A 57,255-nucleotide genomic window follows, 5' to 3' on the forward strand; every position below is an offset into this window, starting at 1 on the left:
GACGGTCGGGCCGCGCCTGCGCTCGCACGCTCGCTCCGGCTCAGCCCTCGGTGTCGGCGAACTTGTAGCCGAGCCCGCGCACCGTCAGCAGCAGGCTCGGCGCCCCGGGGTCCGGCTCGATCTTGGACCGGATGCGCTTGACGTGGACGTCGAGCGTCTTGGTGTCACCGACGTAGTCGGCGCCCCAGACGCGGTCGATGAGCTGTCCGCGGGTCAGCACGCGGCCGGCGTTGCGCAGCAGCAGCTCGAGCAGGTCGAACTCCTTCAGCGGCAGCGAGACCGAGTCGCCGCGCACGGCCACGGTGTGCCGCTCGACGTCCATGCGCACCGGGCCGACCTCGAGGACGGACTCGCCGTCGTCGTCCGCGCTGCTGCCGACGTCCCCCGCGGGACCACGGCGACGCATCACCGCGCGCATGCGCGCGAGGAGCTCGCGGAACGAGTACGGCTTGGTGACGTAGTCGTCGGCCCCCAGCTCGAGCCCCACGACCTTGTCGATCTCGGAGTCCTTCGCCGTGAGCATGATGATCGGCACCTCGCCGCGCTGGCGCAGCTCGCGGCAGACCTCCGTGCCGCTGAGGCCGGGAAGCATCAGGTCGAGCAGCACCAGGTCCGCCCCGCCGTCGTCGAACCGCTCGAGCGCGTCGTGACCGTTCGACGTCGCGACGACGTCGTAGCCCTCGCGGGTCAGCTGATACGTCAGCGGGTCGCGGTACGACTCCTCGTCCTCGACCACCAGGATGCGCGTCACGCGCCTACCTCCTCGTTCCTCGGGCCGTCTCCGGCACCGTGCTGTGGGCGTCCGCCCCGGCCGTCTCGCGGCCCGGCGGACACGTCGCCGTCCGGATCGTCGGACGGGACGCCGTCGTCCGGACCGCCGTCGGCCGGGCCCCCGTCGGGGGTCGAGGCCGAGGCGTCCAGCGCACCCGCCGCGAGGTCCGCGGCCGGGATGCGCAAGGTGAAGGTGGAGCCCTTGCCGGGCTGGGACCAGACCCGCACGTCGCCGCCGTGGTCGGCAGCCACGTGCTTGACGATGCTCAGGCCCAGGCCGGTCCCGCCCGTGTCGCGCGACCGGGCCGGGTCCACGCGGTAGAAGCGCTCGAACACGCGCTGCTGGGCCTCCGTGGAGATGCCGACGCCCTGGTCGACGACGTCGATCTCGACCAGGCCGTCCCGCTCGTGGACGCCCAGGCCGACGCGGGTGTTCTCCCCCGAGTACGACACGGCGTTGTCCAGCAGGTTGCGGACCGCGGTGACGAGCAGGTTGTGGTCGCCGAAGACGATGCTGTCGGTCCCCCCGCCCACCGTGATCGCGATGTTCTTCGCCTGCGCCTTGGTCCGGGCGCGGTCGACCGCCTCGTCGACGACGTCGCGCACCGCGACCGGACGGATCTCCTGCAGCGCGCCGGCCACCTGGAGCCGGGAGAGCTCGATGATCTCGTGCACCAGCGCCGAGAGCCGGGTGGCCTCCGCCTGCATCCGCTCGGTGAACCGGCGCACGGCCTCCGGGTCGTCGGCGGCGTCCTGGACCGTCTCGGCCAGCAGCGCCAGCGCACCGACCGGCGTCTTGAGCTCGTGCGAGACGTTGACGACGAAGTCGCGGCGGATCGCCTCCACGCGACGCGCCTCCGTCCGGTCCTCGGCGAGCACCAGCAGCTTGTCCATCCCCAGCGGCGCCGCGCGGACCTGCAGCAGCACCGTCCCCGACCCGATGGGGCCGCGGGACAGCTCCAGCTCGCGCTCGCGGATGACGCCGTCGCGCCGCACCTCGTGCACGAGGTCCACGACGGCGGCGTGCGCCAGCGCGTCGTTGCGCACCACCCCCAGGGCGTACGCGGGCGGGGAGGCCCGCACGACCTCGTCGTCGTCGTCGATCACGACGGCGGCGGAGCGCAGCACGGAGAGCACGCGCACCAGACCCTGGTCGAGCTCGGCCGAGTCCGTCTCGGCCTCCCGCTGCTGGGCGCGGTCGGAGAGGCGGAAGGCCAGGGCAGCGACGACTCCGACCAGAACGCCGAGACCTCCGGCGACGACGGCCGTCACACCCTGGATGATTCCTTCCACAGGTGTCAGCCTAGGTTGCGGACGACTCTCTGCCGCACCACGGCGGCAATTGCTCCCTGACGCGTCGCCCAGTGTTCACCTCGTGACCGCGTCGAGTTCACCTGACCGCCTGGGCCGCCTGTGAAACTTGGTCAGCACCGATTTTCGAGAGGACACCCATGCGAGAGATCTTCGACGCCGAGCTGAAGCAGATCGGCGACGGTCTGGTCGAGATGAGCCGGCTCGTCGAGTCCGCGATCACGCGGGCCGGCGCGGCCCTGCTCGACGGCGAGCACCAGCTCGCACAGGACGTCATCGCCTCCGACCACGAGATCGACCGGCTCGAGCGCGAGCTGGACGAGCGGTGCGTGCACGTGCTCGCCCAGCAGGCACCGGTCGCCACCGACCTGCGGGTGGTCATCACCGCGCTGCGCATCAGCTCCACGCTCGAGCGGATGGGCGACCTGGCGCGGCACGTGGCCGAGGTGGCGCGCGGCCGGTACCCGGCGCTCGCCGTGCCGGACGCGGCCCGCGAGACCTTCGTGGAGATCAACCAGTCGGCCGCGCTCGTCGCCCGTCGCACCAGCGAGCTGCTCGCCACGCGGGACGTCGCGCTGGCCGAGGAGATCGAGCGGGGCGACGACGTCATCGACCGCCTGCACCAGGACACCTTCGCCGCGACGCTGTCGCCGGACTGGAGCGGCACCTCCCAGGAGACGATCGACGTCACGCTGCTGGCCCGCTACTACGAGCGGTTCGGCGACCACGGCGTGTCGGTCGCGCGCCGCATCACCTACCTGGTGACCGGCGACTTCGAGGCGGAGCAGCACGCTCCCGCCGACGTCTGACCCGGCGGTCGACCGGCGGCCGACCGAGGGGTCAGCACCGGCCGGACGCACGAAGGGGGCCCTTCCCGCGGTGGGAAGGGCCCCCTTCGTGCGTCCGGCCGGCGTGCCGCTACTTGCCCTGGCTGGCCACGGCCGCGATCGCGTCCTTGGCCGCCTCCGGGTCGAGGTAGGTGCCGCCCGGGTTGGTCGGCTTCAGCGTCTCCTCGTCGAGCTCGTAGACGAGCGGGATGCCGGTGGGGATGTTGAGGCCGGCGATGGTCTCGTCGTCGATGCCGTCGAGGTGCTTGACCAGCGCACGCAGGGAGTTGCCGTGCGCGGCGACCAGGACCGTCTTGCCGTCCTGCAGGTCCGGCACGATCGCCGACTCCCAGTACGGCAGCGCCCGCTCGAGGACCTGCTTGAGCGCCTCGGTCCGCGGGATCGGCTCGCCGGCGTAGCGCACGTCGGCGTCCTGGGAGAACTCCGAGCCCAGCTCGATCTCGGGCGGCGGCACGTCGTAGGAACGGCGCCAGAGCATGAACTGCTCCTCGCCGTACTGGTCGCGGACCTGCTTCTTGTCCTTGCCCTGCAGGTCGCCGTAGTGACGCTCGTTGAGACGCCAGCTGCGCTTGACCGGGATCCAGTGCCGGTCGGCGGTGTCGAGGGCGAGGTTCGCCGTCATGATCGCGCGGCGCAGCAGCGAGGTGTGCAGGATGTCCGGCGTCACGCCGGCGTCCTTCAGGAGCTCACCACCACGCTTCGCCTCCTCGGTGCCCTTCTCCGACAGGGGCACGTCGACCCAGCCGGTGAAGAGGTTCTTCGCGTTCCACTCGCTCTCGCCGTGGCGGAGCAGCACGAGGGTGTAGGTCATGGCCCCATCCTGCCCTGCCGGGGCGCCCGTGTGCACCACGGGCCGCGATGCGGACCCGGATGTGGTCGCACCACAGGGCGTGGTGTTCGCCACGCGGGTTCTGACGTCTGCCCCGCCGGGCTCCGCCCGTCGTGACGCACCCGCGACGACGGGCCGCACGTCATGACAGCGCGGCCCGTCGACCGGTCAGTCGCGCTCGAGGACGAAGACGGGGATCTCGCGGTCGGTCTTCTGCTGGTACTCCGCGTAGTCGGGCCAGGCCTCGACGGCCCGCTCCCACCAGACCGCCTTCTCCTCGCCGGTGACCTCACGCGCCGTGTAGGCGTGCTTCTCGGGACCGTCCTGCAGCTCGACCCGGGGGTTCGCCACGATGTTGTGGAACCAGACGGGGTGCTGCGGGGCACCGCCCATCGAGGCGACGACGGCGTAGGCACCGTCGTGCTCGACCCGCATCAGCGGGATCTTGCGCACCTTGCCGGACTTCGCGCCGACGGTCGTGAGGATGATGACCGGCTTGTCGCGCATCGTGGTGCCCTCGGTGCCTCCCGAGGCCTCGTAGGTCTCGACGTGGTTCGCCACGAACTCGGACGGGCTGGGGACGTACTCTCCGGTGATCGCCATGCCCCGCGCAACATCGGTGCCGGGCGCGGGCATTCCCGGGCGGGCCCCTCCCGACGGCCCGACGTTGCCTACCTGGGCTGAGAGTTGCCTACCTCGGCAGAGGGGTCAGCGGGTGCGGCGGACCTTCGCGGCCTGCGAGTACACGTCCAGCATCGCCGCCGCCGCGCGGTCCCAGGAGAACCGCTCGCTCGCGCGCCGCGCCCCGGCCGCCAGCCGCTCGCGGCGCTCGTCGTCGGCCAGCAGCGCGCCGAGCTCGGCCGCCCACGTCCACGGACTGTGGTCGTCGACCAGCACCCCGGAGACGTCGTCGATCACCACCGTGCGCAGGCCACCGACGGCCGCCGCCACGACCGGTGTCCCGCAGGCCTGCGCCTCGGCCGCCACCAGCCCGAAGGACTCGTTGTGCGACGGCACCGCGACGACGTCGGCCGCCCGGTACCAGTCGGCCAGCTCCGCCCGGGACACCGGCGGGTGCACCACCAGGTGGTCGGTCACGCCCATCTGGTGGGCCAGCGCCTCCAGCTCGCGCACCGCCGTCGGGCGTCCACTGGCACCGCCCAGCACCGCCAGGGTCGGCACCCGCGACCCGCCCCCGTCGCGCAGGGCGTCCGGATCGGCAACGGTCGCGGCGTGGTCGGCCATCACGCCCAGGGCGCGCACCAGCACGTCAGGACCCTTGAGGAGCTGGACCCGGCCCGCGAACAGCACCACGGGACGGTCCGTGGGCAGCCCGAGCCGCTCGCGCAGCGCCTGCCGGGCCTGCGCCGTCGTCTCCCCCGGACCAGGTTCCAGCGGGGCGTAGGTGGCCAGGTCGACGCCCGGGGCCACGACGTGCACGCGGTCCGGGTCGGCGCCGTAGTGGCCCACCAGGTCCTCGGCCTCCTCGGTCGTGGAGGCGACCAGCGCGTCGGACTCGGCGACGACCTGCTCCTCGCCGATGACCCGGCTGTGCGGCTCGGGGGTGTCCCCCGGGGCGAGCGCCGCGTTCTTGACCCGGGCCATCGTGTGCATCGTGTGCACCAGCGGCACGTCCCAGCGGTCGGCGCCGAGCCAGCCCACCTGCCCGGACAGCCAGTAGTGCGAGTGCACGACGTCGTACCAGCCGGCGGGGCGGTGCGCCTCGGCCCGCAGCACCCCGGCGCTGAAGAAGCACAGCTGCGCCGGCAGGTCGTTCTTGTCCAGCCCCTCGTACGGTCCCGCGGCGACGTGCACGACGCGGATGCCCGGCTCCGCCTGGACCACCTTGGGCTGCGCCGACGACGTGGCGCGGGTGTAGATCTCCACCTCGGCCCCGCGGCGGGCCAGGGCCCGGGACAGCTCGAGGACGTAGACGTTCATCCCGCCGGCGTCCCCGGTGCCGGGCTGGTCCAGGGGCGAGGTGTGCACGGAGATCATCGCCACCCGCGGCCCTTCGCGGTCGGTGCTCACCCGGCCTCCAGCACGCACGACGGCGGCGTGGCCCAGGCCGTGCGGTCGACGACCTCGCCCGCTCCGGAGTCCGTGTCGATCCGCACCGTGACGAGCTCGCTCGTGCCCTGCAGGGCCACCACGGCCAGCTCGGTCCCGTCGGCGCCGGCGAGGACTTCGTGGTGCCGCGGCCAGCCGCCCTCGCCGAGCGCGACGTCGGCGAGGTGCGTGATCTGCGGGAGCTCGCCGTCGGACACCGCGTGCACCGCCAGCAGGTCCGGGCCGCGCACGCCGACGTGGAGCCGGCGGCCGTCGGCGCTGAGCGTGAGGTGACCGGGGAACGCCTCCCCGACCGGCGCCTGCGGGGACACCGGGACGCTGCCCACGTGCCGCCACGCGCCGCCCTCGGCGGGCAGCAGCAGGTGCAGGCGGGCGTCGAGCTCGCCGGCCACGACCAGCCCGCCGCCGGGCAGCACGACGAGGTGCCGGGGTCCGGTACCGGCGGGCAGCCAGGCCGCGACCGAGCCGCCGTCGTCGGGCAGGAGCCCGTGGTCGCCGGGCGCCGGGTCCAGGGGGTAGCTCCGCACGACGTCGGCGCCCAGGTCCGTGACGAGCACCCGGCGACCGGTCATCGTCACCTGGTGGGCGTGCGGGCCCTCCTGCCGGTCCGTGACCGGTCCGGTGCCCGAGCCCGCGTGCAGGGACCGGTGCGCGGGCGTGGGGGTGCCGTCGGCGGCCAGGCCCAGGACCGCGGCGACGCCGTCGCCGTAGTTCGCGACCCACACGGTCCGGTCCGCGGCGGCGACGTGGCAGGGGTCGTCCCCGCCGGAGCCGACGGACGACAGCACCGCCAGCGCGCCGTCCCCGGCGTCCTGCAGGGTGGTGAGCGCGCCGTGCGGCGTCTCGGTCACGGCGTACAGGACCGGGGCGGACGGGTGGCGGGCGAGGAACGACGGCGAGGCCAGCTCGGTGGCGAGCCGCGGCACGCCGAGCGACCCGTCATCGCGGTCCAGGTCGACGCGCCAGATGCCCTCGCCGCTCCCGGCGGCTGCGCCGGCCGAGGGATAGGTCCCGACCCACAGCGGCACGGAGGCGCTCGAAGTGGTCATGGGACCAGGGTAGGCGTCCGACGGCGGTGCTCCCGGCGGTGCGCCGGCGCGCGGGCCGCCAGGCCCCGGACAGCACCGCGCCCCGACCGGGCAGTGCCGATCGGGGCGAGGGCGGTCGGTGGCGGCTCAGTGCGCCGCTTCGTAGGCCTCCAGCACGCGCGCCGGGATCCGGCCGCGGTCGTTCACCTCGTGGCCGTTCTCGCGTGCCCACTCGCGGATCTTCTGCAGCTGCGCACGGTCCGTGCGGCCGCGACGGGGGCCGGCCGCGCGGGTCGCGGTCTTCGGGCCGGCCTTGCGGCCGTGCCCGATCCACTTCGCCAAGGACTCCCGCAGCTCGGCCGCGTGGGCCGAGGTGAGGTCGATCTCGTAGGAGACGCCGTCCAGCGCAAAAGTGACGGTCTCGTCACCCTCCGTGCCGTCGATGTCATCCAACAGCACGACCTGGGTCTTCTGGACCACGTTGCCACCCTTCTCAGGATCCGAAATGCAATGACGATTTCAGGATGCCCGAATCAGGAATGTAATGTCAACTCACGCGCGATGGAATGAAGAGATGACCTGAGTCAATCATTCATCTCCGCGCGCTCGGAACGCGCCTGCTCGAACTGCTGCTGCGCGGCCCGTTCATTCCGGTCGGCCCGCACGATCTTGCGCATGGCGAACCAGAAGAGGAGTCCGACACCGATCGACGGGACGAGACCCGCGACGACTGCCCAGAAAGTGTCCACGATCGCCTTCCTCAGTGCGTGGGCTTGACGAGGGGGAAGAGGATCGTCTCCCGGATTCCCGCCCCCGTGAGAGCCATGAGAAGTCGGTCGACACCCATCCCCATGCCGCCGGCCGGCGGCATGGCGTACTCCATCGCGGTGAGGAAGTCCTCGTCGAGCGCCATCGCCTCGTCGTCGCCGGCCGCGGCGAGCCGCGCCTGCTCGGCGAACCGCTCGCGCTGCACGACCGGGTCGACGAGCTCGGAGTAGGCCGTGGCGAGCTCGAAGCCGCGCACGTACAGGTCCCACTTCTCCACGACGCCCGGGATGGTGCGGTGCGCGCGGGTCAGCGGCGACGTCTCCACCGGGAAGTCGCGCACGAACGTCGGCGCGTACAGGTGGTTGCCGACGTGGTGCTCCCACAGCTCCTCGACCAGCTTGCCGTGGATCATCTGCTTCGGGTCGATCGAGATGTCCGCCTTCTCGGCGAGCTCGTTGAGGTGCTCGACCGAGGTCTCGGGCGTGATTTCCTCACCGACCGCCTCGGAAAGAGATCCGTACATCGTGATGTGCGCCCATTCCCCGCCGAGGTCGTACTCCTCGCCGTCCGGGAGCGTCACCACGGTCGTGCCGAGCGCTTCGCGGGCCGCGGTCTGCACGAGGTCCTGCGTGAGGGCCGCCATGGTGTCGTAATCGCCGTAGGCCTCATAGGCCTCGAGCATCGCGAACTCCGGGGAGTGCGACGAGTCGGCGCCTTCGTTGCGGAAGTTGCGATTGATCTCGAAGACGCGTTCCACGCCACCCACGACGGCTTCCTTGAGGAACAGCTCCGGCGCGATACGCAGGAACAGCTCCATGTCGTAGGCATTCATGTGGGTCGCGAAAGGACGCGCCGAGGCACCCGAGGCGACGGTCTGCAGCATCGGCGTCTCGACCTCGAGGAAGTCGCGGGCGTGGAAGTTCTCGCGCAGCGAGCGCACGACGGCGGCACGCAGGCGGACCATGTCCCGGGCCGCCGGGCGCGCGATGAGGTCGACGTACCGCTGACGGACCCGCGCCTCCTCGGAGAGCTCCTTGTGCAGCACCGGCAACGGGCGCAGCGCCTTGGAGGCGAGCTGCCAGGAGTCGGCGAAGATGCTCAGCTCCCCGCGCCGCGAGGCCCCCACGCGACCGTGGACGAAGACGTGGTCGCCGAGATCGACGTCACCCTTGAACGCGGTGAGCGCCTCCTCCCCCACCACCTTCTGGCTGAGCATGGCCTGCAGCCGGTTGCCCTCGCCGTCCTGAAGGGCGACGAAGCAGAGCTTGCCCGTGTTGCGCAGGAACACGACCCGGCCGGCGACACCAGCGAGGTCGTCGGTCTCCTGACCGGCCTCCAGGTGGTCGTAGGCGGCGCGGACCTGCGCGATCGTGTGCGTGATCGGCAGGTTGACCGGGTAGGCCTCGCCGCCGGAAGCGATGATCCGGTCGCGCTTCTCACGGCGGACCCGGAGCTGCTCGGGCAGGTCGTCGGACACGGCGGAGTCGACATTCTCGGGGGTGGTCACCGTCCGATTCTACGGTCCGGCGCCAAACCGCCCGCGACCGGTTCGGTCGAGCGGAACGGGTTCGGTCAGCATCTCGACCGAACCCGTTCCGGTCGACCGAACCCGACCCCATGAGGGACCCGGCCCGTGACGAACCCGGCCCGTGGGGACCCGGGGGTCCCGCGGGCAGTACCGTGTCGCCGTGAGCACGCCCGAGCACCCCCTCCCGGTCCACGCCTCGCCGTCCGCCGTGGATCCCGCCCTCGACCCGGCGTGGATCCGCCGCGCCGTCGAGATCGCCCTGGAGGAGGACCTCGGCCCCGCACCCGGCCGGGACGTGACCACCCAGGCGACCGTCCCCGCGTCGGACACCGGCACGGCCGACCTGGTGGCGCGCGAGGCCGGGACGGTGGCCGGCCTCGTCGTCGTCGACGAGACGCTGCGGCAGACCGCGACGCGGCTCGGGCTGCCCGCCCCCGCGGTGACGTTCCACGCCCAGGACGGCGACGCCGTCGTGCCCGGGCAGGTGCTGGCCCGGCTCGCCGGGGCGGTGCAGGTGCTGCTCGTGGCCGAGCGCACGCTGCTCAACCTGGCCTCCCGCGCGTCGGGCGTGGCCACGGCGACGGCGGAGTTCGCCCGCGAGCTGGCCGGCACCGGGGCGCTGGTGCTGGACACCCGCAAGACGACGCCGGGGCTGCGCGCCCTGGACAAGTACGCCGTGCGGGCCGGCGGCGGGACGAACAAGCGCATGGGCCTGTACGACGTCGCGATGGTCAAGGACAACCACGTGGTGGCCGCGGGCTCGGTGCGCGGCGCCGTCGAGGCCGTGCGACGCACCTTCCCCGACGTGCTCGTGCAGGTCGAGGCCGACACGACCGACCAGGCGATGGAGGCGCTCGACGCCGGGGCGGACTTCCTGCTGCTGGACAACATGCCGACGCCGGTGCTCGCCGAGACGGTGACCGCGGTGCGCGCCCGGGAGGGTCGCGACGGAGTGCCGGAGCACGTCGAGCTCGAGGCCACGGGCAACCTCACCGTGGACCGGGCGCGCGAGGTCGCCTCGACCGGGGTGGACTACCTGTCCGTGGGGGCGCTGACGCACTCGGCCCCGATCCTCGACCTGGCGCTCGACCTGCGCTGAGCCGAGCCCTGGCGCCAGCAGGGGACGACGGCGAACCACGCGGGACGTCGTCGTCCCGCGGTGCCCTGCCTCGGCGGGAACTTGCCTACCTCGGCCGGACGTTGCCTACCTCGGCGGAAACTCGCCTACCTCGGCGGAAACTCGCCTACCTCGGGGGGGAGTTCGCCTACCTCGTGACGAGGGTCCCGTCGTCCTCCAGGGCCACGGTCACGCGACGCTCCCAGGCCGGGTCCCGGTCCGGGAAGTCCGCGCGGAAGTGGCCGCCACGGCTCTCGGCGCGCTCGGCGGCAGCCCGCACCAGCGCCCGGGCCACCTGGTGGATGTTCGTCGTCTCCCACTCCGCGACCTGCGGGGCGGCCACCACCCCGGCGTCGCCGTGGGCCGACGTCGTCACGTCCGCCAGGGCCGCCTCCGCCTGCGCCAGGGACTCGGCGGTGCGGATCGGCCCGGCCCCCTCGGACGTGACCCGCTGGATCCGCGACCGCGCCGCGGCCGCGACCAGCGCGGCACCGCCGGGGCGCTCGACGGGCTCGGGCGCCGACGACAGCTCGCCCGCCTCGAAGCGTGCGACGACGTCGGCGGCGGCCCGGTGGGCGAACACGAGCCCCTCGAGCAGCGAGTTCGAGGCCAGCCGGTTGGCACCGTGCACTCCCGTGCACGCGACCTCCCCGACGGCGTACAGCCCCGGGACCGACGTGCGTCCGTGCAGGTCCGTGACGACACCGCCCGAGTGGTAGTGCTGGGCCGGGGCGACCGGCACGGGCTCCTCGGTCCAGTCGATGCCCTGCTCGAGCAGCCGGGCGGTGATCCCCGGGAACCGGCGGCGCAGGAAGTCCGCCCCGAGCGCCCGGGCGTCGAGAAGCACGTGGTCCGCGGAGGTCGCCGCCATCTGCCGCACGATGGCGTGCGCCACGACGTCGCGCGGGGCCAGCTCGGCCAGCTCGTGCACGTCCGGCATGAACCGGTGCCCGCGCACGTCGAGCAGCAGCGCCCCTTCGCCCCGCACGGCCTCGCTGATCAGCGGGAGCTGGCCCCGCGCGCCGGCGCCCAGCCAGAGCACCGTGGGGTGGAACTGCACGAACTCCAGGTCGCCCAGCACGGCACCGGCACGCAGCGCCGCGGCGATGCCGTCGGCGGTGGCCCCGGGCGGGTTCGTCGAGGACCGGAACACCTGCCCCACTCCCCCGGTGGCGAGCACCACCACGGGCGCCAGGGCGGCCCCGACGCCGTCGCGGGAGCCCGCGCCGCGCACGTGCAGGGTCACGCCGGCCACGGGCCGCTGACCGGAGGCGTCCGGCGCGCCGGTGAGCACGTCGAGCACGAGCGCGTTGGAGATCACCTCGATCCCCGGGTCGTGCTGCACGGCCTCGATCTGGGCGACCAGCGCGCGGGAGATCTCCGCCCCGGTGGCGTCGCCGCCGGCGTGCGCGATCCGGTCGGCGCGGTGGCCGCCCTCGCGGGTCAGGGCGATGCCGCCGTCGTCGGCGCGGTCGAAGCTCGCGCCGCGGGCCACCAGCTCGTGCACCCGCTGCGGGCCCTCGGTGACCAGCACGTCGGCGGCCTCGGGGTCGCTCAGGCCGCCGCCGGCCACGAGCGTGTCGTGCCGGTGCGCCTCGGGGGTGTCGTCCGGGTGCAGCACCGCGGCGATGCCGCCCTGGGCCCACACGGTGGACCCGGAGGACAGCTCGCCCTTGGTCACCAGGAGCACGTGCGGCACCCGGGTGCGCAGCTCGAGGGCGGCCGTCAGCCCGGCGATCCCGGAGCCGACGACGACGGCGTCCGCGCGCGTCGTCCAGCCCGGGGCCGGGGCGACGAGGGAACGGGCGAGCCGGTCCGGGCTCACCGCGCGCCGACGGGGATGCCGGAGCTGACGAGTCCGTAGCCGTCCGGGACCTGGCCGGGGTCGTCGTGCACGTCGACGATCCTGTTCTCGCCGTCGACGAAGACGACGTGCGGCAGGAAGGATCGCGCGTCGGCGTCCGAGAGCATGCCGTAGGCGATGATGATGACGGTGTCGCCGGGGTGCACCAGGTGCGCGGCGGCGCCGTTGATGCTGATCTGGCCGGAGCCGGCCTCGCCGGGGATCACGTAGGTGGTGAGCCGGGCGCCGTTGTCGACGTCCACGACGTCGACCTGCTGGCCGGGGAGGAGGTCGGCGGCGTCCATGAGGTCGGTGTCGACCGTGATGGATCCCACATAGTGCAGGTCCGCCTGCGTCACCGTCGCGCGATGGATCTTGCCGATCATCATCGGGCGCTGCAACGACGCCGGGCGGCGCGCACCGGTCCGGCGGTCCGTCGGGGTCGAGCCGACGGGCGATGCAGTCTGGTCAGTCACGGGTTGCCTCCTGGCCTGCGGTCTCGTCCTCGTCAGAGGACGCGACGACGTCCACGGCCTGGTTGTCGATCAGTCGTGTGGTGCCCACGCGCGCGGCGACGAGCAGCAGGGCGAGCCCGGTGCGGTCACCGGGAACCTCCTCCACAGTATCCGGGTCGACGAGTGCCAGGTAGTCCACGACAACGTCGGGGACCGCGTTGAGGATTCCCGAGGCCGTCGCCAGGACCGCCGGCGCGCCGTGCCCGGCGGCGGCCTCCTCGGCCCCTCCCCGGAGCGCCCGCGACAGCGCCAGGGCGGCGTCCCGTTCGCCGTCGGACAGGTACGCGTTCCGCGACGACAGCGCCAGCCCGTCCGCGTCGCGCACGGTGGGCACGCCGACGATCTCGACCTCCAGGTCGAGGTCGCGCACCATGCGCCGCACGGCGAGGAGCTGCTGGGCGTCCTTCTCGCCGAACAGCGCGACGTCCGGCCGCGTGAGCTGCATCAGCTTGAGCACCACGGTCAGCACGCCGTCGAGGTGGCCGGGCCGGAACGCACCCTCCAGCACCTCGCCGATCCGTCCGGCCGAGACCCGCACGATCGGGTCGCCGTCGGGATAGACCACGTCGGGCGTCGGGGCGAAGACGACGTCGGCCCCCACCTCGGCCAGCCGCTCCAGGTCCCCGGCGAGGTCACGGGGGTAGGCGTCGAGGTCCTCTCCCTCGCCGAACTGCAGCGGGTTGACGAAGATCGTCACCACGACCTGGCCGCCGGGGCCGACCTCGGCACGCGCCCGACGGACCAGTTCCAGGTGCCCCTCGTGCAGCGCCCCCATCGTCATCACCACGGCACGGCGGTCGGTGGGGTCCGCGCCGCCGATCGTCCAGGCGGCGAGGGCGTCCCGCAGCTCGGTGCGGGTGTGCGCGACGACGCCGTCGGCGGGCGACGACGGCGTCGCACGGTCAGCAGGTGCGGTCATCAGTGCTCCTTGGGCGGTTCGCCGAGGACGTCCAGCAGCGCCCGCGCCGCGGCGTCGTCGATGCGGTGGGCGGCCAGCGCGCGCCGGGCGGCGCCGCGCGCGAGCCCGGTGTAGCTGTCCGGGACGTCGGTCGCTCCCGTGCCGGCCGCGAGGTCGCCGAGCACCTCCAGGTGCCGGGCCACCGTGCCGGCGTCACCGCGGGCGACCGGGCCGGTCAGGGCGGCGATCGCGCCGGGCCCCTCGCCGTCGCGCAGGTCCGCCGCCCGCGTGGCGCCGTCGAGGGCGGCACCCAGCAGCGGGGCGAGCACGCGGCCCGGGTGCTCCACGCCGGCGGCCTCGAGGGCCTGTGCCGCCTGCGCCACCAGCACCACGAGGTGGTTGGCACCGTGCGCCAGGGCGGCGTGGTACAGCCCGCGGGCCTGCTCGTCCACGACGACGGGTTCGCCGCCGATCTCGACGACGAGCGCCTGACCGATGGGCAGCACCGCGGCCGGTGCGGTCACGGCGAACGTGCAGCCGGTCAGCCGGGCCAGGTCCAGCGAGGTCCCGGTGAACGTCATCGCCGGGTGCACGGCCAGGGGGATCGCTCCCGCCCGCTGGGCGGGGGCCAGCACCTCGGCCCCGTACCGGCCCGAGGTGTGCACGACGAGCTGGCCCGGCTGCCAGGCACCGACGTCGGCCAGCCCGGACACGAGGCCCTCCAGGGCGTCGTCGGGCACCGCCAGCAGCACGAGCTCGGAGCGCTCGACGATCTCCGGCACGTCCAGGTGCGGCACGCCGGGCAGCATCGTCTCGATCCGGTCCCGGGAGGCGTCCGAGACCCCGGAGGCCCCGACGACGGCGTGCCCGGCCGAGCGCAGCGCGCTGCCGAGCACGGCGCCGACCCGCCCGGCGCCGACGACGCCGACGCCGAGGCGCCCGGGGCGTGTCGCGGTGTCCGGGGCCGTCACAGGCTGTCCTCCGGTCCGTCGCCCGGTGCCGCCGGGCGGGCCAGAGGCGCGACGCGCTCCATCCAGCGCTCCGGCGTCTGGTGCGACCGGGCCGCGCGGGCTCGCACCGACTGCTCGGCCAGCAGGTGCTGCGCGTCGGGCGTGTCGAGGTGGTGGGCACGGGTGGTGACCGGGCCCGGCGTGGAGTGCACCGCGAACGTCGTCAGTCCCCGCCGCCGCTGCCACGGCCCCTGCTCGAGGCCGAGGGACTGGGTGCGCTCGTGCGGGACGACGGACAGCCGCCGGGTCAGCCGTCCGCCGCGCAGCAGCAGTGCCCGGTCGGCGACGGCGAACCCGTTGCGGCGCCAGCTGATCGGGTCCAGCAGCCGGGCACGACGCGGGCTCGTGGTGAAGAAACGGTCCGTGCGCGCGTCCCCGGTCAGGGCCTCGTCGAGCAGCTCGGTCGCGTCCTCGGCCCCGAGGTCGGGCAGCACCAGCCACAGCGCCGCCATCGCCTCGGACCGCGGTCCGACCGGGAGGAGCACGTTCTGGGTGGCGTTCTGCTCCTCGCCGCCGTACCCGGCGACGTTGACCTTGATCCGCCACCAGTCCTTGCCGCGCCACCAGAAGCCCTGGGTGAGCTCCAGCGCCTGCACCCGGCCGGGCGGGATGGTCTGCGCGCGCGTCTCCAGCAGCCCGTGCCGCAGCCGGATCCCGTCCGGGGAGATCGCGGCCCGGAAGCCGAACTCCCCGGCGAACCGGTTGAACAGGAACGTCGCGACGCCGAACGCCACCGGCAGCATGGAGACCAGCACACCGACGGCGCGGGTGACCAGCACGAAGACCACGAGAGCGACGAGCACCGCGAGGGCGACCCAGACGGCGGGCAGCCGCAGCAGCGACACGACCAGCCGACCCGGGGGGACCTCGTAGACGAGGTTCTCCGGGGCTTCCTCGGCCGGCGGCGGCACCTCCGCCACCACCGGGCCGGTTGCGGCCGGCGACGGCTCGGTGGCGACGTCCGGGCCGGCGGGGCCGCCGTCCGCGGCGATGCCCACCGGGGAGGAGCCCGCCGGGGACGGCACCGTGCCACCGGCCCGCCGTGCCTTGACCCCGGCGGCGCGCGCCAGCAGCTCGGCACGGAGCTGCTTGGCGTCGTCGAGACGCAGGAACCCGATCACCACCCCGGAGTCCGACCCGCCGGCGACCTCCAGGGTCAGCTCGGCCAGCCCGAACAGCCGGGCGAGCAGGGGCTGACGGACGTCGACGGCCTGCAGCCGGTCGAGCCGCGCGTGCCGCTGCTGGCGGAACAGGATGCCCTTGCGCAGGTGGGCGGCGTCGTCGTCCACCGCGTAGGAGGTCATGCGCCAGGCGAGCGCGGAGACGCCGAAGATGACCGCCAGCACGACGAGGACCACCAGGACCGCGAGCCACCACACCCGGGTGACGCCGTCGACGACCTCGCCGGCGTACTCGAGGCTCTCGATCGCCTGCTGCCCGAGGACGAACAGCAGCACGGCGATGGCGGCCCAGCCCCGCACGACGGGCGTGATCGGGTGGACCCGTCGCCACTCGCGCGCCGGTGCCGTCCCCGTGGCCCCCGACGTCGGCTCCGCGGCGCTCACAGGCCGGCCAGCCTCGCCTCGCCGCGCGCCGTCAGGCGGTCCCGCAGCCGCTCCGCCTCGTCCGGGGTCAGCCCCGGGATCTCGGCGTCCGTGCTGGCCGAGGCCGTGTGCAGCTGCACCGTGGCGATGTTCAGGCGGCGGTCCAGCGGACCGGCGGTGACGTCGACGAACTGCATGCGCCCGTACGGGACCACGACCAGCTCGCGGAAGAGGATGCCCTTGCGGATCAGCAGGTCGTCGTCACGCTCGGCGTAGCCGATCGCGCGGACCTGGCGCGGCACGAGCAGCCCGATCCACAGCAGCAGCACGGCGCAGACGGCCGCCGGGATCCACAGCCACCCCGTGACCGCGAGCGCGAGGACCAGGCAGACCAGCAGCGGCAGCCCGAGCCAGAACCCCACGACGACCAGTCGCGCGGGGACCAGCCGGGGGGACACCCGGTCCCAGGTCACGTCCGGCGGGTCGAACGGGTCGGCCGGACCCGATGCGGGGTGTGTCATGGGTCCATCCTCGCAGAATCGCCGCCCACGACCGCTCCGGACGCCTCAGGACGGGATCGCCTCGCGGCCCTCGTCCTCCTCCGGCGGGGGCGCCTCGCAGAACTTCTCGACGACGAGGCCGACGACGGCCAGACCGATCGCCGCCAGGGCCGCCACGCCCGAGGTGATGGCCACCTCCCGGCGGGGCTCGACGGCGAGCTGCGGCAGGACGAGCAGCACGGACGCGGCGTAGCGCCCCGTCAGCAGCGCTCCCGTGTACGCCGCGGCCTTGGCCATGGCGAAGGTGCGGGCGGCACGCAGCGGGTCGAGGTCCGGCTTCTCGCCGCGCAGGTAGGCGCGGACGGCCCACCCGGCCCACAGCACGAGGCCGGCGATGAGGACGAGTGCCACGACCTCCACCCACGCCGCTCCCGGCAGGTAGACCCCCCGGGTCTCGAGCAGGCGCAGCAGCAGGGTCCCGACGGCGGCGACCCCGACCGCGACGGCGACCAGCGTGCGCACACGGGTCCGGCGCACGTCAGGCGCGTTCCGGGTGCTCGGCGTCCGGCGCGGGCGGGATCGGGGCGTGCATGCCGGCAGCGGCCACGAAACCGCGCGGCTCCTGCGCCGGCGGCACGTCGTCGGGCGGGTCCTGACGCGGCACCGGCACCGACGGCGGCGCCTGGGCCGGGAAGGCCGCGGTGCTCGGCGCCTGCGGGGTGGGGTGCGACGGCGGTGCCGCGGGCACCGGCTGCGAGGAGGGCGCCTGCGGGGCGGGTGCCGCCGGGACCGCGCCGCTCGAGGCCGGCTCGGTCAGCCAGTCGAGCGCGAGCCACCGGATGCCCGACCGGTCGGGCGCGGTGGCGGCGAGCTGGGCCACCGGGCCGCCGCCGAGACCGACGAGCACGCCCTGGGGATCCACCTCGGCCCACGGCACCAGCACGAACGCCCGTTCCCGCGCCCGCGGGTGCGGCAGCTCCAGGTCCTCGGCGGTCGACGTCAGGTCCCCGTACTGGACGACGTCCACGTCCAGCGTGCGCGGACCCCACCGCTCGTCCCGCACCCGGCCGTGCAGGAGCTCGACCTCCTGGCAGGCACCCAGCAGGTCGCGCGCGGGCAGCGTGGTGCGCACCAGGAGCACGGCGTTGAGGAAGTCGGGCTGCTCGGGTCCGACGGCGACGGTCCGGGCGAGCGGGGACACCTCCATGACCTGCACCCCGGGGATGCGGTCGATGTCGGTGACCGCGGCGCGCAGCGTGCCCTGGGCGTCGCCCAGGTTGGCCCCGAGGGCGAGCACCGCGTCCACGGGCGCCTCCGGGACCTCGTCGAGCGGGTCGACGGCGGGGGGCGCCGGCGCGGACTCCGGGCCGGGGGCCTCCGGGCCCGGGACGGGTGCAGCGTCGACGGTGGTCGCGTCCGGGGCGGGAGGTGCCGGGACCGCCGTCTCGGCGACCGCGGGGGTCGGGAGCGAGGTCGCCGCGGGCACCGGGGTCGCGGCCACCGGCTCGGGCGGCGCCGGCGGGGGCGGCACCGGCGGCGCGGGGACGGGCGCCGCCGCCGGCGCGGGGGCCGGTGCCGGCGCCGGGGAGACCTGCTGGTCCGTGCTCGTCGCGGCCGGCACGGCGGGCGGGTTCTCCCGGTCGCGGCGCACCACGACCTCGACGTCGTCGAACGGCACGGAGATCGGCGCCTGCGGCTTGTGCACGCGCACGTCGACGGCCTGCACGGCCGACCGGGACAGCACGACGGCGGCGATCCGCTCGGCGAGCGTCTCGACGAGGTCCACCGGGGACCCCGAGAGCACGTCGTGGACGTCCTCGGCGACCTCGGCGTAGCTGACCGTCGCGGCCAGGTCGTCCGACCCGGCGGCGGGGCGCGCGTCCAGGTGCAGCACGACGTCGGCGCGGAAGGTCTGGCCCTCCGCGCGCTCGTGCGGCAGGACGCCGTGGTGACCGGTCGCGGTCACCCCGGTCAGCCGGATCTGGTCGAGGGGTCGGCCGTCCGACCCCGTCACGGCGTCGGCGAATGTCACGCGGTGTCCTCCGTCGTCTCGGCCTGCCTCCAGGCGGCCGCCACTTGTACGGCGTCAACGCTCGCACGCGCGGCGTGCACGCGCACGCACCACGCCCCGGCGTGTGCGGCCAGCGCGGTGATCGCCGTCGTGGCGTCGTCCCGGGCCGCGGGCGGGACCGGCTCGTCCGCGGCGGTCCCCCGCACCCCCGCGAGGAGGTGACCGAGGAACCGCTTGCGCGACGCACCGACCAGCAGGGGGCGACCCAGGGCGTGCAGCGCGTCCAGGTGCGCCAGCAGCGGCCAGTTCAGCGCCCCGGACTTGGCGAAGCCGAGGCCCGGGTCGAGCACGATCTGCTCGTGCGCGACCCCGCCGTCCTGCAGGGCCGCGACCCGGGCGGCGAGCTCGTCGCGCACGTCCGCCACGACGTCGTCGTAGTCCTGCCGCGCGTCCATGACGTCGCTGTGCCCGCGCCAGTGCATCGCCACGTACGGCACGCCCGTCTCGGCCACGACGCCCGCCATGTCCGGGTCGGCCAGCCCGCCGGAGACGTCGTTGACCAGCCGTGCCCCGGCCGCCACCGCCCGCTCGGCCACGGCGGCCCGCGTGGTGTCGACGGACACGACCGCACCGGCGGCGGCCAGCCGCCCGATGACGGGGACGACGCGCCGCAGCTCCTCGGCCTCGGTCACCCGCTGGGCGCCGGGTCGGGTCGATTCCCCGCCCACGTCGAGGACGTCCGCGCCCTCGGCGAGCAGGTCGAGGCCGTGCTGGACGCCGGCCTCGGGCTCGAACCACTCCCCGCCGTCGGAGAACGAGTCCGGCGTGATGTTGACCACGCCCATGACCAGGCAGCGGCCGGCGCCGGACAGCTCGGGCAGACCGGCGACGACGGCGTCGCGAGTACTCATGCGTCAGTGCCCCAGGATCAGACTCATCGCTTCGGACCGCGTGGCGGCGGTCTGCATGACGCCCCGTACGGCCGAGGTGACCGTCCGGGACCCGGGCTTGCGCACCCCGCGCATCGACATGCACAGGTGCTCGCACTGCACGACGACGATGACGCCGCGCGGGTCGAGGATCCGCACCAGGGCGTCGGCGATCTGCGTGGTGAGGCGCTCCTGCACCTGGGGGCGCCGGGCGTAGACCTCGACCAGCCGGGCGAGCTTGGACAGCCCGGTGATCCGCCCCTCGACGCTCGGGATGTAGCCGATGTGCGCGAGCCCGTGGAACGGGACCAGGTGGTGCTCGCACGTGGAGTACACCTCGATGTCCTTGACCAGCACCATCTCCTCGTGCCCGAGGTCGAAGGTGGTGGTCAGGACGTCCTCGGGCTCCTGGTGCAGGCCGGCGAAGATCTCCCGGTAGGCGCGCGCCACCCGCGCCGGGGTGTCGCGCAGCCCTTCGCGCTCCGGGTCCTCACCGACGGCGAGCAGCAGCTCGCGGATCGCCGCCTCGGCGCGCTCGGCGTCGTAGGGCGGCACGTCGGCCGCCGGCCGCATCCCGAGCGAGACCGGCGTCAGCGGCAGGTCCGGCTCCGTCACTCAGGTCTCCTCGCCGTCGGCGCGGCCGTCGGTGCGCTCCGCCGTCGCGCCGTCGTCGCCCGCGGGACGCTCGTGCGGGCGACGGGACGCCGCGGCCTCGGCCTCGACGTTGCCCACGACGGCGGCCTCGTCCTGCGGGAGACCGGCATGGCCGTTCGTCGCGTACGCGGCCTGCTCGCCCTCGGTCATCACCGGACCGCGGTCGTGGACGGTGCGCTCGGTGCTGGACAGCCAGACGTCCCGCGCGGGGCGCTTGCTCACCGGGGCGAAGACCGCGGCCAGCTCCTCCTGGTTGAGCGTCTCGTGCTCGAGCAGCTGCAGGACGAGGTCGTCGAGCACGTCGCGGTACTCGGACAGCACCTCCCACGCCTCGTCGTGCGCGGCCTCGACGAGCTTGCGGACCTCATGGTCCACGGTGCCCGCCACGGCCTCGGAGTAGTCGCGCTGGTGGCCCATGTCCTTGCCCAGGAACGGCTCGGAGGAGGCGGACCCGAGCTTGAGCGCGCCGACCTTCTCGCTCATGCCGTACTCCATCACCATCTTGCGGGCGATGGCGGTGGCCTTCTCGATGTCGTTGCTGGCCCCGGTGGTGGGGTCGTGGAACACGATCTCCTCGGCCACACGGCCGCCCATGGCGTAGGCGAGCTGGTCGAGGAGCTCGTTGCGGGTGGTGGAGTACTTGTCCTCGGTGGGCATGACCATCGTGTAGCCGAGGGCCCGCCCGCGCGGCAGGATCGTCACCTTCGTCACCGGGTCGGTGTACCGCATGGCGGCCGCCACCAGGGCGTGCCCGCCCTCGTGGTACGCAGTGATCTTCTGCTCCTTGATCTTCATCACCCGGGTGCGCTTCTGCGGACCCGCCAGCACGCGGTCGATCGCCTCGTCCAGCGCCCGGTCGTCGATGAGCTGGGCCCCGGAGCGGGCGGTCAGCAGCGCGGCCTCGTTGAGCACGTTGGCCAGGTCGGCGCCGGTGAAGCCGGGCGTGCGGCGCGCCACGGCGGCGAGGTCGACGGTCTCGACCATCGGCTTGCCCTGGGCGTGCACCTGCAGGATGTGCTCGCGGCCCTTGAGGTCCGGCGCCTCGACGGCGACCTGACGGTCGAAGCGGCCCGGGCGCAGCAGCGCGGGGTCGAGGATGTCCGGGCGGTTGGTCGCCGCGATGAGGATGACGTTCGTCTTGACGTCGAAGCCGTCCATCTCGACGAGCATCTGGTTCAGCGTCTGCTCGCGCTCGTCGTGACCGCCGCCCATGCCGGCGCCGCGGTGGCGGCCGACGGCGTCGATCTCGTCGACGAAGATGATCGCGGGCGAGTTGTTCTTCGCCTGCTCGAACAGGTCGCGCACGCGCGAGGCGCCGACGCCGACGAACATCTCGACGAAGTCCGAGCCCGAGATCGAGTAGAAGGGCACGCCGGCCTCGCCCGCGACGGCACGGGCGATGAGGGTCTTGCCCGTCCCGGGCGGGCCGTACAGCAGCACGCCCTTGGGGATCTTGGCGCCCACGGCCTGGAACTTCTCCGGCTCGGAGAGGAACTCCTTGATCTCGTGGAGCTCCTCGACGGCCTCGTCCACGCCCGCGACGTCGGCGAACGTCACCTGCGGGGTGTCCTTGGAGATCATCTTCGCCTTGGACTTGCCGAAGCCCATGACACCGTTGCGCCCGCCGCCCTGCATCCGCGAGAGCACGAACCAGAAGATCACCAGGATGATCAGGAAGGGCACGAGGAAGGACAGCATCGAGCCGAGGAACGACGGCTGCGGCACGTAGGTGTCGTAGCCCTCGGCGAGGTCGGCGGACTCCACGGCGGACACGACGTCCTCGCCCTGGGGTTGGACCCAGAAGAAGTCGACCTTCTCGCCGTAGTCCCGCTCGTCCTCGGTGCCGGAGTCGGTGACGTACGGCTCGCTGAGCTCGAGCTCGACGCGCTGGTCGCCGTCCACGATGAGCGCGTGGTCGACCGTGTCGCCGGACAGCAGCTCGAGGCCCTGCGACGTCTCGACACGCTCGATCCGCTCACCGGTGAAGGCGGAGAAGGCGAGCGCGACCAGGATCAGGCCGAGCACGATCCAGACGAGCGGTCCGCTGAAGATCTTCTTGAAGTTCATCCGTGACGGGGCCCTGCCCCGCTTCCCTTCGGTCGGGCGATGGTTCGACCTACGAAACTACACCGTGGCGGGAAAAGTTCCCTCAGTGCTGACGGATGTTCGCCCAGGGCGTCAGGGTCAGGAGTAGACGTGCGGGGCGAGGGTGCCGATGAAGGGGAGGTTGCGGTACTTCTCGGCGTAGTCCAGGCCGTAGCCGACGACGAACTCGTTCGGGATGTCGAACCCGACGTACCGCACGTCGACGTCCACCTTGGCGGCGTCCGGCTTGCGCAGCAGCGTGGCGATCTCCACCGACGCCGGTCCGCGCGAGCGCAGGTTCTGCACCAGCCACGACAGCGTCAGGCCGGAGTCGATGATGTCCTCGGCGATGAGCACGTCCCGACCGGTCAGGTCGGAGTCCAGGTCCTTGAGGATGCGCACCACGCCGGAGGACTTGGTGCCCGAGCCGTAGGAGGACACCGCCATCCAGTCCATCTCCAGGGGGTGGTGGAGGCGGCGCGAGAGGTCGGCCATGACCATGACCGCACCCTTGAGCACGCCGACGAGGAGCACGTCCTTGCCGGCGTAGTCGGCGTCGATCTGCGCCGCCATCTCGTCCAGACGGGTGCCGATCTGCTCCTCGGTGATCAGGATGTCGGCGAGGTCGCCGGCGACGTCCGACTTGTCCACGGGGCTACTCCTCGGGGTGCGTGGCAGGGTGACGCGGACCCGTCACCGACGGCCGCAGGAACAGCCTGCCACAGTCCCGCACCGCGCGGACGTCGGCGGGCAGGTGCACCGCCCCCTGGCCGCGCCACCGCACCACGAGCGCGTCGAGGGCGTCGACGTGCCGGGACGTGGTGGCCCCGGCGGGGCACCCGGCCTCCAGGGCCGCCGCCCGCAGCGCGCGGCGGCGCACCGCGGCCGGCGCCCGCTCCAGCGGTGCGACGTCGAGCACCACCGGGTCGGCCGGCCCCCGCGCAGGCTCGCCGGACCGCGCCGCGGCCAGCAGCTCCGCCCCCAGGTCCTCGAGGACCGCGGCGTCGTCGCGCAGCTGGTCGGCGCTGCGGGCGAGCGCCTCGACCGCCCCGGGACCGAGGACCTCGGCCAGCACCGGCAGCAACCACCTCCGCACCTGCGAGCGCAACGGCGCGGGGGTGCCGCCGTCGGGCGCCGGGGAGTTCGTCGGGTCGTGCCACGGCACGATGCCGCTCGCGGCGCACGCGGCGAGGATCTGCTCGCGCCGGAGGGTCAGGAACGGGCGTCGGTAGGGCCCGCGGCGCGCTGGCATGCCGCCGAGGGAGCGGGCGCCGCTGCCCCGGGCGAGACCGAGCAGCACCTGCTCGGCCTGGTCGTCCAGGGTGTGCCCCAGCAGCACGGCGGCCGCACCGGACCCGGCGGCCGCGGCCTCCAGCGCCGCGTAGCGCGCGGTGCGGGCGGCCGCCTCCGTCCCGTCGCCGCCGCCCACGACGACGTCGACGGTACGCACCAGGACCGGGTCGAGACCGAGGGCGCGGCACTGCCGGGCGGCCCGGGCGGCCACGGCGGCGGACCCGGGCTGCAGGCCGTGGTCGACGACGACGGCGCCCGCGCGGACCGCGTACCCGCGCGAACGCACGGACCGGCCCACACGGCGCGCCTCGTGCGCGACGGCGGCCGCGAGCGCCAGCGAGTCCGGTCCGCCCGAGCAGGCGACGAGCACGAGGTCGCCAGGGCCGAGGTCGGCCAGGTCGGCGCGGACCGCGGTGCGGACGGCGGCGAGCGCCGGGTCGATGCGGGGCACGGGTGCCGGCTCAGGAGTGCACGCGGCGGACCCAGGCGCGCGGGTCGGCGATCTCCCGGGCGCTGGGCAGGTGGGCGGGCTCGGCCCAGACGGCGTTGAGACCGTCGCGGCCGACCTGCTTCTCGATCTCCCGCACGAACGCGGCACCGTCGCGATACTGGGCGAGCTTGGCGTCCATGCCGAGCACGCGCCGCAGCACGACGTCGAGCCGGGGCGCGCCCTCGCCGTCGCGCCGCTTCTCGAAGCGGGACCGGATGGTGCGCACGGACGGCACGACGCGCCGTCCGACGGCGTCCATCATGACGTCGGCGTGCCCCTCGAGCAGGGCCATGACGGCGGTGATCTCGGCCAGCTGCTCCTTCTGCTCGGGCCCCATCACCTGGTCGACCGGGGTGGTGAGGTCGCCGCGCACCGCGTCCAGCAGGGTGCGTCCCACCAGCGCCACCTTGTCCCGCAGCGGGGCGTGGCTGAGCTCGACCGAGGAGGTCGTGACGTCCCGCAGCAGGCCGCCGAGCCGGCCGGCGAGGTGGTCGGCGAGCCACGGGGCGGCGGCGAACTGCAGCGCGTGCGTCTGCTCGTGCAGGCACACCCAGAGCCGGAAGTCGTGCGGGTCGACCTTCATGGCGCGTTCCGCGGCGAGCACGTTGGGTGCCACGAGGAGCAGCGTCGGCCGTCCGGGGCCGTACGGGTCGAACTGGCCGAGCACCTTCGTCGACAGCAGGGCCAGCAGCCCGCCGACCTCGGCGGCGCCGGCGAGCCGGGCGGCCGAGGACTCCCCCAGCCGCGCCCCGACGTCGAGGTCGGCGAGCACGGGGTCCGTCAGGGCCGCCATGGAGGTGGTGTTGGCGCGCGCCCAGGTGGCACGGTCCACGACCCGGACGTCGCCCAGGTCGGGACGCTTGACGGTGACCCGGCGGGTGAACCGTCCGGAGGCGTCGCGCTCGCGCTCGACCTCGGCGCCCGCGGGCCGCATCCGGGTCACCCGCAGCACGTGCGGGACCGCGTCCCGGGCCGCGGAGCGCAGCCCGTCGACGAGGTCGTCGAGCTCGGCGCGCGGTGCGACCGGTCCGGGGCGCCCGACGCGGCGGGCGATCTGGGCGGCGGTCTGCCAGTCGACGAGGGCGCTCGTGGAGGTCACGGGTCCCACCGTAGCGGCGGCGTCCACGCACCGGTTCGCGAGCGCGGCGGGACGCGGCCGCTCAGCCGCCCTGCGGACGGCAGCCGCAGGCGGCGAGGTCGCCGACGAAGTCGTCGATGATGAAGTTGGCCCCGAACGACTGCCCGTCGGGGATGCGGTCGGCGATGACGGTGAACAGCAGCAGCCGGTCGTCGGCGGTGACCACGGTCCCGGCCAGGGAGCGGGTGTCGGGCAGGCTGCCGGTCTTGGCCCGGGTGTAGCCGCGGCCCGGGTTGTCCTGCCCGAACCGGTCGGCGAGCGTGCCCTGCATCCCGGCGACGGGCAGCCCGATCAGGGTCTCGCGCAGCGCGGGGTCCTGGGCGGCGACCTCGAGCGTGGCGACGACCTGGGCCGGGGTGAGCAGCGAGCCGACGCCCAGCCCCGAGAGGTCCATCAGCTCGGCGCCGGACAGGTCGACGCCCAGGCGCTCGACGGCGGCCACTACCTCGCTGATGGCGGCGGCCTGCGAACCGGGCAGCCCGGCGTCGAGGGCGACGATCCGGCCGACCACCTCGGTCAGGGTGTTGTCGGACTCGGCGAGGAAGTAGTCGACGATCGCACCGAGCGGCGCGGACTCGACCCTGCCGATCTCCCGGGCGGACGACGGCGCCTCGTGGCGCCGGACGCTACCCGCGACGGTCAGCCCACGGTCGGCCAGCGCCTCGGCGAACGTCTCGGCGGCGGCCATGGCGGGGTCGGACTGGCGCGGGGCGTACTTCTCGTCCTCCAGGCGGGCGACGTCGACGGCGAGCGCCGCCACGGGGGCGACGTACCCGGCGGCGGCGTCGCTGCGGCGTACGGACGGCGCGAGCGCCGGCCCGGTGAACAGCGTGTCGTCGACGGACAGCGTGACGGTGTCCCGGCCGGAGAGCCCGAGCTCGTCGACGACCTGGTCGGCGAGGTCGCCGAGGCCCGCGTGCCCGTTGACGGAGTCCGGGTCGCCGTCGTCGGCGGCGAGCATCATGTCCCCGCCGCCGACGAGCACGACGTGCGAGGTCCCCTGCAGCATCGCCCGGGTGGGCAGGGTGACCTCGCCGCCCGGGCCGGCGTAGGCGGCGACGGCGGTGAGGACCTTCTGGGTGGAGGCGGGCACCATGAGTCGGTCCGGTCCGGACGCACCGAGCGTCTCGCCGGTGTCGGCGTCGGCGACGACGACGCCCACCCGGTTGCCGAGGCGTTCGTCGTCGACGATCCCGTCCACGAGGTCCCCGACGGCGGCGGCGTCCGGCGAGGGGGCCTCGGAGGACAGCGGCGGCACGGCGGTCCGGGGCGTGGGGCCGGTGGTGGCCCCGGGCGCGGAGGGGAAGGGCGCGGGTGTGGCGTGGGGCGGGTCGAAGGTGACCATGCCGGGCACGACGTCGTACGCGTCGGCCACGAGGTAGCCGCCGAACAAGGTGAGGACCGACGTCACGGCGGCACCGACCCTCAGCCGCCACCCCATGCGGTCCTCCCCGTCTCGTGAACCTGGTCACACGCAGGCTCGGTCAGCCCGCATTGTCGCACGACCGTCCTGCACGCGGTGCCGGGACGAACCGGCCTCCGAGGGCTCGTGGAGGCGCCCTGCATGGCACACTTGGTGACGCGCGTACGCATCACGAAGCGGAGGAACTGTGGAGTTCGACGTCACCATCGAGATCCCGAAGGGTCAGCGAAACAAGTACGAGGTGGACCACGAGACCGGTCGCATCCGTCTGGACCGCATGCTCTTCACCTCGACCCGATACCCGGACGACTACGGGTTCATCGAGGGCACGCTCGGTGAGGACGGCGACCCTCTGGACGCCATGGTCCTGCTCGAGGAGCCCACGTTCCCCGGCTGCCTGATCAAGTGCCGCGCGCTGGGGATGTTCCGCATGCGCGACGAGGCCGGCGGCGACGACAAGGTCCTCTGCGTACCGACCGGTGACCAGCGCGCCGCCTGGCGCCAGGACATCGACGACGTCTCGGACTTCCACCGCCTGGAGATCCAGCACTTCTTCGAGGTCTACAAGGACCTGGAGCCCGGCAAGTCCGTCGAGGGCGCCCACTGGGTCGGCCGCGAGGACGCCGAGGCCGAGATCAACCGCTCGATCCAGCGCGCCAAGGACTCCGGCTACCACCACTGAGCCGCCGTCCTCCCGGAACCCACGTCGGCCCCCGTCCCGCACCGGGACGGGGGCCGACGTCGTCCTCCGGGAGGGGCTCCGGGGCTCAGGTGAAGTAGAGGGCGAGACGCGGGGACCTTCGCTTCGCGACGTGCGCGCTGTCGGCGGGGACGTACCGGACGCGGAGGAAGACTCGTCCGCTCCGGTCGCCGACCTTGTCGAGGTAGCGCGCCGGTACCTTGATCCGCTGGACCCCGTCCTCGCTCCGGCTCAACCACCACGACTTCCGTGTCCGCCAGCTGTCGTTATTCGCGTGCGGGTCACGGGTCTGGAGCACGACCTTGCCCACCTCGGGCATCCGCGGGGTCCGCACGACGATCCGGCCGGACTTCTTCCCCGTGAGCGGGACGTCGGCCCAGTACGTCGTGCGTCGCATCCGCAGACTGACCGTGGGCTGCGCCTTGCGGACCCGCTGGGTCCACGACGTGCGCGACGGCGCGTGCTCCGCCGAGTCCGGCACGAACCTCGCGACGATCGTGCGCCGGCCCGGGTCGACCTTCTTGCCCCAGACCCGCACGGACGCCCGACCCTGCATCAGGTCGGCCGCGCCGATCCTCCGTCCCGCCTGGTGGAGGACGACCCTCCCCTCCGGCGTGCCGACCGAGGACGTGACGTCCACGTCGACGCTGCGGCGCTGGGCGTAGGTCCACCGTCGGTCCGTGGACACCCGCACGCGCGTCGCGGGGGGAAGCACCTCGACCACGTGCTCCGCGCGGGTGTTCTCGTACTCCCGTCCTCCGTGCGTGCGGATCTCGATCCGCTGCTCCCCGACCGGCAGGTCCGTGACGTCGACCACGAGCTCTCCACGACCGTCGACGAGCGTCTCCCGCGCCAGCCGGACCCCTTCGGCGCCGTCGAGGTAGGTCACCGACGCCTCGCCGGTCGGGGTCCCGTGGTCGGACGCCACGTCGACCGCGATCCGGACCGTCTCGCCCCGGCGCCAGGTCTCGGGGATCTCGACGTCCGCGGTGACCGGCTTGGACTTGACGTCGACGGGCAGCCGCCAGGTCGAGACCGTGTTGTTCTCGGCGTCACGCTGCTTCAGCGTGATCGACCAGCCGTCGGTCTCGTCACCGGCCAGCTCGAGCTCGGCGACGCCGTCCACGAGGGGCGCCTCGGAGGAGTCGTCCCCCCACAGCGTGACCGTCCCGTCGGTCGCCAGGTCCGTCCCGGTGACGTCGTACCGGAGCGTCACCGGGTCGCCGTAGAGCCAGGAGCCCGGCGTCAGGACCGGAACGGTCGGCTCGAGGATCTGCAGCGACGTCGTCGCGGACGAGGTGCAGCGGCACTCCGTCGTGGCGTTCCAGTCGACGTGTCGCACCTCGAGCTCGTGGGGACCGACGGGCTGACCGCCGGTGAACAGGGCCAGCATGGCCCGTCCCTCGCTGAGGGCGACCGACGGCAGCGGAGGGGCGCCGTCGACGAAGAGCTGCACGTAGCCCTCCGCCGGAGCGCCGCCCTCGGTCACGGTCACCGGCACACCGACGACCTGCCCGCGCCACGCACGGTCCGAGTCGAGCTCGATCGTCGTCACGTCGTCCACCGCGACGGCCGCCGGGACCACGGCCACGCCCGACGTCAGGGCCAGGCCCAGCGTCACCGCCCCCGCTGTCGCCACCCGCGCGATCCTGCCTCGCACACCCCGGTCGCCACGCCCCATCGCCGGCCACTCCCTCAGTTGTCGACCCACGTCCGACGAACCTAGCGAACCGCCAGAAGGCCGTAAAGACCCCATCCCGTCCAAGCATCTCGCTGGATGGACACCCCCTTCCGCTCAGCGAGATTCCCGCCCTACCGTCGTCACATGACCACGCGTCGAATGTGCCGCTGACTCCGCGCACGTTCGCCTGCCCACGTCCGGCCGACCGGCCGAGCACGTGTCGGCCCGGCCGTGGGGAGCACGTGCGCGCTGCCGATCCCCGACCCGCCGGACCCCTTGGAGCACCCTCATGACCGACACGCCTCGCTGGTCCTTCGCGACCCGCCAGATCCACGCCGGCCAGACGCCCGACCCCGCCACCGGGGCGCGCGCGCTGCCGATCTACCAGACGACGTCGTACGTGTTCGACGACGCGAAGACCGCCGCGAACCGCTTCGCCCTGGCCGAGCTCGGCCCCATCTACACCCGCATCACGAACCCGACCCAGGAGACCGTCGAGAACCGCATCGCGGACCTCGAGGGCGGCGTCGGCGCGCTGCTGCTCGCCTCGGGGCAGGCCGCGGAGACGTTCGCGATCCTCAACGTCGCCGAGGCCGGGGACCACGTGGTGGCCAGCGCCAGCCTCTACGGCGGCACCTACAACCTGCTCAAGCACACCCTGACCCGGTTCGGGATCACCACGACATTCGTCGAGGACTCCCACGACGCCGACGCGTGGCGCGCCGCCGTGCAGGAGAACACCAAGGCGTTCTTCGCCGAGACGATCCCCAACCCGAAGAACGACTTCCTGGACATCGCGCTGGTCGCCGACGTCGCGCACGAGTCCCAGGTGCCGCTCATCGTGGACAACACCGTGGCGACGCCCTACCTGGTGCGCCCGATCGAGCACGGGGCCGACGTCGTCGTGCACTCGGCCACCAAGTACCTCGGCGGGCACGGCACCACCGTCGCCGGCGTCATCGTGGACTCCGGGAACTTCGACTACGCGCGCTACCCGGAGCGGTTCCCCGGCTTCAACACCCCCGACCCCTCGTACAACGGGCTGGTCTACGCCCGCGACCTCGGCGTCGACGGGGCGCTGGGGGCCAACCTGGCCTTCATCCTCAAGGCGCGGGTCCAGCTCCTGCGCGACCTGGGCTCGGCGGTCTCGCCGTTCAACGCCTTCCAGATCGCCCAGGGCATCGAGACGCTGTCGCTGCGCGTGGAGCGCCACGTCGACAACGCCCAGCGCGTGGCCGAGTGGCTCGAGCAGCGCGACGACGTGCTGCGCGTGCACTACGCCGGCCTGGAGTCCAGCCCCTGGCACGCCGTCCAGCAGCGCTACGCCCCGCGCGGCGCCGGCGCCGTGCTCGCCTTCGAGCTCGACGGCGGCGCGGAGGCCGGGCAGGCGTTCGTCTCGGCGCTGCGGCTGCACTCGCACGTGGCGAACATCGGCGACGTCCGCTCGCTGGTGATCCACCCCGCCTCGACGACGCACAGCCAGCTCAGCGAGGCCGAGCAGGCCCAGTCCGGCGTCACGCCCGGCCTGGTGCGCCTCGCCGTCGGCATCGAGGACGTCGAGGACGTCCTGGCCGACCTCGAGCTCGGCTTCACCGCGGCCAAGGCGGCGCTCGACGGCTGACCCCCGTGCGCGGGGCCACGCACGCCCTGCGCGGGCCGACGGCGGCGGGTGCGACCGCCGTCGTCGGCCTACCGTGGGGCCATGCTTTCCGCGATGATCCACGCGGCGCGAGACGTCCGCGCCGAGAACCGCCCCGACCCCGTCCTGCGCACCGAGCACGACGCCGTGCTGCGCGTGGTGGCCGCCTGCGTCTGCGGGTCCGACCTGTGGCCGTACCGGGGCGTCGCGAAGACCCGCGAGCCGCACCCCATCGGCCACGAGCTGGTCGGTGTCGTCGAGGAGGTCGGCGCCGCGGTCACGTCGGCCGCGCCCGGGGACTTCGTCGTCGTCCCGTTCTCGCTGAGCTGCGGCGAGTGCCAGTCGTGCCGGGCGGGCTTCCCGTCGGCCTGCGACCGGGTCACGGGGTTCGGGTCCACCGACCGGGACGGCCACCCGGTGGACGGCGCCCAGAGCGAGCGCGTGCGCATCCCGCTGGCCCAGCACTCGCTGTTCCCGGTCGGGCGCAGCGAGGCCGAGCTGGAGGAGGCAGGTCTCGTGCCGCACCTGCTGACGCTGGCCGACGTCATGTCCACCGGCCACCACGCCGCGGTGTCGGCCGGCGTCGGCCCCGGGGACACCGTCGCGGTGGTCGGGGACGGCGCGGTCGGGCTGTGCGGCGTCGTCGCGGCCCGGCGGCTCGGCGCCGAGCGCGTCGTCGCGTTCTCCCGCCACCCCGACCGGGCGGCGCTGGCCCGCGAGCTCGGGGCGGACGACGTGATCGCCGAGCGCGGCGACGAGGGTGTCGCGGCGCTGCGCGACCTGCTGGGCGGCGACCTCGCGGACGCCGCCCTGGAGTGCGTCGGCACCGAGCAGTCGATGGAGCAGGCGCTCGGGTCCGTGCGGGGCGGCGGCCGGGTCGGGTTCGTCGGCGTGCCGCACGGCGGCTCGCAGGTGCCCATCAGGACCCTGTTCGGCCGCAACATCACCGTCGGCGGCGGCATGGCGCCGGCGCGGGCGCACATGGCGGACCTGCTGGACGACGTGCTGTCCGGGGCGATCACCCCGGGGCGGGTGTTCGACGTCGAGATGCCGCTGGCCGACGTCGCCGAGGCCTACGCCGCCATGGACGAGCGCCGCGCCACGAAGGTGCTGCTGCGCCCCTGAGACCGGTCAGCGGGTGGTCGCGGCCAGCGCCGCCGTCAGCGCGTCGCCGAAGGCGGCCACGTCCCCGTCCAGGTCCTCGAGGGCGTCGGCGTCGAGCAGGGTGACGAGGGCGTCGGCGGAGGTGCGGCCGAGCACGACGGGGCTGCCGGCGCGGGCGACGGCGGCCGCGACGTCGTCGTCCGTCTCGTCGAGGTGCACGAGCGTGACCGGCAGGTCGAGCGTGGCGACGTACGCGTCCCAGGCCCGCCGCCGTCGGACCGCGCCGTGCGTGATGTCGCACAGCGCGCAGTGCGCCGTGCCGCGCAGCCGACCGAGCACGTACCGCACCTCGCCGAGGAGGCTGCCCTCGGCGTGGTAGACCCCGACGATCTCGACGACGGGGAGCCTGGCCTCGTGCATGGACCCACCGTACGCCGGGTGGTCCACGTCACGTCTCGACAGGAGATCCTCCTCCGTCTCGACATGTGGTCCCGCATCGTGAGATCGGGATGGGCAGGCGTCGGTGCGGCGGTTACCGTCGAGGACATGACTCGTCGAATGTGCCCGTAGCCACCGCGCACGTTCGCCTGCCTGCGTCCCACGCCGTGCAGCTCACCCGCAGCGTGCGCTCCTCGCCCGCCCGCACCCCGCCGGTCCCCCGGCACCGCAGCCAGGAGAGACGATGACCACGACGACACCCCGCCATCCCGGTTCCGAGACCGGCTGGAAGTCGCCGCGCGGTGCGCGCCGCGCCCCGGCCGGCCCCGTCCCGGCGTCCGGCGCCTGGCGCGAGGGCGACCCCGCGGGCGCCCGCCGGTTCCTCGACGTGGGCACCTTCGACCTCGAGGTCGGGTCGCGGCTGCCCGACGTGCGGGTCGCCTACGAGACCCACGGCGAGCTCGACGCCGACGGGTCCAACGCCGTCCTCGTGCTGCACGCGCTGACCGGCGACGCGCACGTGCGTGGCCAGGCCGGCCCCGGCCACGCGACCGCCGGCTGGTGGGAGCCGATGATCGGCCCCGGCGCCCCCATCGACACCGACCGCTACTTCGTCGTCGTGCCCAACGTGCTCGGCGGCTGCCAGGGCACCACCGGACCGGCGTCGACCGCCCCGGACGGCCGACCCTGGGGCGCACGCTTCCCGCGGATCACCACCCGCGACCAGGTCGCCGTGGAGATCGAGCTCGCCCGGCTGCTCGGCGTCCGCTCGTGGGCGACCGTCATCGGCGGCTCGATGGGCGGGATGCGCGTCCTGGAGTGGGCGCTGCTGGGCCCCGAGGCCGGGATCGACGTGCGGTCGATCGTCTCGATCGCCACCAGCGCGCAGTCCTCCGGCGACCAGATCGCCTGGGCGCACCCCCAGCTCGGCGCCATCCGCTCCGACCCGCGCTGGAACGGCGGCGACTACTACGACGCCGCCCCGGGCGAGGGCCCGCACGCCGGGCTCGGGATCGCCCGGCAGATCGCACACACCACCTACCGGACCGCACGCGAGCTCGACGAGCGGTTCGGGCGGCTCCCCCAGGGCGGCGAGGACCCGCAGACCGACGGCCGCTTCGCCGTGCAGTCGTACCTCGACCACCACGGCGACAAGCTCGCCCGTCGGTTCGACGCCAACTCCTACCTGCGGCTGACCGAGACGATGCTGACCCACGACGTCGGCCGCGACCGCGGCGGCGTGGAGGCCGCGCTGGGGCAGGTCGAGTCCCAGGCCCTCGTGGTGGCCGTGGACTCCGACCGGCTGTTCCCGCCCGAGCTGTCCGACCGGATCGCCGCGGGGCTGCCGCACGCGGCCGGGACGCGGCTCATCACCTCCGACTTCGGGCACGACGGGTTCCTGCTGGAGTTCGACCAGATGGGGCCGCTCGTGCGCGACTTCCTCGCCGAGGTCGAGCGCGTCTCCCCCGCCTGATCCACCGCTCGTCGGCACGGCGAGCGAGTCCGGCCGCGCCGACCTACCGTGGGTGCGCCGCCGACGACGGCGGACCGCTTCGACCGTGGAGGCCACGATGGCGCGGCTCAACCCCTACCTCAGCTTTCGCACCGGTGCCCGCGAGGCCCTGGAGCACTACCGGTCCGCGCTCGGCGGCGAGCTCGAGATCACCACCTTCGGCTCGATGCCCGGCATGGCCGACGATCCTGCCGACCAGGAGCTGGTCATGCACGGGTCGGTCACCACGCCGGGCGGCCTGATGCTGATGGCGTCCGACACACCGTCGTCCATGCCCTACGTCGCCCCGAACAGCGGTGTCACCGTCGCCGTGACCGGCGGCCCGGAGGACCTGGAGTACGTGCGCGGCGTCATCGCCGCCCTGTCCGACGGCGCGACCGACGTCATGCCGTTCGAGAAGGCGCCCTGGGGCGACTACTACGGGCAGCTCACCGACAAGTTCGGCATCGCCTGGCTGTTCGACGTCGGCGCCGGGTGAACGCGGCAGCCCGCTGACTCGCGAGTACGTTGGGGGCATGCTCGCAGCCACCGTCGCCCGCTTCGCCCCGGACAACCCGCTCGACGGCCTGGAGGTCACCGACCGCCCGGCACCCGAGGAGCGTGAGCACTGGACCACCGTCGAGGTCCGGGCCGCGAGCCTCAACCACCACGACCTGTGGTCCCTGCGCGGCGTCGGGCTGCGCGAGGAGCAGCTCCCGATGATCCTCGGCACGGACGCGGCCGGCGTCGCGCCCGACGGCAGCGAGGTCGTGCTGCACGGCGTCGTGGGCGCGGACGGCCACGGCGTCGGGCCGCGGGAGCGCCGCACCCTGCTCAGCGAGAAGTATCCGGGCACGCTCGCCGAGCAGGTGTCGGTGCCGACCGCGAACCTCGTGCCCAAGCCGGCCGAGCTGTCCTTCGCCGAGGCCGCGTGCCTGCCCACCGCCTGGCTGACCGCCTACCGGATGCTGTTCCGCGCGGCCGACCTGCGCCCCGGCGACCGCGTGCTCGTCCAGGGCGTCGGCGGCGGCGTCGCCACGGCCGCCATCGTCCTCGGGGCCGCGGCCGGGCTGGAGGTCACCGCCACCTCCCGCGACGCTGCCAAGCGCGACCGGGCGCTCGAGCTCGGGGCGAGTGCCGTCGTCGAACCCGGCGAGCGGGTCCCGGCGCGGGTCGACGCCGTGGTCGAGTCGGTCGGTCAGGCCACCTGGGCGCACTCGGTGCGCTCCGTGCGCCCCGGCGGCACGATCGTGGTGTGCGGCGCCACGAGCGGCGACGCCCCGGCGGCCGAGCTGTCCCGCATCTTCTTCACCGAGCTGCGGGTGCAGGGCGTGACGATGGGGTCGCGCGAGGACCTGGCGGCACTGCTGCGGTTCTGCGCGCGGACCGGGGTGCGCCCCGTCGTCGACTCGGAGGTGGCGCTGGCCGACGTCGGGACCGGCCTGGCGCGGCTCGCCGCCGGTGAGCAGACCGGCAAGATCGTCGTCACCCCCTGACCTGCCCCTCCCCTTGCTCGTTGTGGGCATGAAATCTGCAGGTCTTCCCCGGGGAAGACCTGCAGATTTCATGCCCACAACGACAGGTGGGGCGGGGTGTGCGGGGTGGGGTCAGGCGAAGCGGGCGCGGTAGGCGTCCAGCAGCGTGACGCCGTCGGGCACGATCCGCCAGACGTTCCAACCGTCGTCGGTCGGCGCCCCGCAGGCGGCCGACGCCGCGTGGTCGGGGTGCTGGAACCGCGAACCGTCGGGCAGCTCGATCACCCCGTCCGGGTGCAGCAGCGCCTCGAAGTGCTGCTGGCGGCGCGGGCGCGACCACTCGAGGTAGGTGGGCCGACCCAGCGTGCTCGCCAGCGCGACGAGGTCGCCGTCCACCTCCTCCTCGTCGAGCACGGTGGTCCCGGCGTCGTCGTACAGGGCGCGTTCGGGCGGCGGCGTGTACGACGGCGCCTCCAGCGGCGGGACCTGCAGGCGCGGCAGGTCGTCGGAGGCGCTGGTCCACGTCTCCGGCGTCGACGGCTGCCACGGCCGGTCCGTGCTCTCCGACCAGGGCGTCCACGAGTCCAGCGGATCCGAGCTCCGCGCGTCCGACGCCGGGGCGGGACGGTCCAGCGCCGGGGCGGCGGCCCGGGCGAAGTCCTCGCCGAGCGAGGGGGTGTCGGAGCTCGCGGCGGAGGTGGTGCGCCGCGCGAGGCCGGCGAGGTCGAGGTCGTCGGCCGACGACGCCGAGAACGGCCGCCGCGGTGCCGGCGCCGGCTCGGGCGCGGGGGCCGGCGCGGGCGCGGGCGCCGGTGCGGCGGGACGCGGCGGCTGCGGCGCGGGCCCGGCCTCGCGGAAACGGTCGCTGCGCGACCGGCGTCGCGGCGCCGGCGGGTCCTGCGGCGGGGGCGGGACCGGGGCGTGCGCCGTCGCGGGGGCCGGCGCAGGAGCGGGGGTCGGTGCCGGGGGCTGCTGCGACGTCGGGACGGACGGGACCGCCAGGCTCGGGGGGCCGGCCGCGGCCTGCGCCTCGGCACGCCGTGCCGCACGACCGCGCCGCAGCGGCGGCTGCTCGGCGGTGTCCCCGACGGCGTCCGGGGCGGGACGGGCGGGCGACCCGCTCCCGTCGGCGCCCCCGGCGGGGACGGCGACGGCCGGGTTCTTCCCGGTCAGCGCGATGCCGACCTTGACTCCCTCGGCGAACGACTCCGGCTCGGCCTCGGAGCGAGCCCCCGTGCCGGCAGCAGCCTGCGGCGCACCGGCGGGGCGGCCGTGGCCGGAGAGCTGCGGCGCCGTCGAGTCGGAGGCCGGGTGGATGACCAGCGGCGAGACGTCGACGAACCGTCGGCCGTCCTGCCCGTGCATCACCCCCATCTTGAGCACCTCGACGGGCATGGTCGGCTGCCGCAGGAAGTCGACGGCGTTGAGGATGTCCTCGCCGGCCTCCTGGCAGATGACGATGAGGCGGGCGCTGGAGCGTCCCGGCTGGGAGCGGGTGATCGGCACCGAGTCGTAGAACGTGGCGATGTCGCGCTGGAACGCGTTCTGACCACCGTGGTAGCGGGCGGCGAGCTCGCCGCGGGTCAGCCGGCCGGCCCACCCGGCGTGGTCCAGGGCCCGGGTCAGCGCCGCCTTGTCCAGGTTGGCGACCAGCTCGACGACGACGGGCGATCCCGTGGCGTCCAGGGCCAGCAGGTGCGGCTCGTCGGGCCCGGAGCCCTGCGCGACGGGGAAGATCTGCTCGCCCAGCAGTCCGTCGATGTGGGAGTCCACGACGCGGTGGGCCGTCGTCGCCAGCCCGGGTTCGACCGACCCCGCGGTCCGCCCGGACTGGACGAGGAGCGGCCTGCTGGCGTCGACCTCGAACAGTGGCATCGCGCTGACTCTCCCCGGCTCCGCACACGGCCCGTGTGGCCGTGATCCGCCATAGCCTACGGTGGGCCCTCAGGGGTCGTACAACACCCCAGGTCGGTGAGGACTCTCACGACACAGAACCGGCACATGCACCGCGATCCGGAAGAGGTGACGAGCCGGACTCGTCGGGCGGGTCAGGCGTGACCGGTCGCCGACTCGTCCTCGGCCAGCGCCTCCTCGACCCGGGCCACCTTGCCCTCGAGCTGGCCGGTGTACCCCGGCCGGATGTCGGCCTTCAGCACGAGCGAGACGCGGTGCCCGCCGTTGCCCACGGCCTCGGTGGCGCGCTGGATCACCGGCATCACCTCGCCCCACTCCCCCTCGACCTCGGTGAACATCGAGGTGGTGCGGTGGGGCAGCCCGGACTCCCGGACGATGCGGACGGCCTCGGCGACGGAGTCGGTGACCGACTCGCCGGCACCGAGCGGAGCGACGGAGAACGCGAAGACAGCCATGGGGCCATCATGACGCCTTTAGGCTCGGGGCGTGAGTACTTCGGTGACCCTCCTGGCCGGTGGCGTCGGCGGCGCCCGCCTCGCGCACGGGCTCGCCCGTGCCCTGCCCGACGGCGGAGCGCCCGGCACGCACGGCGGCCTGACCTGCGTGGTCAACGTCGGCGACGACACCGAGCGGCACGGGCTGCACGTCGCGCCGGACCTCGACACGGTGATGTACACGCTGGCGGGGCTCAACGACGAGGAGCGCGGCTGGGGGCTGACGGGCGAGTCGTACGCGACGCTGTCCCAGCTGGAGCGGCTCGGCGAGGACACCTGGTTCACCCTCGGCGACAAGGACCTGGCCACGCACGTGGTGCGCACGGCCCGGCTGCGCGAGGGGCAGCCCCTGAGCACCGTGACCGCCGGTCTCACCGCCTCGCTGGGCGTCGCGGCGCGGCTGCTGCCGGTCACCGACGACGCCGTGCGCACCCGGATCACCACACCGTCGGGCGAGCTGGAGTTCCAGGAGTACTTCGTGCGGCGCCGGCACGCCGACGCCGTGCTCGACCTGACGTTCGACGGGATCGACGCCGCCCGCCCGGCGCCCGGGGTCCTCGACGCGCTGCACGGGGCCGACCTGCTCGTGGTCGCGCCGTCGAACCCGTTCCTGTCCGTGGAGCCCGTGCTCGGGGTGCCCGGGGTGCGCGAGGCGGTCCGGGCCGGCGGCCCGCGGCGCGTGGCGGTCAGCCCCATCGTCGGCGGGAAGGCGCTCAAGGGTCCCGCCGCGCAGGTGCTGGAGTCCCTCGGGCACGACGTCTCGGCGCTCGGCGTCGCCCGGCTCTACACCGGACTGGTGGACGTCATGGTGATCGACACCGCCGACGCGGACCTGGCCGGCGCGATCGAGGACCTCGGGTTCGAGGTCCTGGTGACCGACACCGTCATGGGCGGGCCCGCGGGTCGCGAGCGCCTGGCCCGCGAGCTGCTCGCGCTGGCATGACGGAACCGGCAGCTGCCGACGGCGACTCACCGCACGCACCGGAGCCCGGGCGGGTGACCGCCGTCGTCCCCCTGCGCGACGGGGCCAGCGGCAAGTCGCGACTGGCCACGGCGCTGGAGCCCGCGGCCCGACGGCGGCTCGTGGTCGCCCTGGCCCGGCACGTGCTGGGGGTGCTCGACGACGCCGCGTCGGTGGGACGGGTCGTCGTGGTGACGGCCGACGTCGACTTCGCCCGCGAGGTGCTCGACGACGGCCCGGGTCACGTCGGCAGGTCGTCGTCGACGCGGCAGTTCGACGTGCCGCGTCGACGACCAGCTGCCGACGTGATCGCGGAGCCGCCCGGCCGCCCCGGCCTGAACGCGGCGCTGGAGCACGCCCGGCGGCACGTCGCGGGCGACGCCGGCGACGCGGACAGCCCAGACGGCCTCGACGGCCCGGGGGCCGACCGGCTCCTCGTGGTGCACGCCGACCTGCCGCTGCTGACCCCGGCGGACGTCGACGCGGTCGCCACCGCGCGAGCCGACGTCGTCGTCGCCACGGACCGGCACGGCACCGGGACGAACCTGCTGGCCGTCCCCCGGGTCGGCGACCACGCCTTCCGGTTCGGCGCCGGGTCCCGCGCCGCCCACGAGGCCGAGGCCACGCGGCACGGGCTGCGCGCCGCCGTCGTGCTGCGCCCGGGCACGGCCGCCGACCTGGACACGATCGACGACGTCGCCGAGCTCCCCCACGCCGTCCGCGACCGGCTCGTCGGCACCGTCCGCCCCTGACGGGCCGGCCGGCGGTCACCACCGCCCGCGGTGCAACACCTCGTCCAGCGGCTTGCGCCGCCGCCGCGCCGGTGACCCCTTCGCTCCCCCGGCCTGGGGGTGCCCGACGGCGACCACCCCGGTGGGCGCCCACTCGGCCGGCACGCCGAAGGCCTCGCGGAACGCCGCGATCCGGTCGGCCGAGATGCCGAAGAAGCACGCCCCGAGCCCCTCGTCGACGGCGGTCTGCAGCATGAGCAGCGAGGCCATGCCGGCGTCCACGTGCCAGTACGGCACCGGCCACCGCGCCTCGTCGCGGTCGGTCCAGCCCTTGTCCGGCTCGGCGTAGCGCCCCACGTAGGCGTCCCGCGAGGCCAGCGCCACCACGAGCACCGGGGCGGTGCGCATCCCGGCCAGCCAGGTCGACATGTCCCGCGCCGAGTCCGGCGGGGTGGTCGCCGCCCAGAACCGCTCGCGCTCCTCAGCCGTGGTGAGCACCAGGAACGACCAACCCTGGGTGAACCCTGCGCTCGGGGCCCGCACGGCGGTCTCGACCAGCCGGTCGACCACGGCCGGGTCCACGGGGTCGGGGCCGAACCGCCGGACCATGCGCCGCCGTCGGACCACGTCACGGAACTCCATGGCGCCAGCCTGCCGCACTCAGAGTCGCTCGGCGAGCACCTCGACCAGGGCCTTGCCCTCGACGCCCTCGAGCTGGACGGCCTGCGTGCGGCAGGAGAAGCCGTCGGCGACGAAGACATCCGACTCCTCGCGTTCTCGCAGCGCCGGCAGCAGGGCGTTCTCCGCCACGGCGACCGAGACGTCGTAGTGGCCCTTCTGCATGCCGAAGTTGCCCGCCAGGCCGCAGCAGCCCGCCAGCTCGTTCACGGTGGCCCCCGCCTGCGCCAGCAGGGCGCGGTCGGCGGCGAAGCCCATGACGGAGTGCTGGTGGCAGTGCGGCTGCACGACGGCGGTGACGTCGCTGAGGTCGGGCAGCTCCCACCCCGAGTCCTCGGCCGGGGCCGTCGTGGGGTCGGTCAGCAGCTCGGCGAGCGTCTTCGTCGCCCCGGCCACGGCGGCGGCCCGCGGGTCGTCGGGGAACAGGTCGAGCAGGTCCGAGCGCAGCACCGCCGTGCAGGACGGCTCCAGCCCGAGGATGGGATACCCGTTCACGGCGTACGGGCCGAGGGTCTTGAGCAGGCCGTCGAGCCGGCGTCGGGCGCCGTCGAGCTGGCCGGTGGAGATCCACGTCAGCCCGCAGCAGGCCTCGCCGCGCGGGACGATCACGTCGTAGCCGGCCGCCTCGAGCACACGGATCGCGGCCCGCGGCACCGACGGCGACATCGAGTCGCTGAACGAGTCGGTCCACAGCACGACCTGCGGCCGCGCGCCGCCGACGGGCTTGCCCGGCGACTGCCGGTGCGCGAGCCCGGGCACCCCGTGCGTGGCGTACCCGAGGCCCCACCAGCGCCGGAACGGCATCTCGGCGAACTCCGGCACGGAGCGCCGGGTGTCCATGCCGCCCGCCCACAGCACGGCCCGGCGGATCCAGTCGACCGAGAGCACCTTGTTGATCGTGCGCGGCGCGACGCCCGCCAGCCGCGCCCACCGGGGCAGCCAGCCCAGCGCGTAGTGGTCGACGGGACGCAGCCGGCCCTTGTAGGTCCGGTGCAGCACCTCGGACTTGTACTGGGCCATGTCGACGCCGGCCGGGCAGTCCGAGGAGCAGGCCTTGCAGCTCAGGCACAGGTCGAGGGACTCGCGGACCTCCGGGGCGGTCAGCCCGCCGACGAGGGAGCCGTTGACGGCCTCCTGCAGCACCCGGGCCCGGCCGCGGGTGACGTCCTTCTCGTCCTTCGTCGCCTGGTAGCTCGGGCACATGAAGCCGCCGGCGGCCTGGTTGTCGGCGCGGCACTTGCCCACCCCGACGCAGCGGTGCACGGCCGTGGTCAGGTCGTGGTGGTCGTGGGCGAAGCTGAACCCCGCGTACCCGGTCTTCTTCGCGGTCCCGCGCAGCGTGCCCGAGCCGAGCAGACCGCGCTGACCGACGGGGCCCGTGGACGGCACCGCGGAGGCCGCCGGGCGGCGCAGGTCCGCGTCCACGGCGGCGGGCCGGACCACGACGCCGGGGTTGAGCACGTCGTGCGGGTCGAAGAGCGCCTTGACCTGCTCCATCAGCGCGACGGCCTCGGGCGAGTAGATCACGGGCAGCAGCTCGGACCGGGCCCGGCCGTCCCCGTGCTCGCCGGACAGCGACCCCCCGTACTTGGCCACGAGCTCGGCGGCCTCGGTCATGAAGGTGCGCAGCACCGAGCCGGAGGCCTCCAGCGGGATGTCGATGCGCAGGTGCATGCAGCCGTCGCCGAAGTGCCCGTAGGGCAGCCCGTCGACGCCGTAGCGGGCCATGAGCGCGTCGAGGTCGCGCAGGTAGTCGCCGAGGCTCTCCGGCGGCACCGCGGAGTCCTCCCAGCCGGGCCAGGCCTGCTCACCGGCCGGGGTGCGTCCGGCCAGCCCGGCGCCGTCGGCCCGGATCTGCCACATCTGCGTCGCCTCGGGACCGGCGGGGTAGATGGCCGCGCCGACGGCGGAGGAGGCCCCGACGATCATCTCGGCGAGCTCGCGCACCTCGTTCTCGCTGCCGCCGCCGACCTCGATCATCAGCCAGCCGGCGCCCTCGGGCAGCTCCGGTACCGCGTCGGCGCCCTTGGCGTCGCGGACGACCTGGACCAGGCGGGCGTCGAGGCCCTCGATGGCCAGCGGGTCGTGCTGGAGCAGCACGGGCACGTCGTCGGCGGCCGCGGGCATGTCCGGGTAGCCGAGCACCACCAGCGTCGGGGCGTTCGGCACGGGCACGAGGTCGAGGGTCGCACCGAGCACCGTCACCAGGGTGCCCTCGGTCCCCACGAGGAACCTGGCCAGGTTCGAGCCGTTCTCCGGCAGCAGGTGCTCCAGCGAGTAGCCCGAGACCTGCCGGCCGAAGCGCCCGAACTCGGTGCGGATCAGGGCCAGGTTCTCCCGGACCAGCTCGGCCAGCCCCGGCACGGCCGCGAACGACGGGTCGCCGTGCGAGGCCGTGAACCGGCGGCCGTGCCCGTCCACGACGTCGAGCTCGACGACGTTGTCCGCCGTGCGGCCGTACGCCACGGCGTGGGGCCCGCAGGCGTTGTTGCCGATCATGCCGCCGAGGGTGGCGCGGTTCTGCGTCGACGGGTCGGGCCCGAACCGCAGCCCGTGCGGACGGGCCTCGCGCTGCAGCGAGGACATGATGACCCCGGGGTCGACCACGGCCGTGCGGGCCTCGGGGTCGACGGCGTGGATGGTGTCCAGGTGCTGGGACAGGTCGAGCACCACCCCCGGACCGACCGAGTTCCCGGCCACCGAGGTCCCGGCGCCGCGCGCGGTCACGGGTACCTCGAGCTCGCGCAGCACCCCCAGCGCGGCGACGACCTCGTCGGTCGTGCGCGGGTAGACGACGACGTCCGGCACCACCCGGTAGTTGGACGCGTCCGTGGAGTACTCGGCGCGCCGACGTGTGGAGGTGTCCACGTCGCCGGTCATCACCGTGCGCAGGGCCGTCGCGACGGCCTCGCGCGCCTCGGCGGCGGCCTCCTGCGCCTCGCGCTCGGCCTGTCGCTGCGCCTCGCGCTCGGCCTCCCGCCGGGCCTGCGCCGCGGCGTCCCCGGACGCGGCGGAGCGAGCCGACGAGGTCGAACCGTTCGGGCCGGGCGCTGGAGTCGTCGTCTGGGCGGACACGTGGCGATTGTGCCACCGTGACGGCGTCGTGTGGCGCACCGTCCGTCCCCCGGCGTCGTCGGCGTCCCCGCGCGCCGGGACCCGCACGCCGATAGCGTCGGTGCATGCGCGTCGTCGTCATCGGAGCCACTGGAAACGTCGGGACCTCGATCCTGCGCGCCCTCGTCGCCGAACCGGTGGTGACCTCGCTCGTCGGGGTCGCCCGCCGCGTGCCGCGCACCGACGGGTCCAGCACGGTCGGCCCGCCCCACGACGCCGCGCAGTGGGTGCGCGTCGACCTGGCCGACACCGAGACCGTCGCCGACCGGCTCGACGAGGCCCTGGCCGGTGCCGACGCCGTGATCCACCTCGTCTGGGCCATCCAGCCCGCCCGCGACCCCGAGACCCTGCACCGCATCAACGTCGGCGGCACCCGCGCCGTGACCGACGCGGTGGTGCGCAACCGGGTCCCGCACCTGCTGTTCATGTCCGCCTCCGGGGTGTACTCCCCCGGCCCGGCCGACGGGTCCGACGTCGACGAGGACTGGCCCCGCGACGGCGTGCCCGGCTCGTCCTACGCCCTGCAGAAGGCCGAGGTGGAGCACCACCTGGACGCCGTCGAGGAGGCGGCGCCCTGGCTGACGGTGACCCGGCTGCGCGCGGCGATCATGCTGCAGCGCGAGGCCGGGGCCGAGATCGGCCGCTACTTCCTGGGACCCCTGGGACAGATCGGGCTCAAGGTCGCGGTGGGCCCGCTGGGCCAGGCGGTCGGCGGGGCCGTGCGGGGGTGGCGGGGGCTGCCCGAGCCCGCCGAGCCGCCGCTGTTCCCGCTGATGCCGTTCCCGGCCGGCCTGCGGCTGCAGGTGCTGCACCCGGACGACACCGCCGCGGCCGTGCGCGCCGCCGTCGTCGGCCGGCACGGCGGTGCCTTCAACCTGGCTCCCGACGGCGGCCTGACCGGCCAGGACCTGGCCGACCTGCTCGCCGCGGGCCAGCTCGTCGAGCTCCCGGTCGGCCTGCTGCGCACCGGCCTGGACCTCGCCTCGCGCGCCCACGTGGTGCCGATCGACGCGGGCTGGCTGGACATGGCGGCCGCGAACATCGTCATGGACGCCTCCCGGGCCCGCGAGGTGCTGCGCTGGCGGCCCACCCGCTCGCAGGGCGAGGTGCTGCTGGAGGTGCTGCACGGGGTGCTCGAGCGCGCGAGCGCCGACACGCCGCCGCTGCAGCGCTGAGCGTCGGCCCGGCGCGGCGGCCGGACGCGGCGAGCGCCCGCCCCGACGGTGCGGGACGGGCGCTCGACGGACGGTCTCGGCGGCTCAGTGCTCGTAGTCGAGCTGCAGGACGATCTCGTCGACGGTGCCCAGCGCCTTGGAGACGGGGCAGCCGATCTTCGCGGCCTCGGCCGCCTGGCGGAACGCGGCCTCGTCGAGCCCGGCCGCGAAGCCCTTCACGGTGAGGACGCTGGAGGTGATGCGGTGGCCGCCGTTGGGGTCGTCACCCAGGGACACCTCGGCGGTGACCTCCACCTGCTCGGCCGTGCCGCCGAGCGCGCCGACCTCGGCCGCCAGCGCCATCGAGTAGCAGGACGAGTGCGCGGCGGCGATGAGCTCCTCGGGGCTCGTCACGCCGTCGGCGGACTCGGCGGCGCGCCGCGGGAACGAGACGTCGAACGTCCCGGTGCCCGAGCTGACGAGCTCGACCGTCCCCGAGCCGTCGGTCAGTGAGCCGTTCCACGCGGTGCGTGCGGTACGAGTGGGCATGGAGCCTCCTTCGCGGGTACGTCAGGTCACCGCCGACAGTACCCCGCGAACCGGCTCAGGGAGAGGTCATCGCCAGGGCCTCGTCGGCGACCGCCACCACCGACCAGGTGCTGCCGTCGGCGTCGGTGAGCTCGTAGGCGGGCAGCAGCAGGACGCCCTGGTCGACCGTGTACTCCTGGGCCAGGCCCAGTCGGGCGTCGGTGATCGTCACGTAGCGCACGGGCCAGGGCAGGTCGCTGCCCGACGCCGGCGGGGCGGGCGGCACGGTCGGCTCGCTGCCCGGCTCGACGCCGTCCCCCGGCTCGACGACGTCGGGGGCGGGCAGACGGTCGGTGCTCGGTTCGAGCCCGGAGACGGTGTCGTCGGCGTACGCGATCGGCCAGAGCTGCTGGCCGAACCGGGGGTCGCCGAGGCGGTCGACGGCCTCGGCCGGGCTCACCACGGGGTAGGAGCCCAGCGAGACGGTCCCGGCCAGGAACCCGTCGGCCCAGGCGACGCCGTCGGCGGTGACCGTGGCGCTCCACGTGGCACCGGTGCGCTGCCCCTCGACGACCTGGGACGCCAGGGCACGGCGGGCCGCGCCCTGGGCCTGCGTGGCCTCGATCTCGAAGCCTGCCGGGTCGACCCCGACCTGCTCCATGAGCCCGCGCAGCCGGTCGACGGCCTCGTCGGCGGAGACGTCCCCGCCCCCGGCGGGCTCGCAGGGGGCCGGTTCGATCGCCGGGCCGTCCTCGGCCACGCCCGAGGACGTGGACTCCTCGGGCAGGATCTCGACCTCCTCGCACCGCCACGGGTCCAGGGAGGGGTCCTGGTAGCTGAAGGAGGCGACACCGTCGGCGGCGAGCCACAGGCTCGGACCGCTGCCGTCGCGCGGGCCGACCCCCCACGAGCCGTACTCCCAGCGCGGCGTGCCGTCCACGCCCAGGGCCGCCGCCAGCTCCACCGCGCCGGACTCGGTCGCGACGTCGGCGGCGTCGTAGGCGTACGCCGTGGCGGTGCCCGCCTCGGTGGACAGCCCGTCGTGGCTGAAGGTGGCGCGCCCGCCGAACCCGGGGGCCGGCATGACGGAGGTGCCGACGGCTGCCTCGGGTGCGGGCCCGCTCCCGGACGCGCGCTCCTCGGTCACCGCACCGTCGGCGCCGGCCGACGCACCGGACCCGCCGTCCAACGTGATCGGCGGCAGCGCGCCGCCGTCCTCGGCGACGGGCGCCCCGGAGCCGTCGGCGGAGCCCAGCGCGTACCCCCCGCCGCCGAGCACCACCGCCCCGGCGACGCCGGCGGCGACCAGCCAGCCGGACCGCCGGCGGTCGCGCCGGGCGGCGAGCTCGTCCCGCCCGGCGGACGCCCCTGGGCCGGACGCCCCCTCGGAGGGCTGCTCGGGCCCGTCCCGCAGCGCGTCGGTCTTGGCGCGCAGCACGCCGTGGCGCGTCTCGACGTCGGCGGCCGGGTCGGCCCCCCGCAGCCGGTCGAAGGCCTCGTCTCGCTCGTCCATCACGACCTCCTGACGGTTCGGTGACGCAGCCGGTGGGCGGGTGCGCCCCGGTCTCTGCTCGGACACCCGGTCTGTGTCGTCACGACCGGTTCCCTTGCTCGACGTCGTCCGCCGAGGCGGCGCTCGCCTCGGCCTCCTGCCAGGCCGAGCGCAGCCGGGCCCGAGCGCGCGACAGGGCGGCGTCCGCGCCGCCGCGCGAGACGCCGAGCACCTCGGCGAGCGCGTCCCCGCCCAGCCCGTCCCACGCGACGAGCAGCAGGATGCGGCGGTCGCGCGGGCTCAGACGGCCGAGCACGTCCCGCACGGCGTCGTCGGTGACCGCGAGCGCCGCGGGGTCGACGTCGTCCGGCTCCTCCGGCACCGCCGCGACCGGCGTCGCCCGGTGCTTGCGGCGGTGGTTGGCCAGCACGTACCCGGCGGTGCGGTAGAGCCAGGGCAGCTCGGCGCCGGCCGGGACGTCGTCGCGGCGCCGCCAGGCCGTGGCCAGCACCTCGGCCGCGAGGTCCTCGGCCTCGTCGCGGTGGCCGTCACCGGCCGGCAGCCGGCGCACGAGATACCGGTGCACGGCGCCGGCGTGCGCGGCGAACAGCGCGTCGAACCATGCGGCGTCGTGCTCGGTCGCCTCGTCGGCGCTCACGGGGCCTCCTGCGGTCGTCGTCGGTCGCGGGCCGGCGGCGCGGGTAGCGTCCGCGTGCCGGTCCTACCCGGTGTGTGTCGTCGGCAGGACCAGCCTTGCACGACGCCGGCCCCCGACCTGGTCAGGTCGGGGGCCGGCGTCGTGCGGGTCGGGCGTCAGCAGGTCGCCGGGCCGTCCCACACCTGGGCGGTGCCGGGCTCGGAGCCGGTGGTCCACCACTTCGCGGTCCACTCGGCGCCGTCGTGGCTCACGACGTCCCCGCCGACGTAGACGGCGCCGGTGTCCCAGGCCGCGGCGGTGCAGTCACCGGGCGCGGGCGTCGTCGTCGGCTCCGGGCCGGGCTCACCGCCGTCGCAGGCTCCGCGCTCGACCCACACGTCCGCGGTGCCGGGCTCGGCCCCCTGGGTCCACCACTTCGCCTCCCACTCGCTGCCGCCGTGGGCGACGACGTCGCCGCCGACGTAGACCGCGCCGGCGTCCCACGCCGTGGCCGCGCACTCGCCGGGCTCCGGCGTCGGCTCGGGGCTCGGGGACGTCGTCGGCTCCGGGCTGGGCGAGGTGGTCGGCTCGGGAGTGGGCTCCGGCTGGTCCGGCACGTCCACCGGACCGGCCGCACCCGTGTACAGGCCCGCGGCCAGGGCGTCGACGAGCTCGCCCTCCTCGTCACCGGACAGGTCCCACCACATGCCGCCGCCGAGACCCTGGTCCCGCACGTAGCCGACCTTCTGGGTCACGCTCTGCGGGGTGTCGAGCGACCACCACTGGTTGCCGTCGTAGCGCCAGGCGGCGCCGATCTCGGCGTCGTAGTACTCGGTCCCGAGCGTCTTGAGGACGTCGTAGTCCTCGTTGCCGTCCTCCCACGTGCCGGGGGCCGCGCCGGAGGCCGGGCCCCAGGCGTCCGCGGCCGTGGCGCCCTGCCAGCCGCGGCCGTACATCGCCAGGCCGAGGCCGAGCTGGGCGGGGTCGATCCCGGCCCCGACGTACTCCTGCACCGCCTGGTGCACGGAGAACTGCCGGCTGGGCTCGCGCGGGTCGGCGGGGTCGTCGTACAGGTTGCCCTGGTGCCCGGTCAGCGCCGGGTCCCAGGCGCCGTGCAGGTCGTAGCCCTGGACGTTGCCGAAGTCGAGGGAGTCGAAGTTCCGCGGGTCGTTCCACCCGCCGGCGGCGATGTCGGCCGGGTTCGCCGGGAGGAACGCCGAGAGCAGGTAGTCCTCGCCGGTCTCGGCGCCGAGGGCGTCGAGCTGGGCGCGGAACTCGGCCAGCAGCAGCCGGAAGTTCTCCGCGTCGTTCTCGACGTCGACGTGGTTGCCCTCCAGCCCGTTGAACGAGCCGGGCCACTCCCAGTCGATGTCGATGCCGTCGAACACCCCGGCCGCGGCCCCGGGACCGCCGCGCCCGTCGATGACGGGCAGGTTGCCCTCGATGTACAGGTCGAGGCAGGAGGCCACGAACTTCTGCCGGGACTCCGCCGTGGCGGCGGCCCTCGAGAAGTTCTTCGACCAGGTCCACCCGCCCAGCGAGATCATCACCTTGAGCTGGGGGTGCTTCTCCTTGAGCTGCTTGAGCTGGTTGAACGACCCGGCCAACGGCTGGTCCCAGGCGTCGGCCTCGCCGGAGACGCTCTCGGCGGCGGAGTAGCTCTTGCCGTAGTCGGCGTAGGCGTCGCCGGCGCCGTCGGACCCGTTCGGGCCGGTGCCCTGGGCCTTGTTCGCCTCGAAGCACTCGAGGGTCTCGTGGTGGATGTTGCCGAAGGCGTAGTTGATGTGGGTCAGGTCCGCCGCGACGCCGGAGGTGTCGAGGTCCTTGACGTGGAAGTCGCGTCCGTAGACGCCCCACTGCGTGAAGTACCCGACGTTGCGGTACCCGTTGATGGCGCTGTCGCCGGAGGAGGTCTCGGCGGCCGTCGCGCTCGTGGCGGCGACGGCGCCGACGGCCCCCGTCAGCGCGACGGCGAGTCCGGTCAGGGCGGCCGCGACCCGGCGCGCCCCTGGTCGTGATCCGGTCATGGTGCTGTCCTTCCTGTGGATGGTCGGTGCGTCGTGCACGGTCAGCAGGTGCCCTCGTCGGCCCAGGCGTCGGCGCTCGCCGTGGGCTCAGCCTGGGTCCACCACGTCGCGGTCCAGGCGTGGCCCGCGTGGGTGACGGCGTCGCCGCCGGTGTAGGTGCCGCCGGTCTGCCAGGCCGGTGCCTCGCAGGCGGTGCCGTCCGCCGGACCGCCGCCGTCGCCCCCGGACCCGTCGGAGCCGGCGGGCAGGTCGACGACGGTCGCGCCGCGCGGCTGGTCGTAGGTGGTCGCGTAGTCGACGCCGTCGACCGTGACGAGCACGTTGGAGAACTGCGCGATCGGCAGCGTCCACGTCAGGTTGTTGGTGATCGACCCACCGGCGGGGATGCCGCCGGTCGGCACCGTGAACTCCGCGTCGTGGAAGTCCCCGGTCAGCCCGCCGACGTTGTCGCCGGTGTGGCCCTGCCGCGTGGTGGTCGTGCCGAACCCGGACCAGTCGCTCATCTCGCCGAGGTCGCTGGTGCCGTACTGGAACGAGATCGTGGCGCCGGCGGGGATGTCCGTGGCTCCGTGGTTGGTGAGCACGACCTTCGGGGCGATCGGGTAGTTGTTGTCCCCCAGGGCGAACTCGGTGTAGTCGATGCTCACGTCGAGCGCCCGGTCCGGCATCGGCCGGTCGGCGTTCGCCTTGGTCGCCCCGTACGGCGTGGTCCCCGAGAGCTTCGTGTGCATCAGGTCGACCAGGGTGGAGCCGATCCCGTACTGCCCGGCGGCCTCGTCGTAGCCGTAGTCGCCGGCGAGCTCCCAGATCATCATGCCGCCGAGGCCGGAGTCGACGACGTAGTCGGCCTTCTGGCCGATCGCCCAGGTGGTGTCGCCCGACAGGTAGGTCCGGGTGGTCTCGTTCCACCACCACTCGTTCTTGGTGACCTCGTCGACGTGGCGGGTGTAGGTGCCCTCGATCGTGGTCGGCACGCCGAAGGACGAGGCGTAGTCGCCGACGACGCCGTCGGCGAGATTGAGCGCGTGCCAGATCGGGTTCACCCCGGCCGGGATCGGCTCACCCGTCTCGGGGTCGAGGTCGTGCCACAGGTTGTCGATGCCGTCGGCGCCGTACCCGCACGAGCCGTTGGTGCCCGCCGGGCAGTCGAAGCCCGCCGGTGCCGGGGCCGTGCCGCCGTCGCCGTGGGTGCCGCCCTGCACGTCCTGGAACCCGCGGGTGTAGAAGCCCACGCCCAGGTTGATGCGGCCGGACTGCATCGCGCCGCGGAAGTAGTGCGCGGCCCAGTCGCCGTTGAGGTAGCCGATGCCGTCGTAGGCGGTGTAGACGCCACCGGCGGCCAGCTCGGGGTCGTCCCCGCCGTCGAACAGCGGGGAGTTGCCGCCCACGTACTCGTTCCACGCCCCGTGCAGGTCGTAGGACATCAGGTTGACGTAGTCGAGGTACTGGACGACCTGGTGGGCCTCCATGCCGCGCAGCAGCCAGCCGGAGGACGGCGAGGCGGTCGTGAGCAGGTAGTACTCGCCGTCCTCGGCGCCGGCGACGTCGAGCTTCTCGCGCAGCGTGCGCATCAGGTCGACGTAGCCGGCGAACAGCTCGCCGCGGCGCGCGTCGGAGAACGCGAAGTCGTCGGGGTTGCCGGCCTGGTTGTTCGAGGTCGGGTACTCGTAGTCGATGTCGATGCCGTCGAACCCGTACTCCCGGACGAAGTCGACGACGGAGTCGGCGAAGGTGTCGATGCCCTCCTGCGTCTCGGTCATCGTGTAGAAGCCGCCCGAGGCGACCCGGTTGCCGTCACCGTCGAAGTAGCCGCCGGTCTCCGCCCAGCCGCCGACGGCGGGGATCACCTTGACGCCCGGGTTGGCGGTCTTGTACTGGGCGAGCTGGTTGAAGTGCCCGGTGTACGGCAGGGCCGGGTCCATCTCCTGGTCGGGCCAGGTGGCGTCCGTGGCCGGGTTGCCCGGCACGTCCTCGTTGACCGACACCTTGTTGTCCGGCCCGACGTGGGCGAACGCGTAGTTGACGTGCGAGATCTTGTCCCAGGGGATGTCGCTCGCGAAGTAGCTGGGCTGGTCGTTCGCGCCGGTGCGCCAGCTCGTGAAGTAGCCGATGACGCGGCGGTCGAGCCCGTTCGGCAGGATCTCACGTCCGTCGGCGTCGTAGACGTCGCAGTACGGCGTCTCCACGCCCGCCGTCGGCTTCATGCCGTCGGGACGGCAGACGTCGTCCGGGTTCGTCGACAGCGGTTCGCCGGGGTCCGCCGTCGGTTCCGGGGTCGGCTCGGGGCTGGGCTCCTCGGTGGGCTCCGGCGTCGGCTCCGGCGTCGGTTCCGGCGTCGGCTCGGGGTCCGGATCCGTCGTGCCGCAGGAGCCGTCGCTGGTCCAGGGCCCCCACGCGGCGGACCCGGGCTCCTCGCCCTGGGTCCACCAGCCGGCGGTCCAGTTCTGGCCGTCGAACGAGGCGACGTCGCCGCCGGTGTAGACGGCCTCGGCCGCCCAGGGGGTCGCGCACTCGACGGCGGCGCTCGCCGTCTGGGCGGTCGCGGCCGCCACGAGGGTCGTCGCCGCCAGGGCGACCGCGGCGGTCGCGGCGCCGAGTCGGCGCCGCGCCGGGTGAGGTGCTCGCATGGGATCTCCTGCTCCTGTCGTCGGGGACGCCACCGCCGGCACCGGCCGGCAGACCCGCCCGGCCGTTCGTCGGTGAACGCCGCTCCCCAGAAAAGTAAGGGAACCTGCTTTTCTGGGGATCAGGGATCTCCACACACTTGGCCGGAGGGACCGCGACCACGCCGTACGGGTGAACCCGTACCGCGACGTCAGTCCGCGGGGCGCAGCGCGCGGACCAGCAGCTCGGACCGCGAGGAGACGCCGAGCTTGCGGAACACCCGCCCCAGGTGGACCTCGACCGTCCGCACGGAGACGGAGAGCTCGTCCGACACCTGCCGGTTGCTGCGGCCCCGGGCCACGGCGGCGACGACCTGGAGCTCACGCGGGGTGAGCGCCGACGACCAGGCCGCCGGCAGCCCGGCCGGGCCCTCCTGACCGCTCTCGTCGGCGCGGGGCGCCGGTGTCGCAGCCAGCGCGAGCGCCGACCCCGACAGCGGGACCACGCCCGGCAGCAGGGCCGTGACCGCCCCCGCCGCGACGGACCGCTCGGGCCCCCAGCGCTGCCACGCCGCAGCCGGCGCACCTCCGCGGGCGCCCGGCTCGGCACCCAGGTGGGCGGTCAGGTCGGCCACGAGGCCGCCCACCACGTGCGACACCGGCAGCCGCGCGACCGCGTCCGAGAGCACCTCGGCCGCGACACCGCGTTCGCCCGTGCACACGAGCACCAGGGCCTGGACCACGCGCAGGTGCGCCTCGGCCAGCGGCGTGAGCGCGCCGGCGACCACCGGCCAGGGGCCGGGTCGGCGGACCGTCGGCACGGCCCCGACGACGGCCCGGGCCAGCGCGGCGTCGGCGGCCGCGGGGTCGCCGTCCAGCAGGTGCAGGGCGTCGACCGCCGACGCCAGCGCGGCCCGGTCGGACGGCGTCGCCGCCAGGGCCCCCACCGGCACGACCAGGCGGGACAGGACCGCACCGGCGCCGCCCGGAGCGTGCGCGGCGGTCGACCCGTCGGGGGACCCCCGACGGAGCCCCAGGGTCGGCGCCAGCAGCGCGTCCGCCGCACCGGCCACTTCGGGCACCTTGCACCCCGCCGCCCGCCGGAGCCACCGCTCGGCGTCGTCGAGGTGCCCGCTCCACAGGGCGCTCCGGCCGGACAGCAGGAAGGCGCGGGCCCGCCGGACGCCGGTGGCATGACTGATCGCCTCCCGGGCGACGAGGTGCGCCGACTCCGCGTCCCCGCGGGACAGCAGCAGGTCCGCCAGCTCCAGCAGGCCGTCCGCGAGCAGCTCGTCGCCGGACAGGGTGCTCGCCGCCGTGTGCCAGAGCGCGCTCGCCGCGTCCCCGACCCGCCGCGCCGAGCGGGCGAGCGCGGCGTGCAGACCGGACCGCTCGGAGAGCGCGGTGCCGGCATGCAGCGCGGCACGCACCCCGACGTCGCGCAGGGTCGCACGCCCGTCGCGCACGGCGAGCAGCTCGCGCACCACCGGTCGGGCGAGGACGGCCGCGTCCGCCGCCGCGGCCTGCAGGACGACCTCGGCACGCTCGGTCACCGCCAGCGCGGCGCAGACCATCACGCGCCGCTCCTCCGGCGCGAGGACGGCGACCGGCACGCGGGACTGCACGGCGGGCACCGCGGGCAGCGGATCGGGCAGCAGCGCACCGCCGTCGAGATGCACCGGTCGCAGCACGGCGGCGAGCTGGTCGACGACGCGGGGGTCGCCCGGCGCCGCCCGCTCGAGCCGCGACACGACCGACGGCGCGACGACGGCGCGCGCACGGTCGCTGCCTCCCACGGCAGGATCGGCCGGTCCCAGGGACGTCATCGTCAACCTCCCGGTGAACCGCAGGATCGATGCAGGTCACGAGTTTGTCAGGTCTCCGGATGATATCGCGCCCGATTCACCCGCCCCTGCCCGCCCGGGGTGTGGCGGGCCGACGTACTGTTTCTGCATGGCTCGCCCGACCGACGCCGAGACGTCGCGCGCGACACCGCCGGCGCCCCGCCGGCGCCGCCCCGTGCGCTGGGTGCTGCTCGGCATCGCCGCGCTCGTCGCCGTCGTCGTCGCGTGCACCGCACTGCTGGCGCGCGACGCCCTCACGGCCCGGGACGCGCTGGAGGAGGCCGCGCTCATCGTCCCGGAGGTCGAGCAGTCCCTGCGCGCCGGCCTCACCGACGTCGCCGACGACGACGGCGGCTCCCTGACCGACACGCCCGCACTCGCCGAGCTCCAGGAGCAGACCGGCACCGCCCGCGAGGCGACCGACGGCCCGCTGTGGCGGGTCGCCGCCCTCCTCCCGGTCGTCGGCGCGTCCGTGGACGCCGCCACGACCGTCTCCGCGGTCCTGGACCAGGTCGCCGAGGTGGCGCTGCCCGCGCTCGCGACGGCCGGGGACGCCGTCGCCCGCACCGGCCGCGACGACGACGGCAGCATCGACCTGCAGCCGCTCGCCGCCTCCGCCGAGGACGTCGGCACCGCCCGCGCGGTGATCGCCGACGCCCACGCCGAGCTCGCCGGCATCGACACCACCGCGCTCCAGTCCCAGTTCGTGGGGCCCGTGACCCTGCTCGAGGACCAGCTGGCCCGGCTGGACGAGCTGCTCGGCGGCGCCGAACGGGCCGCCGCCCTGCTCCCCCCGATGCTCGGCGCGGACGAGCCCCGCCGCTACCTGCTGCTGGGCCTGAACAACGCCGAGCTGCGCGCCGGGGGCGGCATCGTCGGCTCCCTGACGCTGCTGGAGGCCGACGGCGGCCGCGTCGACGTCGTCCGCCAGGCCTCGAGCGGGGACGTGGGACCGTTCGCCGAACCCGTGGTGCCCCTCGACCCCGAGGTCGAGGCCGCGTACACGACCCGCGTGGGCCGGTTCGTGCAGGACGTCACGCTCACCCCGGACTTCCCCACGTCCGCCCGCATCGCCGCGGCGATGTGGGAGCAGGACCACGGCCCCGTCGACGGCGTGCTCGCCACGGACCCCGTCGCGCTGTCCCGGCTGCTGGAGGTCACCGGCCCCGTCACCGTCGAGGTCCCGGCGGACATCGCCGACGCCATCGGCACCGAGAGGGTCGAGATCACCGCCGAGACCGTCGTCGACCTCCTCCTGCGCCGCGCCTACGACGCGCTCGACGGCGAGGGGGCGGACGACTTCTTCGCGATCGTCGCCAGCACCGTCTTCGCCCGGCTGTCCACCACCGACGTCTCGCCCGTGGACGCCCTGCCCGCGCTGCAGCACGCCGCGCAGTCGCACCGGCTGCTCGTGTGGTCGGCCCGCGAGGACGAGCAGGCCCTGATCGACGGCACTCTCCTGTCCGGCGGGTTCAGCGCCGACCGTGCCGCGGACGCGACCGGGATGTTCCTCGACGACACCGTCCTGGGCAAGCTCTCGTCCCACCTCGAGACGACGGTCGAGCACACCGGGTCGGTCTGCACCGACGAGGGGCGGACGGACACCGTGACCCTGCGGTTGGCCAACACCCTGGACGAGGAGCGCGCCCGCGACCTGCCGTTCTACGTCGCCGGGCCGGTCGGCGCCCCGGACCGCGGGACGATGTCGCTCAACCTCACGGCGTACGGCGCGCGCGACGGGGACGTGCCGGAGCTGACGCGCGACGACGACGTGGTCGGCGGCTCGTCGCTGGTCGTGCAGGGACGGCCACGCGTCGCGGTCAACGTCAGGCTGGCACCCGGGGAGTCGACGGAGGTGACCATGACCACGCGCGCCCCGGCCGCCGTCGCCCGGGGCGGCGGAGCGCCGGCACCGGGCACGCGGGAGCTCTGGACCACTCCGACCGTCGGGACGCCCGGGCTGCACGTCGCCGAGGTCCCGGTCTGCGGGTGAAGTTCGTGCCGTCGTGAGGTTTCACCCCGTGCTGCTTCACCGTGCGACGGCACATGTGCCTAGCGTGATGACGAGTGGTCCGGGACGCGCGACGAGGAGGCGAGTCCGATGAGAGCTCGACGACCTGTGGGACGAGTGCTGGGGACGGCAGCGTTCGGCGTCGCCCTCCTGCTGCCCGGCGCGGCTATCGCCACCGCCGACGTCGACGACGACGTCCGCGTGATCGCCGACGTCGAGGACGACGTCAGCCCGAGCCCCGGACCGAGCGACGACGGGTACGGGCCGCCGCCGGAGCCGTCGTTGACGGTCGAGGTGCTGAGCCCGATCTGCGACGGCGACGTGCCGTACCTCGTGTACGAGGTCACCACCGAAGGGGTCGAGCCGCCGCCCTCGGACGTGCGGATCGTCTGGGTGAACCCCGGCGGGGAGGACGTCGTGCAGAGCGAGCTCCCGCTGTCCGGGCGCGTGCTGTGGCCGGGAGCCGTCGTGGACGGCTCCGGCAACGCCGTCGACTGGCCCGGCTGGCGCCTGGTCGACGGGGAGTGGGTGGTCGGCGACGAGTTCGACTGGGTCCGACCCAGCGTGCAGGTGACGTTCGAGGTGAACCCGACGGTCACCACGACGGTCGCCTACCCGCCGTCGACGCCGAGCTGCTCCACCGACCCGCCGCCCGGGGAGCCGCCGACCACCGAGCCCCCCGCGAGCGAGCCCCCCGCCGAGGCAGCACCTCCGCCCGACGGCGACACGCCGATCCTGCCCGTGACCGGGCCGCAGCTCACCGGGTTGATCGTCCTGGCCCTCGGCCTCGTCGCCGGCGGTGCCGCCATCGTCGTCGTCCGCCGGCGCCGGGCCGGGTGACGCCGGCGCTCAGGTCTCCAGCAGGAGGGTCACCGGGCCGTCGTTGACGAGCTCGACCGCCATGTCGGCGCCGAAGGCGCCGGTGGCGACCTCCAGCCCCCGCTCGCGCAGGTGCGCCACGACGGCGTCGACGAGCGGCTCCGCGACGGGGCCGGGTGCGGCCGCCTGCCAGGTCGGCCGCCTCCCCTTGCGCGCGTCGCCGTACAACGTGAACTGGCTGACCACCAGCACCGGCGCTCCCTCGTCCGCCGCGGAGCGCTCGCCGCGCAGGATCCGCAGGTCGGCGATCTTGCGGGCGATCGTCGCCGCGTCGCCCGCCCCGTCCTCGTGGGTCACGCCCACGAGCGCGACCAGGCCCGGCCGGTCGATCGCCCCGACGACCTCGCCGTCGACGGTGACGCTCGCCCGTGTCGCCCGCTGGACCACGGCCCTCACGAGGCCGCCTCCGCCGGGACGGCCACGGTGGCGCGGACCTCGCCGACCGGTGCACCACCGCCGAGCACGGGCGTGGCGCCCAGCGCGTCCAGCGCCGCCTCGTCGGCGCCCGGCACGTCGAGCGCACCGGCGACCCGCAGGGCCGCGGACAGCACGGCGGGACGGGGCCGCGAGGCCCCGTCGAGGATCTTGAACGCCAGCGCGGCGCCACCCGGCAGCCCGGCGGCGTACACGCCGTCGGCCCCGTCCTTGGCGACGAGCCCCGGCACCGCGCGCATCGCGAGGGTGGCGTCGCGCCGCTCCCCGGCGACCAGCCCGGGGTGGGCCGACATCGCGGCGGCCACCCGCTGCGCGGGGCTGCCGACCGGCGCAGCGGCCAGACGGCCGAACGACCGCGCCAGACCCACGAGCGTGGTGGAGAACAACGGCGCCCCGCACCCGTCCACGGTCCGGTGCCGGGCCGCGCCGGGGCCGGCCAGCTCGACGACGGCGGCCTGCACCTGCTGCTGCAGCGGGTGGTCGGCCGCCAGGTACCCCGCGACGGGCCAGCCGGCGACGCGGCAGGTCGCCACCATCGCGGCGTGCTTGCCGGAGCAGTTCTGCGTGAGCCGGTCCGGACCGTGCCCGGCGGCCTGCCACGTCGCTGCCGTGGCAGGGTCC

General features: G+C 74.6%; 51 protein-coding genes (1 of these 51 only partly in view). 13 read left to right on the forward strand and 38 right to left on the reverse strand.

The annotated features are described in order from the left end of the window. Positions 1–40: 40 nt before the first annotated feature. The gene (locus tag V5O49_RS05445; protein WP_332901343.1) at positions 41–751 is read right to left on the reverse strand and encodes a response regulator transcription factor; all 711 of its coding nucleotides are present in this window, start codon (positions 749–751) and stop codon (positions 41–43) included. Then, positions 748–2,064 carry a sensor histidine kinase gene (locus V5O49_RS05450; RefSeq protein WP_332901344.1) on the reverse strand — a complete coding sequence of 439 codons (1,317 nt, stop codon included), beginning with the start codon at positions 2,062–2,064 and terminating at the stop codon, positions 748–750. Before V5O49_RS05450 ends, V5O49_RS05445 begins: the two co-directional genes overlap by 4 nt. A gap of 158 nt (positions 2,065–2,222) precedes the next feature. Between V5O49_RS05450 and phoU the strand changes: the two genes are divergently transcribed. Continuing rightward, positions 2,223–2,891, forward strand: a complete 669-nt coding sequence (gene phoU / locus V5O49_RS05455) for a phosphate signaling complex protein PhoU (protein WP_278235410.1) — start codon at positions 2,223–2,225, stop codon at positions 2,889–2,891. 109 nt (positions 2,892–3,000) lie between these two features. On the opposite strand, the gene V5O49_RS05460 is transcribed toward phoU, so the two are convergent. The 7 genes from V5O49_RS05460 to lysS all read right to left on the reverse strand — a co-directional run bounded on the left by V5O49_RS05460 (position 3,001) and on the right by lysS (position 9,132). Further along, entirely contained in the window at positions 3,001–3,741 is a 741-nt protein-coding gene (locus V5O49_RS05460) for a phosphoglyceromutase (RefSeq protein WP_332901345.1), read from the reverse strand. Positions 3,742–3,927: 186 nt separating this feature from the next. Beyond that, a complete protein-coding gene (locus V5O49_RS05465; RefSeq protein ID WP_332901346.1) occupies positions 3,928–4,362 on the reverse strand; it encodes a nitroreductase family deazaflavin-dependent oxidoreductase in 435 nt (144 codons plus the stop codon). 105 nt (positions 4,363–4,467) lie between these two features. Continuing rightward, positions 4,468–5,757 carry a D-inositol-3-phosphate glycosyltransferase gene (gene mshA, locus V5O49_RS05470; RefSeq protein WP_332901762.1) on the reverse strand — a complete coding sequence of 430 codons (1,290 nt, stop codon included), beginning with the start codon at positions 5,755–5,757 and terminating at the stop codon, positions 4,468–4,470. Between the two features lie 29 nt (positions 5,758–5,786). Beyond that, positions 5,787–6,878, reverse strand: coding sequence for a lactonase family protein (locus tag V5O49_RS05475; RefSeq protein WP_332901347.1), 1,092 nt, complete (start codon positions 6,876–6,878; stop codon positions 5,787–5,789). 126 nt (positions 6,879–7,004) lie between these two features. Beyond that, positions 7,005–7,337 (reverse strand): histone-like nucleoid-structuring protein Lsr2, encoded by a 333-nt coding sequence (locus V5O49_RS05480; protein ID WP_332901348.1) that lies wholly within the window; start codon positions 7,335–7,337, stop codon positions 7,005–7,007. Between the two features lie 104 nt (positions 7,338–7,441). Further along, entirely contained in the window at positions 7,442–7,606 is a 165-nt protein-coding gene (locus V5O49_RS05485; protein ID WP_332901349.1) for a hypothetical protein, read from the reverse strand. Positions 7,607–7,617: 11 nt separating this feature from the next. Continuing rightward, on the reverse strand, positions 7,618–9,132 hold the full coding sequence (gene lysS / locus V5O49_RS05490; RefSeq protein ID WP_332901350.1) for a lysine--tRNA ligase: 1,515 nt from the start codon (positions 9,130–9,132) through the stop codon (positions 7,618–7,620). 181 nt (positions 9,133–9,313) lie between these two features. Here lysS and nadC point away from each other — a divergent pair, with 181 nt between their 5' ends. Next, positions 9,314–10,252, forward strand: a complete 939-nt coding sequence (gene nadC, locus V5O49_RS05495) for a carboxylating nicotinate-nucleotide diphosphorylase (RefSeq protein WP_332901351.1) — start codon at positions 9,314–9,316, stop codon at positions 10,250–10,252. 166 nt (positions 10,253–10,418) lie between these two features. On the opposite strand, the gene V5O49_RS05500 is transcribed toward nadC, so the two are convergent. From V5O49_RS05500 to dacB, 15 genes are all read right to left on the reverse strand, one after another. Next, positions 10,419–12,095 (reverse strand): L-aspartate oxidase, encoded by a 1,677-nt coding sequence (locus V5O49_RS05500; protein WP_332901352.1) that lies wholly within the window; start codon positions 12,093–12,095, stop codon positions 10,419–10,421. After that, positions 12,092–12,502 carry an aspartate 1-decarboxylase gene (panD, locus tag V5O49_RS05505; RefSeq protein ID WP_278237549.1) on the reverse strand — a complete coding sequence of 137 codons (411 nt, stop codon included), beginning with the start codon at positions 12,500–12,502 and terminating at the stop codon, positions 12,092–12,094. Before panD ends, V5O49_RS05500 begins: the two co-directional genes overlap by 4 nt. A 79-nt stretch (positions 12,503–12,581) precedes the next feature. Beyond that, positions 12,582–13,547, reverse strand: coding sequence for a pantoate--beta-alanine ligase (gene panC / locus V5O49_RS05510; protein ID WP_332901353.1), 966 nt, complete (start codon positions 13,545–13,547; stop codon positions 12,582–12,584). Continuing rightward, complete coding sequence (locus V5O49_RS05515; protein WP_332901354.1) at positions 13,547–14,497, reverse strand: Rossmann-like and DUF2520 domain-containing protein; 951 nt, start codon at positions 14,495–14,497, stop codon at positions 13,547–13,549. The genes panC and V5O49_RS05515 overlap by 1 nt, the downstream gene beginning before the upstream one ends. After that, on the reverse strand, positions 14,494–16,101 hold the full coding sequence (locus V5O49_RS05520) for a PH domain-containing protein (protein ID WP_332901355.1): 1,608 nt from the start codon (positions 16,099–16,101) through the stop codon (positions 14,494–14,496). The genes V5O49_RS05515 and V5O49_RS05520 overlap by 4 nt, the downstream gene beginning before the upstream one ends. Next, positions 16,098–16,601, reverse strand: coding sequence for a PH domain-containing protein (locus V5O49_RS05525; RefSeq protein WP_332901356.1), 504 nt, complete (start codon positions 16,599–16,601; stop codon positions 16,098–16,100). The genes V5O49_RS05520 and V5O49_RS05525 overlap by 4 nt, the downstream gene beginning before the upstream one ends. 45 nt (positions 16,602–16,646) lie before the next feature. Further along, positions 16,647–17,117 carry a DUF3180 domain-containing protein gene (locus V5O49_RS05530; RefSeq protein ID WP_332901357.1) on the reverse strand — a complete coding sequence of 157 codons (471 nt, stop codon included), beginning with the start codon at positions 17,115–17,117 and terminating at the stop codon, positions 16,647–16,649. 1 nt (position 17,118) lies between these two features. Next, on the reverse strand, positions 17,119–18,612 hold the full coding sequence (gene folK / locus V5O49_RS05535) for a 2-amino-4-hydroxy-6-hydroxymethyldihydropteridine diphosphokinase (RefSeq protein WP_332901358.1): 1,494 nt from the start codon (positions 18,610–18,612) through the stop codon (positions 17,119–17,121). Next, positions 18,609–19,502: a dihydropteroate synthase gene (gene folP / locus V5O49_RS05540; protein WP_332901359.1), complete on the reverse strand. Its 894-nt coding sequence runs from the start codon at positions 19,500–19,502 to the stop codon at positions 18,609–18,611. Before folP ends, folK begins: the two co-directional genes overlap by 4 nt. 3 nt (positions 19,503–19,505) lie before the next feature. Next, the gene (gene folE, locus V5O49_RS05545) at positions 19,506–20,093 is read right to left on the reverse strand and encodes a GTP cyclohydrolase I FolE (RefSeq protein ID WP_332901763.1); all 588 of its coding nucleotides are present in this window, start codon (positions 20,091–20,093) and stop codon (positions 19,506–19,508) included. A gap of 42 nt (positions 20,094–20,135) precedes the next feature. Further along, positions 20,136–22,241, reverse strand: coding sequence for an ATP-dependent zinc metalloprotease FtsH (ftsH, locus tag V5O49_RS05550; protein ID WP_332901360.1), 2,106 nt, complete (start codon positions 22,239–22,241; stop codon positions 20,136–20,138). 117 nt (positions 22,242–22,358) lie between these two features. Beyond that, entirely contained in the window at positions 22,359–22,910 is a 552-nt protein-coding gene (hpt, locus tag V5O49_RS05555; RefSeq protein ID WP_332901361.1) for a hypoxanthine phosphoribosyltransferase, read from the reverse strand. Positions 22,911–22,914: 4 nt separating this feature from the next. Continuing rightward, positions 22,915–24,003, reverse strand: a complete 1,089-nt coding sequence (gene tilS / locus V5O49_RS05560; protein ID WP_332901362.1) for a tRNA lysidine(34) synthetase TilS — start codon at positions 24,001–24,003, stop codon at positions 22,915–22,917. 10 nt (positions 24,004–24,013) lie between these two features. After that, a complete protein-coding gene (locus V5O49_RS05565) occupies positions 24,014–25,141 on the reverse strand; it encodes a zinc-dependent metalloprotease (protein WP_332901363.1) in 1,128 nt (375 codons plus the stop codon). A gap of 61 nt (positions 25,142–25,202) precedes the next feature. Next, complete coding sequence (dacB, locus tag V5O49_RS05570) at positions 25,203–26,621, reverse strand: D-alanyl-D-alanine carboxypeptidase/D-alanyl-D-alanine endopeptidase (protein ID WP_332901364.1); 1,419 nt, start codon at positions 26,619–26,621, stop codon at positions 25,203–25,205. A gap of 169 nt (positions 26,622–26,790) precedes the next feature. On the opposite strand from dacB, the gene V5O49_RS05575 reads away from it, so the two are divergent. Continuing rightward, on the forward strand, positions 26,791–27,285 hold the full coding sequence (locus tag V5O49_RS05575; RefSeq protein ID WP_278235431.1) for an inorganic diphosphatase: 495 nt from the start codon (positions 26,791–26,793) through the stop codon (positions 27,283–27,285). An 85-nt stretch (positions 27,286–27,370) separates the two neighbouring features. On the opposite strand, the gene V5O49_RS05580 is transcribed toward V5O49_RS05575, so the two are convergent. After that, entirely contained in the window at positions 27,371–28,942 is a 1,572-nt protein-coding gene (locus V5O49_RS05580) for a hypothetical protein (RefSeq protein WP_332901365.1), read from the reverse strand. Between the two features lie 331 nt (positions 28,943–29,273). Between V5O49_RS05580 and V5O49_RS05585 the strand changes: the two genes are divergently transcribed. Further along, positions 29,274–30,605, forward strand: coding sequence for a bifunctional o-acetylhomoserine/o-acetylserine sulfhydrylase (locus V5O49_RS05585; RefSeq protein WP_332901366.1), 1,332 nt, complete (start codon positions 29,274–29,276; stop codon positions 30,603–30,605). An 81-nt stretch (positions 30,606–30,686) separates the two neighbouring features. Then, positions 30,687–31,748: a zinc-binding dehydrogenase gene (locus tag V5O49_RS05590; RefSeq protein WP_332901367.1), complete on the forward strand. Its 1,062-nt coding sequence runs from the start codon at positions 30,687–30,689 to the stop codon at positions 31,746–31,748. A gap of 6 nt (positions 31,749–31,754) precedes the next feature. Here V5O49_RS05590 and V5O49_RS05595 read toward each other — a convergent pair whose 3' ends face one another. Then, complete coding sequence (locus V5O49_RS05595) at positions 31,755–32,147, reverse strand: hypothetical protein (protein WP_332901368.1); 393 nt, start codon at positions 32,145–32,147, stop codon at positions 31,755–31,757. 262 nt (positions 32,148–32,409) lie between these two features. Here V5O49_RS05595 and metX point away from each other — a divergent pair, with 262 nt between their 5' ends. The 3 genes from metX (at position 32,410) to V5O49_RS05610 (ending at position 35,153) form a co-directional block, all read left to right on the forward strand. Next, a complete protein-coding gene (metX, locus tag V5O49_RS05600) occupies positions 32,410–33,639 on the forward strand; it encodes a homoserine O-acetyltransferase MetX (RefSeq protein ID WP_332901369.1) in 1,230 nt (409 codons plus the stop codon). An 85-nt stretch (positions 33,640–33,724) separates the two neighbouring features. Beyond that, complete coding sequence (locus tag V5O49_RS05605) at positions 33,725–34,156, forward strand: VOC family protein (RefSeq protein WP_332901370.1); 432 nt, start codon at positions 33,725–33,727, stop codon at positions 34,154–34,156. A gap of 37 nt (positions 34,157–34,193) precedes the next feature. Further along, on the forward strand, positions 34,194–35,153 hold the full coding sequence (locus V5O49_RS05610) for a zinc-binding dehydrogenase (protein ID WP_332901371.1): 960 nt from the start codon (positions 34,194–34,196) through the stop codon (positions 35,151–35,153). 111 nt (positions 35,154–35,264) lie between these two features. Here the strand turns inward: V5O49_RS05610 and V5O49_RS05615 are convergent, their stop codons facing one another. Both V5O49_RS05615 and V5O49_RS05620 read right to left on the reverse strand, forming a co-directional pair. Beyond that, the gene (locus tag V5O49_RS05615; RefSeq protein WP_332901372.1) at positions 35,265–37,007 is read right to left on the reverse strand and encodes a restriction system modified-DNA reader domain-containing protein; all 1,743 of its coding nucleotides are present in this window, start codon (positions 37,005–37,007) and stop codon (positions 35,265–35,267) included. A 173-nt stretch (positions 37,008–37,180) separates the two neighbouring features. Then, positions 37,181–37,501 (reverse strand): MTH1187 family thiamine-binding protein, encoded by a 321-nt coding sequence (locus tag V5O49_RS05620; protein ID WP_332901373.1) that lies wholly within the window; start codon positions 37,499–37,501, stop codon positions 37,181–37,183. A gap of 31 nt (positions 37,502–37,532) precedes the next feature. Between V5O49_RS05620 and cofD the strand changes: the two genes are divergently transcribed. Both cofD and cofC read left to right on the forward strand, forming a co-directional pair. Then, positions 37,533–38,483 carry a 2-phospho-L-lactate transferase gene (cofD, locus tag V5O49_RS05625; RefSeq protein ID WP_332901374.1) on the forward strand — a complete coding sequence of 317 codons (951 nt, stop codon included), beginning with the start codon at positions 37,533–37,535 and terminating at the stop codon, positions 38,481–38,483. Further along, positions 38,480–39,253, forward strand: a complete 774-nt coding sequence (cofC, locus tag V5O49_RS05630; RefSeq protein WP_332901375.1) for a 2-phospho-L-lactate guanylyltransferase — start codon at positions 38,480–38,482, stop codon at positions 39,251–39,253. The genes cofD and cofC overlap by 4 nt, the downstream gene beginning before the upstream one ends. 15 nt (positions 39,254–39,268) lie before the next feature. Here the strand turns inward: cofC and V5O49_RS05635 are convergent, their stop codons facing one another. Then, a complete protein-coding gene (locus V5O49_RS05635) occupies positions 39,269–39,874 on the reverse strand; it encodes a nitroreductase family protein (protein ID WP_332901376.1) in 606 nt (201 codons plus the stop codon). Positions 39,875–39,892: 18 nt separating this feature from the next. Then, complete coding sequence (locus tag V5O49_RS05640; RefSeq protein ID WP_332901764.1) at positions 39,893–42,790, reverse strand: FAD-binding and (Fe-S)-binding domain-containing protein; 2,898 nt, start codon at positions 42,788–42,790, stop codon at positions 39,893–39,895. Positions 42,791–43,089: 299 nt separating this feature from the next. On the opposite strand from V5O49_RS05640, the gene V5O49_RS05645 reads away from it, so the two are divergent. Next, positions 43,090–44,199 carry an NAD-dependent epimerase/dehydratase family protein gene (locus V5O49_RS05645; RefSeq protein WP_332901377.1) on the forward strand — a complete coding sequence of 370 codons (1,110 nt, stop codon included), beginning with the start codon at positions 43,090–43,092 and terminating at the stop codon, positions 44,197–44,199. Positions 44,200–44,283: 84 nt separating this feature from the next. On the opposite strand, the gene V5O49_RS05650 is transcribed toward V5O49_RS05645, so the two are convergent. The 6 genes from V5O49_RS05650 to V5O49_RS05675 all read right to left on the reverse strand — a co-directional run bounded on the left by V5O49_RS05650 (position 44,284) and on the right by V5O49_RS05675 (position 53,291). Further along, complete coding sequence (locus tag V5O49_RS05650; RefSeq protein WP_278235445.1) at positions 44,284–44,727, reverse strand: OsmC family peroxiredoxin; 444 nt, start codon at positions 44,725–44,727, stop codon at positions 44,284–44,286. A 55-nt stretch (positions 44,728–44,782) separates the two neighbouring features. Then, positions 44,783–46,219, reverse strand: coding sequence for a hypothetical protein (locus V5O49_RS05655; RefSeq protein WP_332901378.1), 1,437 nt, complete (start codon positions 46,217–46,219; stop codon positions 44,783–44,785). A 79-nt stretch (positions 46,220–46,298) separates the two neighbouring features. Continuing rightward, positions 46,299–46,856: an RNA polymerase sigma factor gene (locus tag V5O49_RS05660; protein WP_332901379.1), complete on the reverse strand. Its 558-nt coding sequence runs from the start codon at positions 46,854–46,856 to the stop codon at positions 46,299–46,301. Between the two features lie 155 nt (positions 46,857–47,011). Then, a complete protein-coding gene (locus V5O49_RS05665; protein ID WP_332901380.1) occupies positions 47,012–48,862 on the reverse strand; it encodes a glycosyl hydrolase family 18 protein in 1,851 nt (616 codons plus the stop codon). Positions 48,863–48,903: 41 nt separating this feature from the next. Continuing rightward, positions 48,904–51,489 (reverse strand): glycosyl hydrolase family 18 protein, encoded by a 2,586-nt coding sequence (locus V5O49_RS05670; RefSeq protein WP_332901381.1) that lies wholly within the window; start codon positions 51,487–51,489, stop codon positions 48,904–48,906. A 188-nt stretch (positions 51,490–51,677) separates the two neighbouring features. After that, entirely contained in the window at positions 51,678–53,291 is a 1,614-nt protein-coding gene (locus tag V5O49_RS05675; protein ID WP_332901382.1) for a helix-turn-helix transcriptional regulator, read from the reverse strand. Positions 53,292–53,418: 127 nt separating this feature from the next. On the opposite strand from V5O49_RS05675, the gene V5O49_RS05680 reads away from it, so the two are divergent. Further along, complete coding sequence (locus V5O49_RS05680) at positions 53,419–55,302, forward strand: DUF4012 domain-containing protein (protein WP_332901383.1); 1,884 nt, start codon at positions 53,419–53,421, stop codon at positions 55,300–55,302. 108 nt (positions 55,303–55,410) lie between these two features. Further along, positions 55,411–56,160: an LPXTG cell wall anchor domain-containing protein gene (locus V5O49_RS05685; RefSeq protein ID WP_332901384.1), complete on the forward strand. Its 750-nt coding sequence runs from the start codon at positions 55,411–55,413 to the stop codon at positions 56,158–56,160. Between the two features lie 9 nt (positions 56,161–56,169). Here the strand turns inward: V5O49_RS05685 and dtd are convergent, their stop codons facing one another. Both dtd and V5O49_RS05695 read right to left on the reverse strand, forming a co-directional pair. Continuing rightward, positions 56,170–56,595, reverse strand: coding sequence for a D-aminoacyl-tRNA deacylase (gene dtd / locus V5O49_RS05690; protein ID WP_332901385.1), 426 nt, complete (start codon positions 56,593–56,595; stop codon positions 56,170–56,172). Then, positions 56,592–57,255 carry the 3' portion of an asparaginase gene (locus V5O49_RS05695; protein WP_332901386.1) on the reverse strand. 338 nt of this gene lie beyond the right edge of the window, so the window shows 664 of its 1,002 coding nt (coding positions 339–1,002); its start codon lies beyond the right edge, outside the window; its stop codon occupies positions 56,592–56,594. Before V5O49_RS05695 ends, dtd begins: the two co-directional genes overlap by 4 nt.

This window comes from Isoptericola haloaureus (genome assembly GCF_036689775.1).
Classification (GTDB): domain Bacteria; phylum Actinomycetota; class Actinomycetes; order Actinomycetales; family Cellulomonadaceae; genus Isoptericola; species Isoptericola haloaureus.

Bases quoted from the DNA above. Each gene is read 5' to 3' on its own strand.
- dacB (WP_332901364.1), bottom strand. From the start codon at position 26,621: ATGGGGTGGCGGCTGAGGGTCGGTGCCGCCGTGACGTCGGTCCTCACC.
- cofC (WP_332901375.1), top strand. From the start codon at position 38,480: ATGACGGAACCGGCAGCTGCCGACGGCGACTCACCGCACGCACCGGAG.
- V5O49_RS05640 (WP_332901764.1), bottom strand. From the start codon at position 42,790: ATGACCGGCGACGTGGACACCTCCACACGTCGGCGCGCCGAGTACTCC.
- mshA (WP_332901762.1), bottom strand. From the start codon at position 5,757: ATGATCTCCGTGCACACCTCGCCCCTGGACCAGCCCGGCACCGGGGAC.
- V5O49_RS05670 (WP_332901381.1), bottom strand. From the start codon at position 51,489: ATGCGAGCACCTCACCCGGCGCGGCGCCGACTCGGCGCCGCGACCGCC.
- panC (WP_332901353.1), bottom strand. From the start codon at position 13,547: ATGACCGCACCTGCTGACCGTGCGACGCCGTCGTCGCCCGCCGACGGC.
- V5O49_RS05460 (WP_332901345.1), bottom strand. From the start codon at position 3,741: ATGACCTACACCCTCGTGCTGCTCCGCCACGGCGAGAGCGAGTGGAAC.
- V5O49_RS05645 (WP_332901377.1), top strand. From the start codon at position 43,090: ATGCGCGTCGTCGTCATCGGAGCCACTGGAAACGTCGGGACCTCGATC.
- phoU (WP_278235410.1), top strand. From the start codon at position 2,223: ATGCGAGAGATCTTCGACGCCGAGCTGAAGCAGATCGGCGACGGTCTG.
- folP (WP_332901359.1), bottom strand. From the start codon at position 19,502: ATGAGTACTCGCGACGCCGTCGTCGCCGGTCTGCCCGAGCTGTCCGGC.
- V5O49_RS05685 (WP_332901384.1), top strand. From the start codon at position 55,411: ATGAGAGCTCGACGACCTGTGGGACGAGTGCTGGGGACGGCAGCGTTC.
- V5O49_RS05665 (WP_332901380.1), bottom strand. From the start codon at position 48,862: ATGACCGGATCACGACCAGGGGCGCGCCGGGTCGCGGCCGCCCTGACC.
- V5O49_RS05655 (WP_332901378.1), bottom strand. From the start codon at position 46,219: ATGGACGAGCGAGACGAGGCCTTCGACCGGCTGCGGGGGGCCGACCCG.
- ftsH (WP_332901360.1), bottom strand. From the start codon at position 22,241: ATGAACTTCAAGAAGATCTTCAGCGGACCGCTCGTCTGGATCGTGCTC.
- V5O49_RS05595 (WP_332901368.1), bottom strand. From the start codon at position 32,147: ATGCACGAGGCCAGGCTCCCCGTCGTCGAGATCGTCGGGGTCTACCAC.
- V5O49_RS05675 (WP_332901382.1), bottom strand. From the start codon at position 53,291: ATGACGTCCCTGGGACCGGCCGATCCTGCCGTGGGAGGCAGCGACCGT.
- panD (WP_278237549.1), bottom strand. From the start codon at position 12,502: ATGATGATCGGCAAGATCCATCGCGCGACGGTGACGCAGGCGGACCTG.
- V5O49_RS05525 (WP_332901356.1), bottom strand. From the start codon at position 16,601: ATGACACACCCCGCATCGGGTCCGGCCGACCCGTTCGACCCGCCGGAC.
- V5O49_RS05585 (WP_332901366.1), top strand. From the start codon at position 29,274: ATGACCGACACGCCTCGCTGGTCCTTCGCGACCCGCCAGATCCACGCC.
- metX (WP_332901369.1), top strand. From the start codon at position 32,410: ATGACCACGACGACACCCCGCCATCCCGGTTCCGAGACCGGCTGGAAG.
- V5O49_RS05680 (WP_332901383.1), top strand. From the start codon at position 53,419: ATGGCTCGCCCGACCGACGCCGAGACGTCGCGCGCGACACCGCCGGCG.
- V5O49_RS05615 (WP_332901372.1), bottom strand. From the start codon at position 37,007: ATGCCACTGTTCGAGGTCGACGCCAGCAGGCCGCTCCTCGTCCAGTCC.
- V5O49_RS05610 (WP_332901371.1), top strand. From the start codon at position 34,194: ATGCTCGCAGCCACCGTCGCCCGCTTCGCCCCGGACAACCCGCTCGAC.
- V5O49_RS05635 (WP_332901376.1), bottom strand. From the start codon at position 39,874: ATGGAGTTCCGTGACGTGGTCCGACGGCGGCGCATGGTCCGGCGGTTC.
- V5O49_RS05620 (WP_332901373.1), bottom strand. From the start codon at position 37,501: ATGGCTGTCTTCGCGTTCTCCGTCGCTCCGCTCGGTGCCGGCGAGTCG.
- folE (WP_332901763.1), bottom strand. From the start codon at position 20,093: ATGCGGCCGGCGGCCGACGTGCCGCCCTACGACGCCGAGCGCGCCGAG.
- V5O49_RS05650 (WP_278235445.1), bottom strand. From the start codon at position 44,727: ATGCCCACTCGTACCGCACGCACCGCGTGGAACGGCTCACTGACCGAC.
- V5O49_RS05475 (WP_332901347.1), bottom strand. From the start codon at position 6,878: ATGACCACTTCGAGCGCCTCCGTGCCGCTGTGGGTCGGGACCTATCCC.
- V5O49_RS05465 (WP_332901346.1), bottom strand. From the start codon at position 4,362: ATGGCGATCACCGGAGAGTACGTCCCCAGCCCGTCCGAGTTCGTGGCG.
- V5O49_RS05590 (WP_332901367.1), top strand. From the start codon at position 30,687: ATGCTTTCCGCGATGATCCACGCGGCGCGAGACGTCCGCGCCGAGAAC.